Source organism: Nonomuraea sp. NPDC050451 (genome assembly GCF_044458585.1).
In genome coordinates, this window is the sequence record NZ_JBITHZ010000001.1 from 1 (window position 1) to 57,671 (window position 57,671).

Sequence of the window (57,671 nt, forward strand, 5' to 3'; positions counted from 1 at the left end):
ACACCCACACCACCATCACCCCCACCCTCCGCAAAAACCACCCAGAACCCCACACCCTCCTCCACGCCATCGCCACCACCCACACCCACAACCACGACACCACCATCAACTGGCACAACCTCTTCACCCACGCCACCACCACCGACCTGCCCACCTACCCCTTCCAACACCACCACTACTGGCTCGAAGCACCCGCGACCGCCACGAACGTCGACGGGCTCGGCCAGGCCCCCGCGGACCACCCCCTGCTGGGAGCCGCGGTGGAGTTGCCCGATCAGGGCGGAGTGGTCCTGACGGGGCGGATCTCGGTCGCCGCGCATCCGTGGCTGGCCGACCACGCGGTGGGGGAGAAGGTCGTGTTCCCCGGCACCGGGTTCGTGGAGCTGGTGGTGCGCGGGGCCGACGAGGCCGGCTGCTCGGTAGTCGAAGAGCTGACGATCGAGACGCCGCTGGTGATCGAACGGGACGAGCCGGTCCTGATCCAGGTGTCCGTGGCCGCCGCCGACGAGGACGGCCGGCGCGAGGTGACGGTCTACGCCCGCAGCGGTACGCGGCCGTGGACACGTCATGCCGCCGGGATCGTGGCCGCGGCGGACAGCGGCGACAAGGCGGGCTTCGACTGGAGCCAGTGGCCGCCGGCAGGAGCGCAGGCGGTGGACGTGTCGAGCCACTACGAGACGCTGTCCGCCGCCGGGTACGGATACGGACCGGCGTTCCAGGGACTCAAGCGAGCCTGGGAGCGCGACGGAGAGGTGTTCGCCGAGGTGGAACTCGGCGAGCGGGAGGCCACCGAGGCCGGCCGTTACGGTATCCACCCGGCCCTGCTGGACGCGGCACTGCACGCCATCGGCGTGGCCGAGCGACTCTCTGACGACTCGAAGATCACTCTGCCTTTCGCCTGGACGGATGTGCGCCTGCACGCCTCCGCCGCCAGTCACCTGCGCGTACGCCTGCGCCGCGCCGACGACGGCGCGGTGACCCTGGAGACGGGAGACTCCGCGGGACAGGCCGTGGCCTCCATCGGTTCGCTGATCCTGCGGGAGCTGGCGGACCAGAAGCTGACCGCGACCGCGTCCTCGCCGTCGCTGCTGCGCATGGACTGGGTGCCGCTCGCGAGCGAGCTCGCGGGCGCGCCGGTGGGCGACGTGGCGGTGGTGGGCGAGCGGTGGCCTGCTCTGGCCGCTGCCGTCGAGTCCGCCGGTGGTGGTGCCGAGGAATACGTGGACGCGGCGGCGCTGGGTGATGCGGTCGCGTCCGGGCAGGCAGTTCCTGCCGCCGTGGTGATGCGTGTGCTCCGCCGGGACGGAGATGGGCCGCTGGAGGGTCTGCGGTCGGAGCTGGACCGGGTCGTGGGTGTGCTGAGCGGGTGGCTGGCTGACGAGCGGCTGGCCGAGACCCGGCTGGTGCTGGTCACCAGCGGCGCGGTGACGACCGGTACGGAGGCCGGCACCGCTGATGGTGGCGCTCTGGTCGAGGCGGCGGTGTCGGGCCTGGTGCGCTCGGCTCAGGCCGAGAGCCCCGGCCGGATCCTCCTGGTGGACGTCGACGACGCGACCGATTCGCTCACCGCGCTGGCCTCCCTGCTGAGCGTGGAGGACGAGCCGCAGCTGGTGGTACGGGCCGGTCGAGTGCTGGTGCCCCGCCTGACCCGCGCGGACACCTCCGGCGATCTCCCGGCGCCCGACGGGACCGACGGCTGGCGCCTGGACAGCCCCGCCAAGGGCTCCATCGACGGGCTGACCCTGATCCCGGCGCCGGAAGTCGGCCGGGAGCTGACCGCCGGCGAGGTGCGAGTGGACGTCCGGGCGGCCGGCCTGAACTTCCGGGACGTGCTCAACTCCTTGGGCATGTACCCGGGTGAGGCCGGGGCGATGGGCGTCGAGTTCGCCGGTGTCATCGCCGGGGTCGGACCTGGGGTGGACGGGCTGCGGGTCGGCGACCGGGTGATGGGCATGGGCGAGGGGACGTTCGGTCCCCGAGTGGTGGCCGATCACCGCATGATGGCGAGGATGCCGCAGGGGTGGAGTTTCGCCCGCGCGGCATCGGTCCCGGGCGCGTTCGCGACCGCGTGGTACGGGCTGGTCGACCTGGCCGGGCTCTCCCGTGGCGAGCGCGTGCTGATCCACTCCGGCGCGGGCGGGGTCGGCATGGCGGCCATCCAGATCGCCCGGCATCTGGGCGCGGAGGTCTTCGCCACCGCCTCACCCGGCAAGCAGCACCTGCTGCGCGCGCTGGGCGTGGCCGACGACCACATCGCCTCGTCCCGCGACCTCGACTTCGCCGACGCCTTCGCCACGGTCACCGGTGGCGAAGGGGTGGACGTGGTGCTGAACTCGCTGGCCGGGCCGTTCACCGACGCCTCCCTCGACCTGCTGGCCCCCGGCGGCCGCTTCATCGAGATGGGCAAGACCGACCTGCGCGATCCGGCGGACGTCTCGAACAACGGGATCCGGTACCGCAGCTTCGACCTGATGGACGCCGGGCACGAGCGGATCGGGCAGATGCTGGGTGAGCTGCTGGACCTGTTCGCCGGTCGGGAGTTGGCAGGTCTGCCGGTGCGGTGCTGGCCGGTCCAGCAGGCCCGCCAAGCCTTCCGGCACATGGCCCAGGCCCGCCACACCGGCAAGATCGTCCTCACCATGCCCCGCGATCTGGACTCCGACGGCACGGTGCTGATCACCGGCGGTACCGGCGGTCTGGGAGCCATCCTGGCCCGCCACCTGGCCGGCGAGCGCCAGGTCGGGCATCTGCTGCTGGCCTCCCGCCGAGGAGACCAGGCCCCTGATGCCGACCAGCTCCGGGCCGACCTGGAGGCGGCGGGCGCGACGGTCGAGATCGCCGCGTGCGATCTGTCCGACCCCACGCAGGTCACCGCGCTCCTCGGCCGCGTCCACACCGAGCACCCCCTTACGGCGGTCTTCCACGCCGCCGGGGTGGTGGATGACGGCGTGGTCACCTCGCTCACGCCGGACAAGATCGACCGGGTGCTGCGGCCGAAGGCGGACGCCGCCTGGCACCTGCACCAGGCCACCCAGCACCTCGACCTGGCCGCGTTCGTCCTCTACTCCTCCTCGGCAGCCACCCTGGACAGTGCCGGGCAGGGCAACTACTCGGCCGCCAACGCCTTCCTCGACGCGCTCGCCATCCACCGCCACACCACCGGCCTGCCCGCGCAGTCCCTCGCCTGGGGCGTCTGGGCGCCGGAAACGGGTGGCATGACGCGCCGGCTGGGCGACATCGACCTGGAGCGGCTGTCCCGTTCGGGGTTCACCGCGATGGGTGCCGCCGAAGGCATGCAACTGCTGGACGCCGCCCTGACCATGCCGGAGCCCTTCCTCGTACCGCTGCCCATGGACGCCCGTGCTCTCGGCGCACGCGAGGACGGCATCCCCGCCGTCCTGCGCGGCCTGGCGCGCACCCCCGCACGCCGTACCGCCCAGAGCGCGGCACCAGCCTCGGACGGCGAGTCGGCGCTGCAGCAGCGCCTGGCCGGGCTGGCCCCGGCCGAGCAGGAGCGCATGCTGGTCTCGCTGGTACGTACGGAGGCCGCCGGTGTGCTGGGACACGCCTCCGAGGAGCACGTGGACCCGGACAGGAGCTTCAGCGAACTCGGATTCGACTCCCTGACCTCGGTGGAGCTGCGCAACCGGCTCGGCCGGGCCACCGGGCTCCGGCTGCCGGCGACGCTGATCTTCGACTACCCCAACGCGGTCGCCATCGCCGATTACATGGGGAGCCAACTCCTGCCGAAGAAGGAACCGGTCGAATCGCAGGTGCTGCAGAGCCTGGACGACCTGGGCCGGCTGCTGAGCAAGATCGCCATCGATGTGGAGGCTCGGTCCGAGATCACCGTTCGCCTTCAGAAGCTCATGGACGAGTGGCGCGGAGACCGATCCGGTACGGACGAGGAGAGCAAGGTGCGCACGGCGAGCGCCGACGAGCTCTTCTCGCTGATCGACCAGGGCCTGTAGGTCCCCCAACCGGTTGTCTGACAGCGAACGCAAGAAACCCCTTAGGGAAGGCGGGACGGCATGGCTGACGAAGAGAAGCTCCTCGCGTACCTGCGGCGAGTGACCGAGGATCTCCAGCAGGCCAACCGACGTTTGCGTGAGGTCGAGGAGAAGGAGCGCGAGCCGATCGCGATCGTGGCGATGAGCTGCCGCTACCCCGGCGGGGTGAACTCGCCGGAGGACATGTGGAAGCTGCTGCTGGAGCGCGAGCAGGGGATCGTCCCGTTCCCCAAGGACCGGGGCTGGGACCTGGAAGCGCTGTACGACCCCGACCCGGACAGCAGCGGGACGACTTACGCGCGATCGGGCGGATTCGTCGAAGGGGCGGACGAGTTCGACCCCGCCTTCTTCGGGATCAGCCCGCGCGAGGCCGTCGCGATGGACCCGCAGCAGCGGCTGGTGCTGGAGGTCTCGTGGGAGGCACTGGAGCGGGCGGGCCTCCATCCGGCTTCGCTGCGCGGCACCTCCGCGGGCGTCTTCATCGGCGCCTTCGCCAACGACTACGAGGTGGGCCGGGGGCCCCTGCCCGAGGGCAGCGAAGGTTACCTGGGAACGGGCAACTCCAGCTCTGTCATCTCCGGCCGGGTGGCGTACACGCTGGGCCTGGAGGGGCCCGCGGTGACGGTGGACACCGCCTGCTCCTCCTCGCTCGTCGCCATCCACATGGCCTGCCAGTCGCTGCGCGCCGGAGAGAGCACGCTCGCGCTCGCGGGCGGCGTGACGATCATGGCCACGCCGGAACTCCTCGTTGACTTCAGCCACCAGCGCGGCCTGGCGCGGGACGACCGGTGCAAGGCGTTCTCCGACGAGGCCGACGGCACCGTCCTGTCCGAGGGCGTGGGTGTGCTGGTGCTGGAGCGGTTGTCGGACGCGGTGGCCGCCGGTCATCGGGTGCTGGGGGTGATCCGTGGGTCGGCGGTCAATCAGGACGGGGCCAGTAATGGTCTGACGGCTCCGAACGGTCCTTCGCAGGAGCGGGTGATCCGCCAGGCGCTGGCGAACGCGGGGTTGTCGGGTGCTGAGGTGGACGCGGTCGAGGCTCATGGGACCGGGACCGCGCTGGGGGATCCGATCGAGGCCCAGGCGCTGCTGGCGACGTATGGGCGGGATCGGGAGTCGGCGGAGCCGCTGTGGCTGGGGTCGGTGAAGTCGAACATCGGGCACACGCAGGCCGCCGCGGGAGTGGCCGGTGTGATCAAGATGGTGCTGGCGATGCGGCACGGTCTGCTGCCGCAGACCCTGCACGTGTCCACCCCCACGACCCATGTCGATTGGGAGCAGGGCCAGGTCCGGCTGCTGGAGCAGGCGCGGGACTGGCCGGAGCCGGACGGCAGGCCGCGGCGGGCCGGTGTGTCGTCGTTCGGCGTGAGTGGGACGAACTCGCACGTGATCGTGGAGCAGGCCCCCGAGCCGGAGCCGCAGGAGGATGTGCCCGGGAGCGCTCCGGTGGTTTCCGGGGTGGTGCCGTGGGTGGTGTCGGGGCGTGGTGAGGAGGCGTTGCGGGCCCAGGCGTCCCGGTTGGCCGAGTATGTGGTGGCGCGGCCGGAGTTGCCGATCGGGGAGGTCGGGCTGTCGCTGGTGCGCACGCGGCCGGTGTTCGAGGACCGCGCCGTCGTCATGGGCGCCGGTCGGGAGGAGTTGCTGAGCGGGCTGCAGTCGCTGGCGGCCGGGGAGCCCGGTGCCGGGGTGGTGGCCGGTTCGGTGTCAGGTCCGGCGTCGGGCCGGCGGGATGCGGTGCTGGTGTTCCCCGGCCAGGGGGCGCAGTGGGCCGGGATGGGCGTGGAGCTGGCGCAGTCCTCGCCGGTGTTCGCCGCCCGGCTGGAAGAGTGCTTCACCGAGATCCGGCGGTGGGTGGACTGGGACCCGGCCCAGGTGCTCGCCGACGCTGATGGGGCCGGGCTGGACTCGATCGAGAAACTGCAGCCGGTCGCCTTCGCGGTCGGAATCGCGCTGGCCGGACTGTGGGAGTCCGTCGGCGTCCGCCCGACCGCGGTCGTGGGCCACTCACAAGGTGAGGTGGCGGCGGCCTGCGTGGCGGGGGTGTTGTCGCTGGCCGACGCGGTGCGGGTGGTCGTGCTGCGCAGCCGGCTGTTCGCCGCCGAGCTGTGGGGGCGCGGCGCGATCGCCGCCGTGGGACTGCCCGCGGACGTGGTCCGCGAACGTCTCGCCTCGCTGGGCGGGGGGCTGGAGGTGAGCGCGGACAACGGGCCTGCTTCCTGTGCGGTGGCCGGGCCGGTTCAGCCGCTGGAGGAGCTTGTCGAGCGGCTGCGTGGCGAGGGGGCGCGGGCGCGGGTGATCGCGACCACGGTGGCCTCGCATTCGGCGATGGTGGAACCCCTGCGGGAGCAGCTGCTGGACATGCTGGGCCCGATCACGCCCGAGGCGGGCCGGGTGCCGTTCTATTCGACGGTGACCGGTGGGGTGCTGCCGGGCTCGGAGCTGGGGGCGGAGTACTGGTTCGCCAATGCGCGCCGGCCGGTGGACTTCCAGGGAGCGGTGCGTGCGCTGCTGGCCGACGGCCGCTCGGCGTTCGTGGAGGCGAGCCCGCATCCGGTGCTGACGATGGCGGTGCAGGACATCCTGGACGCGGCCGCCTCGCCGGGGGTGGCGGTGGGATCGCTGCGGCGCGGCGAGGGCGGCCCCGACCGGTTCCTCCGCTCGGTGGCCGAGGCGTTCACCGCCGGTGTCGGGGTGGACTGGGAACGGCTCCTCACCGCGACCGGCGCAGGCGCCGAGCTGCCCACGTACGCGTTCCAGCACCGGCGCTACTGGCTGGAGCCCGCCACGACCGGCGTGTCGGACGCGGGCGGGCTGGGCCAGGCCCGGGTGGACCACCCGCTGCTCGCGGCGGCGGTGGAACTGCCCGACCAGGCCGGGCTGGTCCTGACCGGCCGGATCTCGACCGCGACGCACCCCTGGCTGGCCGATCACGGAGTGGGAGAGACGGTGCTGTTCCCCGGCACCGGGTTCGTGGAGCTGGCCGTGCGGGCGGGTGACGAGGTCGGCTGCCCGGTGGTGGAGGAGCTGACACTTGAGGCGCCGCTGGTCATCGAGGGCGAGGAGGCGGTCCAGCTCCAGGTGGCGGTGTCCGCCGCCGGCGAGGACGGCCGCCGCGAGGTGACGATACACGCCCGCACCGGCCGGCGCCCTTGGACGCGTCATGCTGCCGGAACCCTCACCGAGACGACCGGCACCGCGGACCCTGCCGATGGGCAGTGGCCGCCGGCGGGGGCGCAGCCGGTGGACGTGTCCGGCCACTACGAGGCGCTGGCCGGCTCCGGATACGGGTACGGCCCGGCCTTCCAGGGACTCAAGCGGGCCTGGATCCGCGACGACGAGGTGTTCGCCGAGGTGGAGCTCGACGAGCGGGAGGCTGCGGAAGCCGACCAGTACGGCATCCACCCGGCGCTGCTGGACGCCGCGCTGCACGCCACCGGCCTCATCGAACAGGGTGAGGGCGTCGTGCTCCCGTTCGCCTGGAACGGGGTGGAGCTCATGGCTTCCGGCGCCCAGCGGGTGCGCGTCCACGTCCTTCCGGCCGAGGGCGGCGCTTCGAGCATCCGGATCGCCGATGCCACCGGAGCCCCGGTCGCGGTTGTCACGAGCTTGATCACGCGCCCGCTGCCGGCAGGCGGACTGTCATCGCGTACCCAGCCAGGACACGATGCGCTCCACCACCTGCAGTGGGTGATACCGCCCAGCTGGAACCCGCCGCATGCCCGAGGGGCGACAGCCGTCATAGAGACGGACGGCAGAGTGACCGAAGCCCTGCGCCGCAGCGACCTGGAGGTGCGCTCATACGCCGATCTCCACGCGGCAGCGAGCGACGACGGGATCACGACCCTGGTCATTCCCGTTCCGCAGGCCGCTGACCAGGAGCCGCTGGAGGGCCTGCGGTCGGAGCTGGACCGGGCCGTGGGCGTGCTGCGCGACTGGCTGGCTGATGAGCGGCTGGCCGAGACCCGGCTGGTGCTGGTGACCACGGGTGCGGTCACGACCGGTACCGAGGCCGGCAGCGCTACCGGTGGTGCCCTGGTCGAGGCGGCGGTGTCGGGCCTGGTGCGGTCGGCTCAGGCGGAGAACCCGGGCCGCATCCTCCTGGTGGACGTCGATCGCGCGGCCGATTCGCTCACCGCGCTGGCTTCGTTGCTGGGCGTGGAGGACGAGCCGCAGCTGGCGGTGCGGGCCGGTCGGGTGCTGGTGCCCCGTCTGGCTCGGGCGGACACCTCCGGCGATCTGGCGACGCCCGAGGGGCCGCAGGCCTGGCGGCTGGACAGCCCCGTCAAGGGCTCCATCGACGGGCTGAACCTGATCCCGGCCCCGGAGGCCGATCAGGAGCTGGCCGCCGGTGAAGTTCGAGTGGAGGTCCGGGCGGCCGGCCTGAACTTCCGCGATGTGGTCGTGACCCTGGGCATGGTGCCCGAGCAGGGCGGGCTCATCGGCGGCGAGTTCGCCGGGATCGTCTCCGAGATCGGACCTGGGGTGGACGGGCTGCGGGTCGGCGACCGGGTGATGGGCCTGGGCGAGGGGACGTTCGGCCCGCGGGTGGTGGCTGATCGCCGGATGACGGCGAGGATGCCGCAGGGGTGGGGTTTCGCCCGCGCGGCCTCGGTTCCCGGAGCGTTCGCGACCGCCTGGTACGGGCTCGTCGACCTGGCCGGGCTCTCCCGCGGCGAGCGCGTGCTGATCCACTCCGGCGCCGGCGGCGTGGGCATGGCCGCCATCCAGATCGCCCGGCACCTGGGGGCGGAGGTCTTCGCCACCGCCTCACCCGGCAAGCAGCACATGCTGAGAGCCCTGGGCGTGCCTGAGGGCCACATCGCCTCCAGTCGCGATCTCGACTTCGCCGACGCCTTCGCCTCCGTCACCGGTGGCGAAGGGATGGACGTGGTGCTGAACTCGCTGGCCGGGCCGTTCACGGACGCCTCCCTCGACCTGCTGGGCCCCGGCGGGCGGTTCATCGAGATGGGCAAGACCGACCGCCGCGACCCGGCCGACGTGGCGGGCACCCACCCCCATGTCCGTTACCGCAGCTTCGACCTGATGGACGCCGGGCACGAGCGGATCGGCCAGATGCTGGGTGAGCTGCTGGACCTGTTCGCCGGTCGGGAGTTGGCAGGTCTGCCGGTGCGGTGCTGGCCGGTCCAGCAGGCCCGCCAAGCCTTCCGGCACATGGCCCAGGCCCGCCACACCGGCAAGATCGTCCTCACCATGCCCCGCGATCTGGACTCCGACGGCACGGTGCTGATCACCGGCGGTACCGGCGGTCTGGGAGCCGTCCTGGCCCGCCACCTGGCCGGCGAGCGCCAGGCCCGGCGTCTGCTGCTGGCCTCCCGCCGAGGAGACCAGGCCCCCGACGCCGACCAGCTCCAGGCCGATCTGGAAGCGGCCGGCGCGACAGTCGACATCGCCGCGTGCGATCTGTCCGACCCCGAGCAGGTGGCCGCCCTGCTTGACCGCGTCCCCACCGAATACCCGCTCACGGCGGTCTTCCATACCGCTGGCGTGCTGGACGACGGCGTGGTCACCTCGCTCACCTCGGACAAGATCGACCGGGTGCTGCGGCCGAAGGCGGACGCCGCCTGGCATCTGCACCAGGCCACCCAGCACCTGGACCTGGCGGCGTTCGTCCTCTACTCCTCCTCAGCCGGCACGCTGGACAGTGCCGGGCAGGGCAACTACTCGGCGGCCAACGCCTTCCTGGATGCGCTGGCGATCCACCGCCACACCACGGGCCTGCCTGCTCAATCTCTCGCCTGGGGACTCTGGCACCAACCCAGCGGCATGAGCGCCCACCTCACCACCACCGACATCAGTCGCATCGAACAAGCCGGCTACCACCGCATCACCACCACCCAAGGCAACCAACTCCTCGACACCGCCCTGACCACACCCCAACCCCACCTGCTCCCCATCCCCATCAACACCCAGACCCTCGGCAACCGCCACGACGGCATCCCCGCCATCCTGCGCGGGCTCGTCCGTGCCCCCGCCCGCCGCACCGCCCACGCCGGGCAGGCCGCGGCCGACGGGTCGGCGGTGCAGCGGCGGCTGGCCGGGCTGTCGCCGGCCGAGCAGGTCGAGGAGCTGACCCTGGTGGTGCGCGAGTGTGCGGCGAAGGTGATCGGGTACAGCGAGCCGGAGGCGATCCGGGCGGAGCAGAACTTCCTCGAAGCGGGCTTCGACTCGCTGACCGCGATGGAGCTGCGCAACGTACTGAACAAGGCGACCGGCGTGCGGATGCCGGCGACGGCGGTCTTCGACTACGGCACCGCCGCGGCGCTGGCCCGGCACATCGCGGAGGAGATCGCGATCGACAACGGCGGCGGCTGGGAGTCCGGAGCGGCGGAGCCGGACGGGGGCGGATCGCTCAGCTCGCTGGTGCGCGCCGCGGCCCCCGCCGGGAAGCTGCAGGAGGGGCTGGACATGCTGGAGGCCGCGGCGCGGCTGCGGCCGGTGTTCCGGACGCTGGACGAGCTGGACCGCGCGTACCCGCCGCTGGCCCTGGCCTCGGGGCCGGGGCGGCCGAAGCTGTTCTGCTTCAGCACGCCGATGGCGCTGGGCGGCGCGGCCCAGTTCGCCCGGCTGGCCGTGCACTTCCAGGGCGTACGCGACCTGTACGCGCTCCAGGTGCCCGGATACGCCCCGGACGACAGCCTTCCGGAGAACGTGGACGTCGTGGTGCGCATGTGGGCGGAATCCATCCGGAAGGCGGCCGGCGACGATCCGTTCGTGGTGATGGGCTACTGCGGCGGCGGCAACTTCGCGCACGCGGCCGTCTCGTACCTGGAGCGGAACGGGGTGCGCCCGGAGGGCCTCGTCCTGCTGGACACGTTCCTGCCGGACAGCGACGTCATCGACGAGCTCGGCGGCCAGATGCTGGAGGGGATGTTCGACCGGGCGGAGGTGTACGGGCCCTTCAGCGACACGAGGATGACGGCCATGGGGCGCTACTACCGGCTCTTCAGGGAGACGGTGGTGGAGGACATCGAAACCCCCGTGCTCTTCCTCAGACCGGACTCCCCGCTGCCCTCCGGCCCCGACGGCGAGCGGTCCAGGGAAGGCAACTGGCGGGCGTCCTGGCATCTGAAGCACGACCTGTGCGAGGTCCGCGGCGACCACCTCACGATGCTGGAGGGCGAGGCGGGGTCCATCGCGCAGGCCGTCGAGGAATGGCTGAAGCCGTCCGACGGGCGTTCGAACGGCGCGTGAGCGGCGAACCACGCAGATGCCGAGGACCAGCCCGATCGGGGCGCGGAGGGCGCCGTCAGTGATCCTCGGCCGAGGGCTGACCAGAGCGGGGCCACCGGTGAGGGGGAGCGGGCGACTCCCCCTCCAGGAACCGGGCGATGCCGTCCAGCAGCCGCTGGAGGCTGAACTCGAAGATCTCCTCCAGGTCCGTGAGGACCTCCGGGCTGTTCCGCAGCGCGGCCTGCCGTGGATAGCGGTCGGCGCCCAGTTCCTCGAGGATCGCGGGCACTTTCACGGATCGCCACTGGCTGAGCGAGATCCCGCCGCCGCGCCGTTCGGACGCGATCTCGCTCACGCGCAGCAGGGCGAGCCCCTGTGCGATGCCGCTCACGCCCAGGTAGATCCGATGGGTCATGACGGGGTCCAGGCCGAGGCCGTCGAACGCGCCCAGGCCGCGTTCGAAGCGGGCGAGGAGGCTGGGGACGAGCGGCGGCTTGACCGTCGCGATGACCTCGAGGACCCACGGGTACGTCGAGTACAGCGCCCACTCCCACCGGGCCGCGGCCTCCAGTTCGGCCCGCCAGCCTCGGGGGGTATGGGGTCCGGTGTCCCCGCCTTCGCTGAACACGGCCTCGACCATGAGGTCGATCAGCGCGTCCTTCCCGTCGATGTAGTTGTACAGCGACATCACCTTGACGCCGAGCACGTTCGCGACGTGCCGCATGGACATGCTCTCCAGGCCCTCGGCATTGGCGATCCGGATGGCGGTCCACACGATCCGCTCCCGGGAGAGGCCGGCGTCGGTCCGCTGAGAATCGACACGGCCGGTGGCGGGCCGTGCCGGGCGGGGAGGTGAAGGCTGCTCCTCCTTCGCCCGCGACGCTCCCTGGCCGGTCCGCGCGTCGAGGCGGGCCCGGTAGGCGCGGGCCTGGCACGAGCGCGAGCAGTAGCGGGGCTTGCGCCCGCGGGGAGGCACCGTGAGCTCTTTTCCGCACTGTACACACGTCAGCATGGCCGTCTAATTTCATCACGATCTTCCATTGTGATGAAATTATATCACGCGCCTGATGTGACGAAAAGAAAGTGGGGTGGCTGTGACGAAAATATTTTTCAAGAAGAGGTGTCAGTCAGGAGATATCTGTGAACAGGGAGGACATGCAGTGCCAACCTGTACAGGGAGTCAATATTTGCTTGACGAGACCCTTCGGCAAGCTGACATATGGTGTACTGTAAATGTTACGTACACAGTATGAGAGGGGTGTGAATGGATATCGCCGAAAGCGGCGCCAAAGCGGGGTGGAAGGAGTGGACCGGCCTGGCGATCCTCATGCTGCCTGTACTGCTCATCTCCATCACGGTGACGGTGCTGTTCTTCGCGCTCCCGTCACTGACCGCCGAGCTGGAACCGAGCGGCACACAGCAGCTGTGGATCGTGGACATCTATGCCTTCCTGTTGGCCGGGCTTCTCATTCCGATGGGCAATCTGGGTGACCGGATCGGCCGCCGGCGGCTGCTCCTGGTGGGCGCGGTGGTGTTCGGCATCACGTCGGCCATCGCGGCGTACGCGCCCAGTGCCGAGCTGCTCATTGCGGCGCGCGGCCTGCAGGGGGCCGCGGCGGCGACGCTGATGCCGCCGACCCTGGCCCTCATCCGGGTGATGTTCACCGACGGCCGCCAGCTCCACATGGCCATCGCCATCTGGGCCGCGATCTTCACCCTCGGCAGCGTGGCCGGGCCGATCGTCGGCGGGTGGCTGCTGGAGAGCTTCTGGTGGGGAGCGGTCTTCCTGATCAGCGTGCCGATCATGATCTTGTTACTGGCGCTCGGCCCGCTCCTGCCGGAATACCGTGATCCCAATCCGGGGAAGTTCGACATCCTCAGCGCGGTGCTCGTCCTGCTCGCCGCCCTGCCGATCGTCTACGCGGTGAAGATGGTCGCCGAGCAGAACTTCTCCCTGACGATGTGGATCAGCGCCGTGATCGGGCTGCTGTTCCTGACCCTGTTCCTGCAGAGGCAGCGGAAGCTGCCCGACCCCATGCTGGACCTGGCGCTCTTTCGCCGGCACGCGTTCACCGTGTCCCTGATCACCGCCACTCTCGCGGTGTTCGCCCTCGTCGGGACGTTCTATTTCATCACGCAATACCTGATGTCGGTGCTCGGGATGCGGCCGATCGTGGCCGGACTGATGACCGTGCCGACGGCCGTCAGCTCGGCGGCCGGATCGGTGCTCGGGGCGGCGCTCACCCGGTGGATCCGGCCCGGCACCATCATGGGCTCCGGCATGGTCTTCGGGTCGATCGGCTTCCTGCTGATCTCCCAGCTGAGCACGGACGTCAACCTGCCGCTGCTGTTCGGCGGGCTGTTCCTGCTGGGCTGGGGCATCGGATCGGTGCAGGCGCTGGCCTCGACCATGGTGGTCGCCACGGCGCCGCCCGAGAAGGCGGGCTCCGCCTCGGGGCTGTTCGAGTCCTCCACCGAGTTCGGGCAGGCGCTCGGGGCCGCCATCCTCGGCAGCATCGGGGTGGCCGTCTATCGCAGCACCCTCGCGGCGCAGTTGCCGGCCGGCGTCCCGCCCGAGGACGCCGCGGTGGCGCACGAGACCCTCGGCGGCGCGCTGTCGGTCGCCGGTGAGCTCCCTCAGGCGGTGGGCGCGGCGCTGGCCTCCGTGGCCCGCGACGCCTATGTAGACGGAATGCAGATCGCCGCTTTCGCCGGCGCGGTCATCATGCTAGTAATGGGGATTCTCGCGTTCTTCAAGCTGCGTGAGGCGCAAAATCCTTCGTGACGCATCCGGGCCGCCGGCGTAAATCGGTGGGGCCGGCGTACGGAAGACCGAACCAGAAAAGGGGGGATAGCCCCATTGAGTACATGAGAGAATCCGGGCACTCTTCGAAGTATAGACAAGAGTCTTCGCGAGACGAACGCGATTGATCCTCGGTGCGTTCGCGTAAGCGGGCACCGGTGCGGTGCCACGGCCGCGGGCCACCCTTATTGTCGGAGGGAAGTCGGAGACATGTACGACCAGAGCAGTCATACCTTTTTGAATTTCAAGGGCTATGGCGCGGTACATGCAGCCGACTATCCGGCCGACGAATTCCGGGAGAATGGCCGGGACGACTACCGGACGACCGTCGAGCAGACCGCCGCGTTTCTCGCCGCCGAGGCGGGGATCGACGGGTCGAGCACGGTGCTCGAGGTGGGCGACGACTGCGAATGCCTGCTGGTCTACCTGGCCCAGTGGTTCGGGTGCCGGGGTGAGGGGATCTTCGAGAGCGAGGAGTACGTCAGGTTCGCCCAGGATCTGTGCACGAACCAGCGGCAGCGGCTGGACGTCGGCTTCCGGCGGGCGTCGGTGCTGCGGCTTCCCTACGAGCCCGGCAGTTTCACCCACGTCGTCAGCCACGGTGCGCTGCACAAGGCGCCGGACCTGCCGCGCAGTTATGCGGAGATCCGCCGCGTGCTGCGCAGCGGCGGCATCTTCGCTTTCAGTGATTTCTACCGGCCGCGGACGAGGATAAGCGAGCGCACCCGGACCGAGGTCTACGACAAGTTCGGGTGGAACGACGGCTACACGCTTCTCGAATACCACTCCGCACTGGAGGAGGCCGGCTTCGAAATCAGTTCGGTGGTCAATGTGACCGGCTTCCTCAGGCGGACGTTCGAGGGAAACGCGGAGGCGGCCCGGGCGCGGGCCGGACAGATGGCCGACGCCGAGGCCCGGGACAAAATGCTCGCCTTCTCCTCGTCGTGCGAAGAAGTGCAGACCGCTATCGACCGGGGGGAGGTCGGCTGGGCCATCGTGGTCGTCCGCAAACGGGGCGTGCCCGAGCGGCGGATCCCGCATGACTCATAAGGCCGTCACCCGGGCACGGACGCCGAGCCGGGAAGGTGCCGGGAATTCTCCGCGACGAGCACGTTTCCGTTCGACGAGCCGAGCTCTTTCGACGAGAAGAGCCGCGGAAGGTCGTTCCGGCCGTTCACGCCGAGTTTTCGATATATGCGGGTGAGGTGCTGCTCAACCGTGCTGATGGTGATATGCGCTCTCGTCGCGATCTCCCGGTTCGTGTAGCCGAGCGCCGCCATCGAGGCGACCCGATATTCGGCGGGGCTCAGGGCGTTCTGATCGTTGCCGGCGGCCATCACGCCGAATTCGCTGTCGAAGGCGTTCGCCACCGACCTGCGCAGGGGCTCGGCGTGGCAGCGCTGGCCGACCCGGTCGGCCTGCTGGCCGATGAGCCGGGCCTTGTCCGTCTCGCCCAGGGCGGCCAGGGAGTGGCTGAGGCGTGCCAGCGCGTGCGCCAGCTCCATCTTGTGGCCGGAGTCCTGGAGCATGTCGACGGCCTTGCGCAGCAGCGGGGGCCTGCGCCCGACCTCCTCCGCTGAGGCCAGCACCATCAGCGCGAACCCCCGGATCCGGGGACTGTGGCCGTGCGGCGTGGCGTGGTGCAGCTCAAGGAACTTGCGGGCGCGGGCGTTGTTCTTCAGCACGACCGAGACCCCGGCAGCCCCGAGGCGCCACGGGACGAGCAGCGGCGTGTCGACCTCCCAGGACCGCATCAGCGTGCCGCACTTCAGGAAGTCGCTGAGGCCCGCGTGCGCCTGGCCGACCGACGTTCTGTAGTGGCCCCGCGCGAAGAGGTAGTGCAGCCCGTACCTGGTCTGGTAAACGGTTTCAGGCAGGGGATGGCGGAGATACTCCTCGGCCTTCTGATACTGGCCCATCTCGGTGTGCGCCTCGATGAGGCTGGCCAGCGGCAGCGCCGCGAGCACGCCGAGGCTCCTGGGAGGCAGGGTGCGCAGGGAAAGCTCTCCCCACTCGACGGCCTCCATCATCTCGCCCTTGTGCTCGGCGATGTGCGCGCGGAAGGCGGCGAGCACGCTCAGCCATGTGGGCGAGGAGCGCCGCTGCGCCACCGCGTACAGGTTCTCGGCGAGGGAGGCCGCCTCGTCGGTGCGGTCCGAATAGACGAAGCAGAACAGGGCCGCTTCGACCAGCTCGATGTTGCAGCCCTCGAGCTGGACCGAGTGCAGGACCTTCTCCGCCGTCCTCAGGGCCGCCTCGGTCTCGCCGTCGCGCAGGTTGGCGGCGAGTGCGGAGATCGTCCGCGCGTACGAATGGGCCGGATGCCGTTCGCTGCCCTCGCGTAAGGGCGAGGGTTTGTGCGTTCCCCGCAACCGGTGCAGGACCGGGGGGTGCGTGCTGGCCAGCCAGTGGTCGGCCGCGAGGCGCCAGGCGTGGGCTCCCCCCGCCTCCTGGCCCTCGCCCTGCTCCGCCTGCTCCAGCAGCGCGAACAGCTCCTTGGCCTCGTCGTACTGGCCGTGCCAGAGCATGCACGTGAGCAGCCAGTGCACGTCCTTGGCGGGCAGCAGGCCGTCCCGCGCGGCCTGCACGAGCATGGGGAGGTACACGGTGGCGGTGGAGGGGTTGATCCGCCAGGTGGCCTTGGCCAGCGCCAGGGTGACCTGGACCCGTTCGTCGGTCCCGGAGCACAGGTCCGCCGCGTAACGGAGATACCGCACGGCGAGCTCGTACTCGTCGGTGGCCAGCGCCTGGTCGGCGGCTTCCCGCAGGACGTCCAGGGCCCAGGGCTCGTGCTTGGTGCTGGCGGCGACGAGGTGGTCGGCGATCACGGTGGGCTGTACGCCGGTCGCGTGCAGCAACTGGGCGGCGCGTGCGTAAAGCTCCTTGAGGACGTCCGGCTCCATGGAGTCGAGGACGGCCTCCCTGGCGGCGGGGTGGCGGAAGCCGTCCATGCCCAGCAGGCCGATCTCCGCCAGCCATTCCAGGGTGCGGACCACGGCCGGCTGCTTGATGTGCAGCATCTCGGCCAGCAGCGGGGGAGAGGCGGACGCGTCCAGCACGGCGGCGGCGCGCAGGACCCGTAGGGGTGTGCTGCCGATGCGGTTCAGCAGCGTACGGACGGATCCGGAGAAGCCGTCGTCGACGACCAGTCCGGCCTGGTCGTCGCCCGCGTTGTGCCGGTCCTCGATCAGCGAGCGCACCAGGAGGGCGTTTCCGCCGCTGACCTGGTGGATCGCCTCCGCCAGCAGGTCGTCAGGCTCGATCCCGAGGCGGACCTGCGCGATCCGGGAAATGGTGCCCGACGAGTACGGCGCCACTTTGATGCGGCGGCACTGCGGATGGTGCATGAGGTCGCTCTGGATTCTGAGCGGCACCCCGTCCGGCCCTTCGTTCACCGTGAAAACCATGAAGACGTTCGCGGCATGAAGCCGGTTTATGAAATGCAGGAGAATATCCAGCGACACCGAATCCGCGTATTGCACGTCCTCGATCGTTATCAATACCGCCCCGTGCCGTGCGTGATTGGTGATGCTCTCCCACAGGCCGTGCGTGACGCCGATCCAATTGAGGTCTTCCGGCCGGATCCCGCGCGGTCCCGCGTTGAATACGGCCTCCTGCAGCAACTTCAATGCGGGGGGCATCTCGCCCAGCGCGGCACTCAGGCTCTGCGAAACCTGGTGGATGACGCCGAGTGAGATGTTCTGCTCGTTCCGTAGGCAGATGGCGCTCAGATGAGTGGCGCCCGACCGCACCGCCGAGTCGGCGAACGCGTGCAGCACCCGGCTCTTGTCGAACCCTGGAGGGCCGGTTATCATCGCAATTCTTCCCCAGCCATGCTCACTCTCCGCGAGCATGGTATTGAGGAGGGTGATTTCTGATTCGCGTTCGGCGAACTGCATCGACTCTCCTTCACCTGTTTGGTCGTAGAGGAAGCTCAATCGGGAAGCGGACCGGGAGCAGTCCAGGGATCTTCAGGTTGCCGACTTCGTCACGTTTGAGCCGAGGTTTTCGGCGTGGCGTGGAAGACGCCCGGCCCCTCTCGCCCGCGGGCGGTGGAGGTGTCGCCGGCCGCCTGGGGGCGGCGCGGTGGCCGGGCTTCGGCGCGGCGGCGGGTGGCGGCGGTCTGCCGAGCCATGACCGCAGGTCCTCGCATGAGCCGTGCGGTACGGCCGGAGCCCCGCCGCGGCGGGAACCGCCCGATGTGCGGTCCGCCGCTCCCGGGAAGCGGTCGGCGCGCACGACACGGCCGCCACCGCCGGCGGCCGAGCCGGGGCGGTGGACCGGTAGCTGGGAGGCGTCCACCGGCGGGCGGTCGCCATGGGTGAGAACGGAAAGGATCCCCTGCCCCCTTCGAAGTCGATGACCCGCGGCAACGCTACGACCGGACGGCGGAGGGCCTTCCGGCGGCGCGGCCGCCCGGCAGGGAAAACAGGCCCGGCGACGCGGGGACGGGTTTCCCGTGGTTCACCGCGATTTCACTGACAATCCGATAAAGATTGAGTACGGCAGCGCCTTTCGCGCTCTCGCCGGTGCCCGTGAATTCCTGTAACATGTGCGGCCACGTCTCCATCATGCGTATCAGCGGCTTGCGTCGCCGGTGTGCTGCGAAAACACACCGTCCCGCAGACCTTGCACCCCGACCGAATCGCAAACGGGCGCCAAACCGTCACGGTAATGTTATGCGCCGGTCCGAGTCAAGGAAAGGCCGCCTTGACGGGGCGGCTCCGGACAGGCGTGGATCACTGTAGTCCGGAATGCCAATAGCCGTAAACCACGGGCCGGGTGATTCTCCGCCGCAAGGGTGCTCAACTGGGGCGATGAAGCCCGTCTCTTTTCGGGTGGCCGTTTTCTGGAACGTACCAAATGGGCCGTCGGTAATCGGCCGCGACCGCTCCTCTTGCGATGTTGTCGCATCTGGAATCTCCGGAAACCCCCGCAGGTGAACAGTCCTCCCCGCCCTCGGGGTTGTGAACATTGCACAGAATTCCAAGATCATCTATGGCGTGAGTTGGCCGCCCCCCTACGATGATCGCCGGACCGGGCCCGCCGCCCTGGTCGCGGTCGGGAGAGCCGGTGGGGCCCGACGGATCCGGGGGCCTACGCGGCAGGGGCACCCCTAGATAGGGGGGGTATAGGGGGTCAGCTCGCCGGGGCCCGAGCGTAGCTTCGGAATCGGCCTGGCCGGCTTCCGGTGGCACGCGCATGCGTCCCGGCTGCCGGAGAAATTCCTTTCCCCGGCTCGAGGCGGGAGGCACATATTGAACGGGTTGAATTCCACGGCGTATTCTCCGCGGCCGCGGCTCATTCACGAACTGCTGGACGAGGCGGCCGCCATGAATCCGGACGGGACCGCGGTGCGCGACGCCCGCGGCGGCTGGAGCTATCGGCGGGTCGTCGAGCTCAGCCGAGCTTTCGCCGCCTGGCTGGCGGCCGCCGGCGTCGAACCCGGCGACCGGATCATCGTGCAGCTGCCCAATCTGCGCGAGACCGTCCCCATCCTCTACGGCGCATCGCGGCACGGCGTCGTCTTCGTGCCCCTGAACCCGGGGATGAAGGCGTACCACCTGCGGTCCGTCATGGAGGACTCCGAGCCCAAGCTGGTCATCGGGGCCGGCGAGGCACTGCGGGAGACCGCCGACGTGCCCGTTTACGGGATCGACGAGCTCTGGAAGGAAGTGGAGGCGTTCGCCGGGCGCCCCGTCCCGGGCGGGCCGGCCAAGGTCCGGCCGGAGGACGTCGCGGTCCTGATGTACACCTCGGGCAGCACGGCGGCGCCCAAGGCGGTGGTGGGCCCGCACGCGCAGGTGACGTTCGCGGCGTCGGCCATCAACGCCGTGCTCGGCTACCGCCCGGGGGACGTCGTCTTCTGCCGGTCGCCGATGTCCTTCGACTACGGGCTCTACCAGATCTTCCTGTCCGCCCTCGGCCACGCCGAGCTGGTGCTGGCGGGCGAAGGGTCCGACCTGGCGCTGCTGGGCCAGCTCCAGGAGTGCGGCGCGACCGTCGTGCCGATCGTGCCCTCGCTGGGCGCCATGCTCACGACCCTGGGCAGGCGGGCCCCCGGCTCCGTGCCCAGCGTGCGGATGTTCACCAGCACCGGCGCCGCCCTGCCGGCCTCGACCATCGAGGGCCTGCGCGAGTGCTTCCCCGGCGCCCGGGTGGTGCGGATGTACGGGGTCACCGAGTGCAAGCGGGTCACCATCATGGAACCGGAGCTGGAGCGGGAACGCCCCGACTCGGTCGGCCGCCCCCTGCCCGGCACCCGCGTGCTGATCCTCGGCGACGACGGCTCGCCGCTGCCCGCCGGTGAGACCGGGGAGATCGTGGTGGCCGGGCCCAACGTGATGGCGGGTTACTGGCGCGCCCCCGAACTGACCGCCCGCGTCTACCGCCGCGACGAGGCCACCGGCGAGACCCGCCTGCACACCGGCGACTACGGTTTCCTCGACGAGGACGGCTACCTCTACTTCGAGGGCCGGCGCGACGACATGTTCAAGCGCAAGGGCACCCGGATGAGCACCATCGAGATCGAGGCCGCCGCGATGGACATCCCGGGCGTCCGGGCCGCCGCGGTGCTGCCTCCGGGCGAGCGGCACGATCTCGCGATCCTCGTCGAGGGCGACCTCGCCCCCCACGTGGTCCTGCGCGAGCTGGCGCAGCGGCTGGAGCCCGCGAAGGTGCCCGCGATCTGCCGCGTCCTGCCCTTCTTCCCTCTCACCCTCAACGGCAAGAACGAGCGCAAGGACCTCGTACGGTTCCTCGAGGAGAAGCCCTGAGCACTCCCCGGCCCGCCGGCCACCGCCGGGGGCCGGGGAAGGGCGGGGCCGGCACCGCCGAATCGGCCGGGGCCGCGCGGGCGCGGCGCCTCCGAACGGGCCGGGGCCGCGCGGGCGCGGCGCCTCCGAACGGGCCGGGGCCGCGCGGGCGCGGCGCCTCCGAACGGGCCAGGGTCGCGCGGGCGCGGCGCCTTCGGCCGGGGTCGGGCCTGGGGAAGGCTTTGCCTCCGGCCGGGAGACGCCGCGGGCCGCGCCCGCTAGCGTGAGAAGTGCTTCATGCGCCGTACTGGCGCTTCCCGGGAACCCATGTCGACGCTCCGTCAGCCCGCATCAGCCGGGCCCTCATCACCTCACGGAGTGATCTCTGATGCTCGAACGTCTGCTCGTCGCCGCCACCCTGGCGGCGTCCGTGCTCATCGGCTCGGTCTCGCTCTCCGCTCCATCGACCGGTACGGCCGGCGCCGCCGCGGTGGCGCAAGCCCCGGCCGTGATCCCGCCCGCTCCGGTCCCTCCGGATGACGACGACGAGTAGGAGGTCTGCCGCCGCATCGGCATCCGTCGCCCCGCGAGGCAGCTCCTCGCGGGGCGATCCCGCGTGCCGGGGTTGTCCGGAGTTGCGCGCTGAACGACCTCTGAGGGCGCGGGTCAGAAGGCGTTGACCAGGACGACGTAGGCCGCGGTGCCGATCCCGACGCTCAGGATCGTACGGCGGCCGAACGCGAGGTGGACCCCCGCGGTGACGGCGACCGCGAGCAGCGCGTACAGCGTCGCGCGCGGCTCGGCCGCGATGGTGCCGTGCAGGGCGGTCACGGCGAGGATGGCGAGGATGCCGACCGGCATCCACACCGACAGCTGCCGCACGATCGCCGAGCCGCGCAGCGTGCGCAGCACCGCGAAGGGGACGGCGCGCAGCGCGAGGGTGATCGCGAAGACGATCGCGAGGACGGCGACGAGGTAGGCGGTGCTAGGCATCGGCGGCCTCCGGGGTGGATCGGCGGGCGGTGAGCGCGTGCCGCACCAGCAGCAGCGCCACGAACAGCAGCAGCGCGGTGAACATGGCGACCCCCGGGGTGAGGACGAGCGCGAGGGCCACGCTCGCCCCCGCCAGCAGCACGGAGGGGATCTCCCGCCGGGAGCGGAACGCGTCCAGGGTGAGCACGGTGAACAGGGCGCACAGGGCGAACTCCAGGCCCTTGATCGGCGCGGGCAGCGCCGCGCCGATGGCCACGCCGACCAGGCCGCCGCCGACCCAGTAGGTCTGGCAGGCGATCTGCATCGCCAGCAGCCGGGCCGCCGAGCGCTCCGCCGCGGGCAGCGAGGCGTTGACGGCGTAGGCCTCGTCGATCATCGCGTAGACGGCGTACGCCTTGGCCAGCCGGTTCTTGACCAGGTCGAGCGGGAAGGAGAAGGCGTAGAAGACGTGCCGGAAGTTGACCACCAGGACGGTCAGCGCGACGGCGGCGAGTGGCGTGACGGTGGCCATCATGCCCACCAGCAGCAGTTCGAGCGATCCGGCGAACGCCGACAACGACAGAGCGGGGGCCAGCCACCAGGAGAGGCCGGCCTGGATGACCAGCAGGCCGAGGGCGATGCCCAGCGGGAAGATCCCCAGCCCCGCGGAGAAGGAGTCGCGTACCCCCGCGGCGATCTGCTCTTTCCGGGTGGTCGGGGGCGGAGCGGTCATCTGGGGCGAAACAACATCTTGCACCCCTCCATGGTCTCGCAGAACGCGCGACATGTGGTTGCGAATATTGCTCATCGAGGTGCCGACAGTGCAATCTTCTCTCATGGATACGACCGACCGAGCAATCATCGCCGAGCTGGAACGGGACGGGCGGCTGACGAACGTGGAGCTGGCCCAGCGGGTCGGGCTCACCCCCGGGCCGTGCCTGCGGCGCGTCCAGCGGCTGGAGGCCGACGGCGTCATCCGCGGTTACCGGGCGGTCATCGATCCCACCGCCGTGGGCCGCTCGTTCGAGGTCCTGGTCGACCTCACCCTCGACGCCCAGGACGCGGAGACCGTCGAACGCTTCGAGCAGACCCTGGCGCGGGCCGCGGAGGTCATCGAGCTGCGAAGGCTGTTCGGCAGCCCCGACTACTTCGTCCGCGTGGCCGTCGCCGACCTGGCCGCCTACGAGACCTTCCTCAGCACCCACGTCATGACCATCCCGCGGATCAGGAACATCACCTCGCACTTCACGATGAAGAACGTCAAACCGGCTCCATAGCCCGGCCTCCGTTCAGGAGGGTTATGACGCCCGGTCCAGCCGGGCGAACTGCTCGTCGGTCAGCGTGAGACCCGCCGCCGCGACGTTCTCCGCCAGATGCGCCACCGAGGTCGTGCCGGGGATGGGGAACATGGCCGGCGAGCGGCGCAGCAGCCAGGCCAGGGCGGTCTGGGCGGGGGTCGCCCCGATCTCGGCCGCCACGGTGGCCACGGGGCCGCCGGCCTTCGCGTGGTCGCCGACGGCGATCGGGAAGAACGGGACGAAGGCGATCCCGTGCTTGCCGGCGTAGTCCACGACCTCCTCGTGGGTGCGGTCGGTGAGGTTGTAGAGGTTCTGGACGGCGGCGACGGGGGCGATCCCGCGCGCCTCCTCGAGCTGGTCCACGGTCACCTCGGACAGGCCGATGTGGCGGATCTTGCCCTCCTTCCGCAGTTGCGCCAGGGCGCCGACCTGGTCGGCGAGCGGGACCTGGGGGTCGACGCGGTGCAGGTAGTACAGGTCGATCGCGTCGCGGCGCAGGCGGCGCAGGCTCAGCTCGGCCTGCTGGCGCAGGTACTCGGGGCGCCCCAGCGGAATCCACTCCTCGACGCTCGGCCGGGTCACGCCGCCCTTGGTGGCGATCACGACGTCGTCGGCGTAGGGGTGCAGGGCTTCGGCGATGAGCTCCTCGTTCGCGCCCAGGGCGTAGGCGTCGGCGGTGTCGATGTGCTTCACGCCGAGCTCGACCGCGCGGCGCAGGACGGCCAGAGCGCCCTCCCGATCGGCGGGCGCCTCCCAGATCGTGCCGTCGGCCGCCAGCCGCATGGCGCCGAAACCGATGCTGCCCACTTCGAAGTCGCCAATTTTCATGATTTCTCCCTAAAGGTTGAGCGTTCAAGTGTGGACGCTACACCTCAAAGGTTGAGAGTTCAAGCTAGGATGGGCGGCGTGGAGACACGGTGGCTCGACGACGGCGAGCAGCGGACCTGGCGGGCGTATCTGTGGACGACCCGGTTGCTCGGCGACGCCCTCGACCGGCAGCTGCAGCACGACGCCGGGATGCCGTACACGTACTACATGATCTTGGCGACGCTCTCGGAGGTCCCCGGGCGGCGCATGTCGATGACCGACCTGGCCGCGCAGGTCTACTCCTCGCTCAGCCGCCTGTCCCACGCGGTGGCGCGGCTGGAGGAGCGCGGCTGGGTGCGACGGTCGCCACACCCGGACAACCGGCGGGTGACCATGGCGGAGCTGACCGACGACGGCTTCGCCGCACTCGCGCAGGCGGCGCCCGCGCACGTGGAGGAGGTGCGCAGGCGCCTGTTCGACCCGCTCACCGGCGAGCAGGTGGCCCAGCTGCACGACATCCTGCGGGCGCTGTGGAAAGGGCTCGATCCCGAGCCTGGCGGGGCCTATCCCGGGGTCTTCGGCCCCGAGGCGTAGCTCAGCGCGCCACGGGGGTCTGGAGCAGGCGCTCCTCCTCGGCCGTCCTCTCGTCGTACGCGGTGCGGGCGTCGGAGATCTCCCGCTGGTGCTCCTCGGTCCACACGACCAGCGACTTGATCACCTCGTGCAGTGAGAAGCCGAGCGCGGTCAGCTCGTACTCCACCCGCGGCGGCACCACCGGATAGACGGTGCGGGTCACGAGCCCGTCGCGCTCCAGCTGGCGCAGCGTCACGGTGAGCATGCGCTGGCTGACGCCGTCGATGGCCCGGCGCAGCTCGGAGAAGCGCATCGTACGCCGGTCGAGCAGGGCGATGACCAGCAGCGACCATTTGTCCGCGACGCGGTCGAGGATCTTCCGTACGTCGCAGTCGGCCCGGGTGTCCCACTGGATGACCTCGTCGTCCTTGGTTCCCGTGCAGTAACCGAGTGCCTTTGAAGTGCCGTCTTCCATTGCTTCCCCATGGTCACGCAAGATTCCTTTGTTACGAAAAAGAACCATAGGAGTCGTTCCTGTGTCCACAACCACGCACTCTTCTTCGCCGTCGTCGTTGCGCATGACCCCCAAGGCCTGGGGGATGCTGTTCGTCCTGTGCGGCGCGATCTTCCTCGAGGGGATCAACGTCGCGATGCTCAACGTGGCCCTGCCCGCCATCCGGGCCGACCTCGGCCTGTCCACGGGTGAGCTGCAGTGGGTGATCAGCGCCTACGTGCTGGGCTACGGCGGATTCATGCTGGTCGGTGGGAGGGCGGCCGACCTGTTCGGCCGCCGCCGGATGTTCCTGGCCTGGCTGGCGGTCTTCCTCGTCGTCTCCGCACTGGGCGGGCTGGCCGGCGAGGGCTGGATGCTCATCGCCGCCCGTTTCGTGGCGGGCGTCGCCGCCGCGGTCATGACCCCCGCCGGGTTGTCCATCATCACCACGAGCTTCGAGGAGGGGCCGCGGCGCAACCAGGCGCTCCTGGTGTACTCCGGCACCGCCGCCGGCGGCTTCTCCCTCGGGCTGGTGCTCGGCGGCCTGCTCGCCGCCGTTGACTGGCGCTGGGTGCTGTTCGCGCCGGCCGTGCTGGCCCTGATCATCCTGGTCCTGGCGGTGCCGCTGATCCCCGCCAGTCCCATGGAACGTTCCCAGGAGCGGAAGCTGGACGTCACGGGCGCGGTCACCATCACCGCCGCCATCATGCTGCTGGTGCTCGGCGTCGAGCGCGCTGCCCACGTGGACGCCGCGTGGACCGCCGGCGCGCTCGTCGCCGGGCTGGCCCTGGTCGCGCTCTTCCTGGTGATCGAACGCCGCTCCGCCGCGCCGCTGGTGCGGCTGGGCATCCTGCGCTCCGCGCCGCTCGTCCGCGCCAACCTCGCGGGGCTGCTGTTCTCCGGGGCCTTCTTCGGCTTCCAGTTCATCGCCGTCCTGTATCTCCAGGAGGTGCGCGGCTGGACCTCGCTGCAGACCAGCCTGGCCATGCTCGCGGTCGGCGCGGACGCCGTCCTCGCCCCGACCCTGACCCCGCGGCTGGTCAACCGGTTCGGCAACGCGAGGGTCATCCTGGCCGGGCTGCTGCTCGCCGTGCTCTCGTACGTGTTGTTCCTGCCCATCGGCACGGACACCGTCTACCTCGCGATGTTCCCCACCATGATCCTCCTGGGGGTGGCGTTCGCCCTGGCGTACGGCCCGCTCACCATCGTCGCCACGGACGGCGTGGACGAGAGCGAGCAGGGCCTGGCCGGCGGGCTGCTCTACACCTCCTTCCAGTTCGGCGCGGCGCTCGGGCTGGCGGGCAGCACCACGGTGATCGTCGCCGTGGCGGACGCGGGGGACCTGCTCGGCGCTTACCGCACCGCGCTCGCCGTGCCGATCGCCGCCGTCGCCCTGGCCGTCGTGGTCAGCGCTTTCGGCCTGCGGAGCGAGCGGGTCAGGCGTGGCTGATGATCACTTTGCCGAAGCCGCCGCCTGACTCGCAGTAGGCGAAGGCGTCCGGGACCTGCTCGAACGGGAACACCCGGTCGATCACCGGGCGCAGCCGGTGCGCCTCGACGGCCCGGTTCAGCTCCAGGAAATGGGCCCGGCTGCCGGTGGCGATCCGGCGCAGCACCGAACCGGCCATGAACAGGGTGGCGGGGTCGATGGGGGCGGCCCCTTCGGCGCCGGACAGCCAGTAGCCGACGAAGGCGACCTCGCCGCCGGCCGCGACGGACCGCAGCGACTGCTCCAGCGGCCCCGTCGCGTCGACGACGCGATCGGCTCCCCGGCCGTCGGTGAGCGCGTGCACCTCCTTCCACCAGTCCGGGTTCTCCCGGTAGTTGATCACCTCGTCCGCCCCGAGGGCCCTCAGCCGCTCGGCCTTGGCGGGGCCGGACGTGGTGACGATGACCCGGGCCCCGGCCAGCTTGGCGAAGAGCAGGACGAACAGTGACACGGCGCCCGACCCGAGGGTCAGCACGGTGGAGCCGGCGTGCGGGGTGCCGCCGGAGGTCAGGCAGTTCCACGCGGTCACCGCCGCCAGCGGCAGCGCCGCGGCCTCCTCGAACGACAGGTGCTCGGGCAGGTGCACGACGCCGTCCTCGCTCAGCAGCGCGTACTCGGTCAGCACGCCGTCGATCATGGTGCCGAGCTGGGCGGCGTCCTCGCGCCGGAACGGGCCGTCCAGCCAGCGCGGGAAGACGGTGGCCGCCACCCGGTCACCCGGCTTGACCCGGGTGACGTCCGCGCCGACCGCCACGACCTCTCCCACTCCCTCACAGCCGGGCACCACGCCGGGGGTGACCGGCAGCGGGTACTCCCCGGACAGCACCCGCAGGTCGCGGAACCCGATGGAGTTGGCGCGGATCCTGACCACGATCTGCCCGCGCCCGGGTTCGGGCTCGTCGCGGTCGTGGAGCGTCAGCCCGGCGAGGCCACTTCCGGGCACAAGGCGGTAGCTCTTCATCTGATGTCCTTCCGGCTCTGCTTGAGTGGACACGATCGTGCGGGGCGGCCAGGACGGCCGGCAATTCCCTGGAGGGAATCGCGGGCCCGCACGGAGACCGGATAGAACGGAGCGGTGAGCAGCACAACCATGGAGAACGGCGTCGGCACGGAGCTGCGACGCTGGCGCGGGCTTCGCCGGGTCAGCCAGCTCGAACTGGCCACGCTGGCCGGCACGACCCAGCGCCATCTGAGCTTCATCGAAAGCGGCCGCTCCCGGCCGGGGCGCGCGATCGTGATCCGGCTGGCCGAGTCGCTCGGGCTGTCGCTGCGGGAGCGCAACGACCTGCTCACCACGGCCGGCTACGCGCCGGTGTTCGCCGAGTCGGGCCTGGAGGAGTCGGCGCTGCGGCCGGTCCGCGCCGCCCTCGAACAGATCCTGCACGGCCACCTGCCGTATCCGGCCCTCGTCATCGCGCCGTACGGCCGGGTGGTGGCGGCGAACGACGCCGTCGAGGTGTTCACCGAGGGCGCGGCGCCCGAGCTGCTCGAACCGCCGGTCAACATGCTGCGGCTCATGCTCCATCCGGACGGGATGGGCCCCAGGGTGCATAACCTGGGCGAATGGGGCCGGCACGTCATCGAGAACCTCCGTGCCAGGGCCCGCCGGAGCCCGGACCCGCGCCTCGACGACTTCGTCGCCGAACTGGCCGGGTACGTCCCCCAGGCGCCGGTCGGGCCCGAGCATCTCGGCTTCGCCGTCCCCATGAGGCTGGCCTCGGCGGACGGGGAGCTGCGCCTCATCACCACGCTGACCTCGTTCGCGACGGCGACCGACGTCACGCTCGCCGAGCTGCACCTGGAGGCGTTCCTGCCCGCCGACCAGGCCACCGCCGAGCTGCTCCGGCGCCGGGCCGAGCGCTGAGCGGTGAGGTCAGCCCACCGAGAGGCGGTCGACGTTGGGGCCTCCGTTCGACGTGGTGGCGGTGGCCCTGATCTTGTTCACCCCCTGGGCGAGTTGGGCGATCAGGGTGACGGTCTGCCAGGTGGTCCAGGCGCCGGTGCCGTTGAAGTCGCGGGTGACCGAGGTGCCGTTGACCGCGATGGCCATCGGCCGGTTCGCCGTGGTGCCGTTGGCGAAGCGGAACTCCAGGGTGACCGGCCCGGCAGTCGCGGCGTTCACCGTCCACTCCACATAGCTGCCCGTCACGTTGTCGTAGTTCACGAACCCCGTGCCGGTGTAGCCCGCGTGGTTGGACTCCACCACGCCCTGCGAGATCGTCGCGTCCTCCGCCTGGTGGACGGCGGGGCCGCTGCCGGTGGTCTCGGTGACGGCGTTCGACGGTCCTGAGGAGTTGCCCGCCGCGTCATGGGCCTTGACCGTGAACGTGTACGGCGTGCCGGCCGCAAGACCGGAGACCGTGGCGGTGGTGCCGGTGACCGTCGTGGCCAGGGCGGTGCCGTTGTGGACGTCGTAGCCGGTGACGCCGACGTCGTCGGTGGAGGCGTCCCAGGCCAGCGTGACGCTGGACGAGGTCTTGCCGGTGGTGCGCAGGTTGCCGGGCACGGACGGGCTCTGGGTGTCGGGCGGCCCGGTCGGGACGGTGAGCGTCGCGGTGTTCCACCCGGCCACCCGCACGCTCGGCGAGCCGGTCAGGTCGGAGGCCCGGTACGTGGCGGTGAGGGTCTTGGATTCCCCCGGCCAGAGGCTGATCGCGTTGTCCGACCACTGGATCGGCAGCACGGGCTTGCCTGCCGCGTCCACCACGTCGGCGTCCAGCATGAAGGCGGGAACGGCGCCGGTGCCGGTGTTCTTGATCGTCACGGTGACCCTGCCGTCGGAGGGCGTGGAGGCGGTGGCGGTGATGGGGGCCTGGGCCAGGCCGTTGAGGCCGGTCAGGTTGGCGTAGCGGGAGGTCGGGACGTAGTACCAGTCGTTGTTCGCCCAGTCGATCACGTCGTCCGAGGTCGACAGGGCGTAGACGTTGCGGTCGATCTCCTGGCCGCCGCGCAGCAGCGTCAGCCGTACCAGGTAGGTCGTCGAGAGCCCGCTGACGGCCGGTACGGTCACCGCGGTCGCCTTGCCCCCGTCGGCGGGGACGCTGACCGTCGCGGTGTTGGTGTACTTGGCGGACCCGTCCATGTTGAACACGTCCGTCTTGACGGTCAGGCCCGAGACGGCCGAGATGCCGGAGTTGACCACGACGACGGACTTGTTGTCGTACGAGTACTGCACGTGCAACGGCTTGTTGGCCTCGCGGGCGCCCCAGTAGGAGCCGCCCTGGTCCAGGTAGTAGTCGAAGAGCTGCCAGTGGAGCGAGGACCAGCCGCTGTTGAGCATCCAGTAGATGACGCCCGTGGACGGGTTGCTCGAGTCAGTGAAGTTACGGCCGTAGGCCTCGAACTGCGCTCGGACCGCCTCGTACTGGGCGAGCTGCGCCTTCTTCATGTAGTCCGTCAGGCCGGACGGCACGCCGTACCTGCCTCTGAGGGCGTTGTGATAGATGGTCAGGTCGTCGAAGGTGCTCGACGGCGAGCGGTGATACTGCGTCGCGCTCGGGCTCTGCCAGAGCGAGTCGATCTGTGCGGCGGTCATCATGCGCCTGAGCGAGTCGAGCGTCGGGACGTCGGGGCCGGCGCCGGTCTCGGAGTTGAAGCCGAACGCTCCGCCCTCGCGCTTGTTGTACCAGTAGCTCGGCGGCACCCAGTCGTACGGGCCGGGCATCTTCATGCCCGAGTTGCCCAGTTGCGGGCTGGACTTGTCGGAGGCCACGGGCACGATCGGGAGCTGCCACTCGGCCGCGGTGAGGGCGTCGAGGTAGTTGCCCTCCTTCTGGGCCGGCGGCGGGTTGTCCGAGCCGATCAGGAACGAGATCACGCTGGGGTGGTTGCGTAACCGGGTGGCCTCCGCCTGCATGGACGCCTTGGCGATCGGGTAGTCGGAGCTGCTGAAGGAGCCTTCCCACTTGTCGCAGCACTCCCAGCCGGGCAGGGTCAGGATGCCGTACCTGTCGGCCAGGTCGTAGAGCTCGTCGGTGTCCAGGTGGCCTTCGACGCGGATCGTGTTGAGGCCCAGGTCCTTGACGTAGCGGATCTTGTCTTCCAGGTAGCCCAGGTTCTTGCGGAGGAAGATGTCGGGGGACCAGCCGCCGCCCCTGATCAGGATCGGCCTGCCGTTGATCCTGTAGTAGCGGCGGCCGCTTGCGTTCTTGCCCGACTCCACCTTGCGCACGCCGAAGCGCTGGGTCAGCGTGTCGCTCTCCACGCCGCCGGCCGTCGCTGTGAGGTTCAGGTCGTAGAGCGGCTGGGCGCCCATCGTGTGCGGCCACCACACCTGCGGGTCGACCAGCGTCTGGTTGAACGTGATCCGCTTGGTCTGGTTCGCGGCCAGCGCCACGTCCTGCGAGAACTCGAGCGAGCCGATCGTCCCCTTGACGGTGGCGTTCACGGCGCTGCCGGTGGCGTTGCGGACGTCGACCTTGACGGTGAGGTCGGCGCGGTCGAGCGCCGGCACCGCGAGGTTCGTGATCACGTGCGCGTCGCGCAGCGAGACGTCGGCGCTGCGCCTGATCAGGACGTCGCGGAAGATGCCCATGTTGTCGTCGCGCGGTAGCTGCACCCAGTCGATCCAGCCGATCGTGAGGTGGTTGTCGGGGTTGTTCGGGTTGACGCGGAAGGCCACCGAGTTGGCGCCCGGGTGCACCAGGGCGGTGACGTCCCGTTCGTTGCGGGTGTAGGCCCCGGCCACCTGGGCGGCGGTGGCGACCTGGGTGCCGTTGACCCACACGTCGGCGCTGGAGATCACGCCGCTGACGTCGAGAAAGGTCCGCAGCCCGGACTCGTCGCCGAGGGTGAAGTCGGAGCGGTACCACCACGGCACGTCGAAGTCCGCCGTCGGGATCGACTGCATGTTCGTGGAGTAGAACGGGTCCGGGTAGACGTTGTTCCGCAGCAGCCCGGCCAGCACGGTCGAGCGGGGGCCCACCGGATACCAGCCGGTGGCCGCGTAGCCGGGCGTGGAGATCGTGGCCCCGGAGTCGGACACCTTCGCCGAGGACTGGATCTTGTATCCCGTCAGGGCGGTCGTCGCCGGTACGGCCCGCGCGACCGCGCCCAGCGCCACACCTCCCGCGTTCACCAGCAGTGCACAGGCCGATAACAGGATGAGGATGAGCCGAGAGCGCGCCATGGGTCCCTCGCTAGGCTGGTCTATTCGTTAATAAACCTTCTTAACAAACAAACCGGATCCCGTAAATGGAAAAATTCCTGGGAAGACGCGGCTCGCTGCGGGCAAGAAGGGATGTCCATCTCATTCGGGAGTCCTTGAGTGATCACTGCCCCTGACGCGTTCGAAGCGGTCTTCGACGCCCACTACGAGGAGATCCGCCGCTACATCGGCCGCCGGGTCGGCCTCGACGTGGCCGAGGACCTCGCGGCCGAGACCTTTCTGATCGCCTTCGATCAGCGTGAGGCGTTCGATCCGTCGTTCGGAGAGATCAGGCCGTGGTTGTACGGCATCGCGACCAACCTGATCGGGCGGCACCGGCGTACGGAGGTGCGCCGGTACCGCGCGCTGGCGAGAACCGGGCCGCCGCCCGACGACGACGGGCCGCATGACCGGGTGATCGACCGGCTCACCGCCGAGGTGGCGGTCGGGCGGCTGGCCAAGGCGCTCACCAAGCTCTCGGCCGGCGAACGTGACGTGGTGCTGCTGGTGGCCTACGGCGGGCTGGACTACGCCGAGGTGGCCGCCGCGTTGAGGGTCGCCGAGGGAACCGTCGCCTCGCGGCTGAGCAGGGCCAGGACCAAGCTGCGTGCGGCGCTGGGGGTGGAGGCGTGATGAAGGAGTTCGAGTTCATCGACCGGGTGATGCCGGACGTGCCGCCGCTCTCGCCGGCGCAGCTCGCCGCCGCGCGAGCCCGGCTCGCCGCGGCCGGCGCCGCCCGGGCCGCCGGGCCGGCCCGCGGCCGGCGCCCGGCGGCGTACGGCTGGAGGGGGATCGCGCTCGCCGCGATGGCCGTGGTCGTCGTGATCGGCGTGGTCGCGTTCCTGGCGCCCTCGGCGGGACGGAAACCGGTCGCGTCCACCCCAGGGCAACTCCTGAACGCGGCAGCCGACAAGCTCGCGGCGCAGCCCCAGGGCAGCGGCCGCTACTGGCGGCTGGAGACCGAGCAGGTCATCCGGACGAAGAGCCCGCAGGGTTTCCTCGTCGAGGAGCGCAGCAAGGACGTGCTCATCCTCGGGCGGAACCACGACGCGTACAACTGGTACGAACCCGTCTCGGCCAGACCCTACGACGCCGCGGCCGCAGAGGCGTGGAAGCGGGCGGGCTCCCCGAAGCTCTGTCCCGCCCCGGACTGCGACCCCAAGCTGCGCTTCTACCCGCAGCGCACGCTGAAGAGGTCTCTGAGGCTGGCGCCAGGGTGGCAGCCGACCTTGGAGGAGCTGCTCGCGCTTCCCCGTGAGGCGAACGCGCTCAGGACCGAGGCCCTGAAGCACGTCCCGATCGGCTACGACAAGGGCCCGGACGGCTGGGTGCAGGAAGCGGGGCTCCGGCTCGTCGCGGATGTCCCGGCGACCCCGGGCACCCGGGCTGCGGCCTACCGCATGCTGGCCGCCCTGCCCGGAGCCAGAGTGGTCGACGACGTCCGCGATCCTTTGGGTCGCCGAGGGGTGACCCTGCAGCTGCCCGTCAACGATGTCATCCGCGCTCAGCTGGTCATCGACCCGGGGAGCGGCGGGCTGTGGGCGGTGCAGCTGGTCGCGCCCCAGCCCGGCCTCCCGCAAGGCCTCCCGGCGCAGGCCTCGATCATCGTGCGGACGGGGTGGAGCGATGCCCGGCCGGTGCCGCCGCCCGGCTGCAGAGGCTGCCAAGGCCGGTACTGAGGCCGGGCCACGGGCGATGGCGAACCGATCTTCGCCGCGGTACGTCAATAGGGCATGACATCACGCGTTCTCGCCCTGCTCGCGCTCGTGGCAGGGCTGGTCGTGTTCACCGGCGGCACGGCGTCCGCCTGCCAGTGTGTGGAGCGGACCCCGAAGGATCGGATGGAGGGCGCGGTCGCCGTGTTCACCGGCACGGTGACGCGGGTCGGCGTGAGCCCGGACGAGAGCGGCGGAGGGCACGTCATCGCCGTCCTCCGCGCCGACCACGTCTACAAGGGGCAGGCCCGCGAGTGGTTCCGGGTCTCCACCCGTAAGGAGGGGCCGGCCTGCGGGTACGACTTCGCCGCGGGCAGCCGCCACCTGGTGTTCGCCGGCGGGCGCGACGAGGAGCTGACCACGTCCAGCTGCTCGGGCAGCAAGCAGGTGCCGGCCGGCGACCGGCCGCTGCGGCGTGACGACGACGAGGGGCTCACCAGGCAACTGATCGTCGCCCTGGGAACCCCCACCCGGGTCCGCCACACCTCCACCGCCGAGCCCGTCGCCGCCGAGCCCGCCGGTCCGGACGGGCGCACGGGCGTGCTGGTGGCCGCCCTGGTGGCGCTGGGCGCCGTGGCGCTCGCGGCGGGAGGCGGCTGGGCGTACCGCAGACGCTCCTCCCGCTGACCGTCAGGTCAGGGTCGGTACGGCGCCGCACTCGGCCCGTTCGACCGCGACGCCGGGCAGGCCCCTGACCCAGCGGCCGGTGATCTCGCCGAGCCGCGCGGCCTGCGGGGGAGTGCGGCCCAGCCCGATGGCGTACCGGGTCGATCGGGGACCGGTCTCGAACGGGCGCGGCCAGGCGTGGACGTCCCGGATCCCGGCCTCCTCCAGGGCGGCGAGCAGGTCCAGCATCCGTCCTCTGACGCGGCCGAGCGTCGCGTCGAGCTCCTCGGGGCCGTCGGAGCGTACGGTCAGCACCGCCCAGGCGGCGTGGCGCCGGTGGAGGGGCGGCGGTGCGAGCAGCTCGGCGGAGCGGCCGTTCTCGGTGAGCTCCCAGGCCTGGTAGAGCTCCTGGGCGAGCAGGTCCAGGCCGCCGGGGGTGACCTGGCGGGCGCAGTTGCGGATGGGGGCGCTGGGCGTCATCACCGCGATCGGGTCCGGCTGGGGCGGGGCGGGGCCGAGGGCGACCGGGTCACGCCAGTTCCAGGCGGCCCACGTGCTGAAGAAGAGGCTCAGCAGCTCGTCGGCGGGCAGGTCGCCGCTGTCGCGTACGGTGTGCGCGGCCATGACCGTCCAGGCCAGGCCGGGCAGCCCGCCGAACGGGGCCGAGTCCAGGCCGCGTGCCCGCGCCCACGCCTTCACCCGCCTGGCGAGCACGGCGAAACGGGCGTGGTGCCCGCCCACGGCGGCGCGGATCGCGTCCGCGTCGCTGACCGCGCTCAAGGCGATGGCGGCCGCCTCGCCCAGCTCGCCGCGGCGGGCCGGCGCCTGCTCGGGAGGCAGCGATCCGGTGGGGACCACGGTCAGGTCCACCTCCAGCCCGTCCGTACGGAACCGCAGGCCCGGCACCCGCGCGCCGATCACCTGGCGCAGCCGGGCGACGTCGGGCAGCGCGGCCCGCACCCGGCCTTCGACCTCGGCCATGTCCGTTTCGCCGGGCAGCGCGGCCACCAGGTCCAGGTCCGCGCCGGGGAGTTCGCAGCCCATGCGCCGGGATCCGGCGACGGACACCACGCCCGGCCGCAGCGCCTCCGCCAGCCGCCGGGCCACCCGATCGGCCGGGTCATTCCGCCGCTCCTCTCCGCCGGTCGCGGGCTCGGCGACCCAGCGGATCTCGCCCGTGCCCAGGGCGACGCGCGCCCGGGGGCGCATGGGCTCGTCCGCGCGGCGCGACAGCAGCACCAGCTCTCCCACCTGCGCCGTCATCCCGGCCAGGCGGATCGGGTCGTCCGTTCGGCCGAGCGTCAGGTGCGGGGTGAAGCCTTCGGGGCGTCCCTCGCAGCGGGGGAAGCGCCGTTCGAGCGCGCGACGTAGGCGGGCCCAGGGCGCGGGGTCGCCGGCGGCGGGGTCGAGCCAGGCCGTCGAGTGGTCGCGATGCCGGAAGGCACGCACCCCTTCCAGCCTGGCGGTGAAGGGCTCGACCTCGGACGCCGCCGCGGCCAGCAGGGGCGCCGCCGTCTCGAACTCCGACTCCGGCACGAAGCCGAAGAGCAGGTTGACGTGCGGCGGCCAGCGGTCGATCTGCGGATCGTGCGCGCGGCGGACGGCCTGGATCGGCGGCCACAGCTCCTGCGGCGGTATCCACGCCACCGCCGTCCGCGCCGTCGGCGGCACGTCGAGCACCCCGCCGGGCTCCGCACCCTTGAGGTCGAGGACCGCCTCCACCCCGTAGTGGTCGGAGATGTACAGCCCCTCGGAGGTGGGCGTGTCGCCGCGCAGGGCCGCCGAGATCACCCGGGGCCGGCCGCGGAGCATGATCCGGTCCAGGCGTGAGGCGCGGCCGGACAGGGAGGCGAGCGCCGCCAGCGGGTTGGCGTGGGGGTCGAAGGTGGGGGTCTGGTCGGGTCCGTGCGCCTCCGTCCAGGCGTCGCGGAGGCCGAGCGTGGACGCGGGGGTGTCCGTGCCGTCGTTGAAGTCGCCCAGCAGGATCAGGTCGCCGTCCACGGCGGCCAGCCCCTCGGCGATCCTGACCAGCTCGGCCCGCCGCCTGGCCGCGCCGTCGCCGGAATGGTCGCTGGTCAGGTGGGTGGCGGCGACGACGAGGACGCCGGTGGCGGTGTCCACGGCGATGGCGGCCACCGACTTGTGCGGGCCGAGCTCGTGCCGGGCCGCCTCCCGTACGGGCAGCCGGCTGAGCAGCAGCAGGCCGCTGTCGTCGACGTCCGGGCCGTACGGGTCGGTGCCGAGGGTGTAGCCGGCGCGTACCCAGGGGGCGGCCAGCAGCATCGACAGCAGCGCGGGCTCGACCTCCTGCAGGGCGATGACGTCGGCGTCGGCCTCCTCCAGGGCCGCGAGGAGCAGGGGACGGCGCCGGGCGGTGTCGATGCGATCGCTGTCGTAGCGGTCCCACAGCGTGTTCCACGTCAGCACGCGCGGAGCCGCGTGGCCGGAGCGCCCTTGTCCGGTGGCGGGGCGCCATCCGCCCGCCGGAGCCCAGGCGTACGGGGTTCTGGCTGTGAAGAACGGCGGCCGCAGGCGGAGCGGGTCGCGTGCCCGGCCGGCCTCGCAGGTGTCGACGCGGTCCAGGCCCGTGGCGCGGTCCCAGACCAGCTCGCCGTCCGCCTCGACGAACAGCACCCGGTGCCAGGGGATGTCGCCTCCCGGGGTGAAGGCGGGCAGCGCGACGCGCTTGGGGGCGGCGTTCCGCTGGCCGACTCCCAGGACGAACCGGGACGGGTCGAACCGCGGGTCCCAGCGGATCCGGTGGTAGATCTCCTCACTGGTACGCATCACGCCTCCGCCCCTTCCAAGCTTCCGTCCACGTCGTCGACGGTGCCGTGCGCCCCGACGTACCAGGTGCGATGGGCCTGCCCGGGATACGGCGGGACGAACCGGCGCGCCTGCGCGGCCAGCACGTGCGAGGGCACCGGATGGGCGCGGCGGGCGTTGCGCCGGTGCAGCTCGTCCTCCTCCACCAGGACGACCGCGTGCGTGGTCAGCGCGTCGCGGCGGCGGGCCACGGCGTGGACGAGGGAACGCTGGTGCTGGTTGAGCGAGGTGGCGTCCCACACCACGGTGCCGCCGGCGGCCAGGGCGGCGTCGAGCCGGTCTAGCCCGTCGCCGAGCACCTCCCGGTTGGCCCGCTGGTCCGCCCGCGAGCCCCGGGCCTGGCGCAGGTCGTCCAGCGACAGGTACGCGTCGATCCCCGGCAGTCCGGCCGCGAACGTGCTCTTCCCGCTGCCCGACGGCCCGACCAGCTGCACCAGCCGGGGAAACGGCCTGGAGCGCCACCGCCAGGTCGCCGCCACGGCCTCCTCGACCGTCGCGACGCGTCCCCTGGCCCAGGAGTCGCGGGCCTCCGCCCAGCACCGGTCGGCCGCCTCCGCGCCGAGTCCGGCCAGGGCCTCGCGCAGGCCGTCGCGTAACGGCTCCAGCGGCTGCGGGGCGAGCAGCCCGGCGTCCTCGGCGTGCAGGGCCGACCATTCGACCTGCTCGCGGGCCTGGACACTTTCGTCGTCCGCGCGCCCGGCCAGCACGGCCGCCGCCACGGCGTGCAGCACGCCCAGGTCGGCGGCCAACGCCATGCGCCCCAGCCCGGCCCGCCGCTCCTCGTCCGGGTACGGGCGGTGCAGCGCACCGTGCAGCCCGACCAGGTCCGCGACCCGCCGCGCCGGCCTCATGCCCAACGGCCCCGCCAGCCGCGCCGCCAGCCTGGCCCGCGGCATGGCATGCGACGCCACGGCCAGCACACCCGCCAGCCGGGCCTCTCCACGTCGGCCGATCGCGTCCAGCCGCGCCGCCACCTCGGCCACCGCCTCCCGAGCCGCCGCTTGCCGAGCCGCCGCTTCGCGAGCCGCCGCCTCCGGGAGCGCCGCCTCCCCGGCCACGCCTTCTGCTTCGGGGCCGGGCAGGTCCACCGCGGTCAGCAGGGCGCCCACGTCGGGGTCCGCGCCCGAGCGCACCGACCACAGCGCAGCGGCCGGGCCCAGGGCGTTCGGCACGACGGTGGCGTGCATCCAGTGCGTGTCCGTCCGTACGTGCCGCGGCCGCACCCACTTGGCCACCCGCCCCGCGAACTCCTCCCGCCCGAACCCCTCGGCGGCCCGCACCACGTAGCCCTCCTGCCGGTCCAGGTCCAGCCGCAACCCCCGCAGCGCCCGCTCGTCGAAGCCGCCGCGCCACAGCACCGGCGGCACCGGGATCCCCAGCCCACGCAGGAAGGCGACCGTGCGATCCCAGTCCAGGCACCGATCGCCGTCCCAGACCGAGAACCCGTAGAACCAGCTCTCCAGCCCCTGGTAGGCGATGGAGTGCCGGGCGTACATGTTCTCCCCGCACACGCGCCACCCCGCGGGGATCCGTCCGCCGATCCGCCCCTGCAGCCCCTTCACCCACGCCCGGGACGGATGGTGGGCCGAGTCCAGCGACCTGGCGTGCATCCCGTCGGCGTACAGGGTGGTGTTCTCCCCGTCGAGCTTCTCGGTGACCACGACCTCGCGCCCGCGCAGCCCGGACAGGTCACCCGCGCGCACGTCGTCCGGGGTCGCACCGGGCGACCAGGGCAGGTGAGGGGTACGCGGATAGTGCACGCGCATGATCCCTCCCCCGTTCGGCCGGAGTCACTGTACAAGCGGCAGGAAACACGCCTCCATCGAATAAACCGTCATTTCGGAGGGTGCACGAAACTTTCACCGGCGCCTCTCATCCGCCGACCAGGTCAGATGACTCTCTGAGGTCTTGGTGACTGACAAGGCTTTTGACAGCTCAACGAAGTCACACCGATACTTTCGCCACAACTCCGATAATTTCGGAACCGTCGCGAGGAGGAAGCACATGCTCATCGCCCGTGCCTGCGCCTTGGTCGTGGCGCTGGTCGTCGCCATCGTGATGCCGCCCGGCATCGCCAGCGCGGCCCCCATAACCTCCAACCAGACCGGCACCAACAACGGCTACTTCTACTCGTTCTGGACCGACCGACCCGGCTCGGTGTCCATGAACCTGGGATCCGGCGGCAATTACAGCACCTCGTGGAGCAACACCGGCAATTTCGTCGCCGGCAAGGGCTGGAACCCCGGCGGACGCAGGACCGTGAACTACTCGGGCAGCTTCAACCCGTCCGGCAACGCGTACCTGGCCCTCTACGGCTGGACGAGGAATCCGCTCGTGGAGTATTACGTCGTCGACAACTGGGGCACCTACCGGCCCACCGGCACGTACAAGGGCACGGTCACCACCGACGGCGGCACGTACGACATCTACCAGACGACGCGGTACAACGCCCCCTCCATCGAAGGCACGCGAACCTTCAACCAGTACTGGAGCGTCCGGCAGTCGAAGAAGACAGGCGGAACCATCACCGCCGGCAACCACTTCGACGCATGGGCCCGCTACGGGATGAACCTGGGCACCCACGACTACATGATCCTCGCGACGGAGGGCTATCAGAGCAGCGGAAACTCCAACATCACGGTGGACGGCTCCTCTTCCGGAGGAGGCGGCGGCGGCAACCCCGGCGGCGGCTGCACCGCGTCGTTGTCCGCGGGTCAGCAGTGGAGCGACCGCTACAACCTGAACGTCGCCGTCAGCGGCTCCGGCAACTGGACCGTGACGATGAACGTGCCCTCCCCGGCGGCGATCATCGCGACGTGGAACATCACCGCCAGCTACCCCAGCGCCCAGGTGCTGACCGCCAGGCCCAACGGCAATGGCAACAACTGGGGCGTGACGATCCAGCACAACGGCAACCGGACCTGGCCGACGGTCTCCTGCAGCGCGAGCTGACCGCCGGCCGTACCGGAAAGATCTTTCCGGGCCCGTTCCTCTCGACCATGATTGCCCGCTGGGTCACAATCGGCGCTGGTGCCACAAGCACGCTACAGAGCCACTACAGGCGAGGAGCGGGTCATGATCGACGCGACCTTTGCAATCTTGGGCCCGGTGCGGGTGAGCTGGGCCGACGGCCGGCAGGTGCATCTCAGTGGCAAGCCGCGCGCCGTCCTCGCCAGCCTGCTGCTCAACGTCAACACGCTGGTGTCCAGGGAGCGGCTGGTGGAGGCCCTGTGGGAGAACCCCCCTGCCTCGGCCATCCCCAACCTGCAGACCTACATCGGTCAGCTCCGCAGGAGCCTGTCGCTCGACACGCGGCTGCTCACCAGGGAAACGGGCTACACCTTCGAGGCGCGCGCCGAGGAGGTGGACCTCCTCCAGTTCGAACAGGCGATCCGGCTGGCGCGGAAGGAGGCCGAGGCGGGCGACGTCCGCGCAGCCGTCGTCGAGTTCGAGAGGGCTCTGGCGATGTGGCGGGGGAAACCCGCCGAAGGCACCAAGCTCTCCGGTCACATGCTCGCCCGCGTGACCGAGCTGGAAGAGCGGCTGGCCGTGGTCAGACTGGACTGGGCCGAAGCGAAGCTCGCCCTCGGCCAGCCCGCGGAGGTGATCGAGGACCTGCGTGCGTTCGTCGCCGAGCAGCCGCTGCGCGAGCGCGCGTGGCGGCTGCTCATGCTCGCCCACTCACGAGCGGGACAACGGGACAAAGCGCTGGAGGCCTTCCAGCACGCCCGCTCGGTGCTCACCGACGAGCTGGGCCTGGAGCCCGGCGAGGAGCTCCAGCAGTTGCAGGCCGCCATCCTGGCCGGCACCACGTCGGTGAGCGAGCCCGCGCCGTGGACGCCGGTCTGCCAGCTGCCCTCGGACGTCAAGCATTTCAGCGGCAGGGAAGCCGAGCTGTTCGAGCTGGACGGGCTCCTCCCGCTCCCGGACGAGGCGCCGCGGGCCACCACGACCTGCGTGATCACCGGCACCGGCGGGGTCGGGAAGACCGCGCTCGCCGCGCACTGGGCCCACACGGCACGCGACCGCTTCCCCGACGGTCAGCTCCACGTGGACCTGCGAGGCTTCAGCCCGGGCGCGTCGCCCATGTCACCGTCGGAGGCGGTACGGATCCTGCTGGGGTTCCTCCACGTGCCCCACCACCGGATGCCCTCCACCGTCGGAGAGCAGATCGGGCTCTACCGGAGCCTGCTGGCCGGGCGGCGGGTGCTCCTCGTCCTGGACAACGCCCGCGACCCCGACCAGGTGCGCCCGCTGCTGCCCCCGTCTCCGGAGTCGCTCACCCTGGTGACCAGCCGGACCGCGCTCACCGGCCTGATCGCGGCCGAGGGCGCCCATCTGCTGCGGCTGGCGCCGCTGTCCGACGCGCAGGCCGGCCAGCTGCTGAAACGCCGCCTGGGCCAGGACCGCATGGTGGCCGAACGCGAGGCGGTGGACGACATCATCAAGACGTGCGCGGGGCTGCCGCTGGCACTGGGGATCGTCGCCGCACGGGCCATCATCAACGCCGGCCTGCCCCTCACCGCGCTGGCGGACGAACTCCAGGCGGAGACCACCCGATTGGACGCTCTGCAGACCGAAGAGCTCAGCACCGACCTGCGCGAGATCTTCGGCTCCTCCTATCGCGTGCTGGCCCCCGAGGCGGCCGAGACCTTCGCCCACCTGGGCCTCGTGGCGGGCCCGGACACGAGCCTGCTCGCCGTCGCCAGCCTCGTCGGCCGTCCGGTGGCGCACACCCGTACGTTGCTGCGCACCCTGGAAACCGCCCATCTGCTGGATCAGCACGTTCCCGGCCGCTATCGGATGCACGATCTCGTCCGCCTCTACGCCATCGACCGCGCCCGCCTCGACCTGGGCGCGGATGCCCGTACCGCCGCCGTGCGCCGCCTCGTGGACTTCTACCTGCACACGTCGCACGCCGCCGACCGCCTGCTCTCCCCGCGCCGCCGCAGCGCCATCCAGATGGAGCCGCCGGCTCCGGGCTGCCTGCCGGACGCGCTGGCGGACGTGGCGGCGGCCCAGACCTGGTTCAAGGCCGAGCACGCCTGCCTGCTCGCCGCCCAGCGGCTGGCCGCCGAGCACGATCTGCATGTCGCCGTCTGGCAACTGGCGTGGACGCTCGACACCTTCCACCTGGCCCACAACCTGCTCCAGAACTGTGTCTCGGCCTGGCGCCTGGCCTCCAGCGCCGTCGAACACGCGACCGATCTGGCCGCCCACGCCCTCGTCCACCAGTTACTCGGCCGCGCCTGCACCCGGGCGGGGCACCATGCGGAGGCCCTGTCCCATTTCGCCGAAGCCCTCGCCCTGTACGAGAGATCAGGAGACGTCGCCGGCCAGGCCCACGTCCGCCACACGCTCGCGCTGGCCTGGGGCCACCGGGACGAGCCCGCGCAGGCGCTGGTCCATCTGGAGCACGCGCTGCGGCTGTACAGGGAGATCGACGACGCCATGGGGGAGGCCAACGCGCTCAACTCCCTGGGGTGGGGCACCGCGATGCTCGGCGACTTCGCCAAGGCCCAGGAGTACTGCGAGCAGGCGCTCGCCCTGCTCCGCAGCCATGGCGACCGCAACGGCGAGGCGGCGACCCTCGACAGTCTCGGCTACATCGCCCACCACACCGGTCGTCACGCCCGAGCCCTCGACTACTACCGCGAGGCCCTGACGTTGCGGCGGGAGACCGGCAACGCCAGCCAGGAGGCCGACACGCTCTCCCACCTCGGCGACACCCACCACGCCCTCGGCCAGCAGGACGAAGCCGCCCGCGCCTGGGGCCAGGCCCTGGCCATCTACCAGGACCAGCACCGCACCGAGAAGACCAAGCTCGTGCAGGAGAGGCTCGACGCCTTGAGAGCGAGACCGTCCTAGAGGGCGGGCGGCGCGGGCTGGAGGGGCTGTTCGGCCCAGATGCACTTGCCGGAGTCGGTGAAGCGGGTGCCCCAGCGATGGGAGATCGCGGAGACCAGCTGGAGCCCGCGGCCGCCCTCGTCGGTGTCGGCTGCGCGGCGGATGCGGGGCGTGGTCAGGCTGCCGTCGGAGACCTCGCAGGTGAGCACGTTGCTGCGGAGCAGGCGCAGGTGGATGGGGCCCTTGGCGTGGCGGACGACGTTGCCGACCAGCTCGCTGGCCAGCAGTTCGGTGGTCATCGACAGGTCGTCCAGGTGCCAGGCGCTGAGCTGGGCGCGGACGTGTTCGCGGGCCTCACCGGCGGCCTTGGGGTGTTCGGGCAGCGGCCAGCTGGCCATGTCGTCCTTCGGCAGCGCATGGGTGCGGACGACCAGCAGGGCCGCGTCGTCGGCGGTGCCCTGCCTGCCGGGCAGCAGGGTGGCGGTGAGGCTGTCGCACAGGGATTCGAGGCACTCGGCGCAGTGGAGCGGGGTCCCGTCCCGGTCCCGGTGCCGGCACGTCGCCGCGGGCGGGATCCCCGGGACCGCGTCGCCCAGCGCCTTGGCGAGATCGGCTATGCCCTGGTCGATGTCGAGGGTGGCGGATTCGACCAGGCCGTCGGTGTACAGCACCAGCAGGCTGCCTTCGGGCAGCTCCATCCGTACGGTGTCGAAGGGCGGGGTGGCGGCGCCGAGGGGCGAGTTCGGATCGGCGTCGGGGAAGTGCACGCTGCCGTCGGGGTGGACGACGGCGGGCGGCGGATGGCCGGCGCGGGTGAGCACGCAGGAGCGGGTGGTGGCGTCGTAGACCAGGTACAGGCAGGTGGCGTAGAAGTCGTCGCCGAGGTCGCTGACCACGTCGTTGAGGTGGGTGAGCAGTTCGTCGGGAGGCAGTTCCAGGTCGGCCAGGGTGCGGACCGCCGTGCGCAGGCGGCCCATGGTGGCCGCCTCGGTCACGCCGTGTCCCATGACGTCGCCGATGACGATGGCGACCCGGTCCGCCGACAGCGGGATGACGTCGTACCAGTCGCCGCCCACCTCCATGTCCTTGCCGGCGGGCAGATAGCGGGCGGCGGCGGTGACCGCGGGCAGGCGGGGCAGCTCGCGCGGGAGCAGCCCGCGCTGCAGTTCCTGGGCGCGCGTGTGCTCCCTGTCGTACAGGCGGGCCCGTTCCATGGCCTGGGCGACCAGCCCGCTGAGCGTGGTGAGCAGGTCGCGCTCCTCACCCGTGAACTGGCGCGGCTCGGTGAAGGAGACGACGCAGCTGCCGACGGGGCGTCCCGAGGCGATCAGCGGGAGGAAGGCCCACGCCTTCTTGCCGCCCGCCGCCGGCAGGTCGGCCGTGGCGGGGTAGCGCTCGATGTACTCCTCGACGGAGTTGACGAACAGCGGCGTACGCTCCCGCAGGGTCTGCGCGATCGGGAGCCCTCCGGCGGCGGGTATCCGGGTCACCCGGTCGACGAACTTCTGCGAGTACCCGATGAACCCGACCGGCCGTAGGTGGTCGCCCTCCAGGAAGGTGAGCATGAGACCGGCGGCGCCGAACGCCGGCAGGATGTGCTCTGCGGAGGCGTCGACGACGTCCCGAACGGTGACCGCCTCGGCCAGCGCCCTGGTCAGCTGCTTGATGCGGGCGGACCGCTCCAGGGCCGCGCGCTCGGTATGGGCCGTCTCCGGCCCCGCCACCGCCTCGAGGTCGTCATGGGTCTTGGTGATGTCCCACAGCGTGCCGACCATGCGCGCCGGCTCGCCGTTCTCGTCGACCAGCAACCGGCCGCGGGCCCGCACCCAGGCGTCCGTCCCGTCCGGGCGGCACACCCGGTACTCGGTGCTGTACAACCTGCCCGCGCGGATGGCCTCGTCGATGTCGGCCAGCACCCACGGCAGATCCTCGGGATGGACCATGGCCATCCAGGTCTCGATGCGTCCGTCGAAGGTGCCCGGCTCGATGCCGAGCAGGGTGAGCATCGCGTCGTTCCAGATGACGTCACCGGTCCGGATGTCCCAGTCCCACGTGCCGATGGTCTCCAGGTGCTGTGGCAGGTGCGAGCCGGCGGACCCGCCCTGCCCGCCCGCGGGTCCCGAGCCGGGCGACTTGCCCAGGCGCTCGCCCACCCATCGGCTCAGCAGGTCGAGAAAGGCCCGTTGGCCGGACGAGGGCTCGTGGGAGGAGGCCGTCACGATCGACAGCGCGCCGACCGGCCCCGCCGGGCCGAGCAGCGGGACGGCCGTCATCGCCGTGCCGTCGGGCCAGGACCGGGCGTCGGTCGTGGCGGGGCCCTGCTGGGGGATGCCGGCGGCGACGTTCGCCATGGGCACCCGGACGGACGCGGCGTTCCGGAAAGCGCGGGCCGGGGCGAGCGGGCCGTTGCCGTCGACGCGCTCCCACGCGTGGGTGAGCGCGGGGGGCAGTCCGCTGGTCACGACGAGACGCAGCCCGCCGCCGTGGCCGGGGCTCCCGAGGTGCACCATCCCGCCCAGCCCGGCAAGATCGGCCACCGCCTGCTGGAGCGCGAACCGCAGGAGCTCGATCCCCCACAGATCGTCACCGACCTCCGCGAGCAGCCGTCTTCGCTCCTCGGAAACCTGGTCCGCCCACATGGTCCGCGGGCCCTGCGTACGCTGTTCGCCCATCCCATCCCCTCACCACGTCGCCGGGTCGTCAGCGTCGATTCGGGGGAAAATTGTGCATATTGGGGTATATGTACCGAGTATAGCTACCCAGAGCACACGCCCCATTGCTCCGCTCACGCAGGTGGTGGTGCGGGGCGCCCTGCGGCGTGCGAGCATCCAGACGGGGTGGATGGTGAGCCGGTCTCTGGAGGGTTGACGGAAGCGTGCTACGAGTCGATTTCGGCGTGCTGGGCGAGATCTGCGCCTGGGTGAACGGCCAGGCGATCGAGCTGGGGCCGGCCAGGCAGCGAAGTGTGCTGGCGGCGCTGCTGGTGAAGGTCAACCAGCCGGTGTCCCTCGACCAGCTGACCGACTGCGTGTGGGGGGAGGATCCGCCGCGCCGGCCGACCGCGACCCTGCAGAGCTACCTGTCCCGGCTGCGTACGTCCCTGCCGGCGGCCTGGGACGGCGGCATCCGCCGCAGCGGCGGCGGCTACCTGCTGCGGGCCGACGAGAGCGCGGTGGACCTGCACCGCTTCCGCGACCTGCGGAACCGGGCCCGCACGGGCGACGACGCCACCGCCGAACGCCTGTACGAGCAGGCTCTGGACCTGTGGCGCGGCGAGCCCTTCGCCGACCTGGACACCTCGTGGGCGCGGGCGCAGCGGCACGTCCTGCAGGGCGAGCGGCTGGCCGCGCGCCTGGCCTACCACGACGTACGGCTGCGCCGAGGCGGCCACGCCGCCCTCCTCGGCGCCCTGGAGTCCCTGGCGGCCGAACACCCGCTGGACGAACGCCCGGCCGCCCAGCTGATCCTCGCCCTGTACCGCAGCGGCCGCCAGGGCGAGGCCTTCCAGCAGTACGAGCGGATCCGCAAGCGGCTGGCCGCCGACCTCGGCGTCGACCCCGGCCCCGACCTGCGGATGCTGCACCACCAGATGCTCACCGCCGCAGTGGCGCCCGCCCCCGCCGAATCCGCCCCCGCGTCCACGCCCGCATCCGCCGGGGTCGTGGTGCCGCGCCAGTTGCCCGCGCCGCCGCCGGTGTTCGTCGGACGCCCGCGCGAGCTGGCCACCCTCGACGACGCGCTGACCGGCGACACCACCGATCGAGTGGCGATGATCTCCGCCATCGGCGGGTACGGCGGCATCGGCAAGACCTGGCTGGCCCTGTACTGGGCGCACCACCACGTGGACCGCTTCCCGGACGGACAGATCTACCTGGACCTGCGCGGGTTCGACGCCGGGAACGCGCCGATGCCGGTGGAGACGGCCCTGCGCCTGCTGCTGAGCGCGCTCGGCGCGGATCCCGCCGCCGTCCCGCAGCGGCCGGAGGAGCAGACGGCGCTCTACCGCAGCCTGAGCGCCCGCAAACGCCTGCTGATCGTGCTCGACAACGCCCGCGACACCGCCCAGGTCGTCCCCCTGCTACCGGGCACGCCCTCCTGCACCGTGCTGGTCACCAGCCGGAACCAGCTCCCCGGGCTGATCGCCGGCCACGACGCCCGCCACGTGCCGCTGGACGTGCTCGACGCCGCCGAAGCCCGCCGGCTGCTGCTGCACCACCTGGGGTCCGAGCGGGTCGACGCCGAGCCGGAGGCGGTGGCCGCCCTGGTGGAGCGCTGTGCCGGGCTGCCGCTGGCGCTGAGCATCATCGCGGCCCGCGCCCTGATGAGCCCGTGGCTCCCGCTCGCGTCCCTGGCCGAGGAGCTGCGCGCGGAGTCCACCCGGCTCGACGCGCTGGACGCCGGCGAGCTGTCGGCCGACCTGCGGACCGTGTTCGCCGCCTCGTACCGCGCGCTGGAGCCGGAGGCGGCCCGGCTGTTCCGATTACTGGCCCTGCACCCGGGACCGGACATCCCGCCGCCCGCCGCGGCCAGCCTCATGGGCGCGGACGCCCGGCGGCCCATGGCCGGGCTCGTCCGCGCGCACCTGGTCACCGAGCACGCTCCCGGCCGCTTCGCCCTCCACGACCTGCTGCGCGACTACGCGACCGAACGGGCGTACGCCGAGGACACCGAGGCCGAGCGCGACGCGGCGCTGCGCCGCCTGCTCGACCACTACCTGCACACCGCGCACGCGGCGGCCCTGCTGTTCTACCCCAACCGGCGGGCGATCGAGCTGACCGAACCCCTCGCCCCCGGCGCCGTCCCGGTCGTCCTGCGCGACCAGCAGCAGGCGGCAGACTGGCTCGCCGCCGAGAACCAGGTGCTGCTGTGGGCGGTCAGGCGGGCCGCCGACGCCGGGCTGGCCACGCACGCCTGGCAGCTGGCCTGGTCGCTGGCCGACTTCCTCAACCGCCAGGGGCGCTGGCAGGACATCCTCACCACGCAGCAGGCCGCCCTGGAGGCCGCCCGGGACCAGGACGACCTCGTCGCACAGTGCCGGGCGCACCAGACCATCGCCCGCACCCATCTGCGGCTCGGCCGGTACGACGACGCCCGCCTCCATCTCGATCAGGCACTCGACCTGGCCGGCCGGCTCGGCGACCTGGCGCTCCAGGCTCGGGCGAACCACAGCCTCACCATGGTGTTCAGCGCTCAGAAGCGCCACAGCCAGGCGCTCGCGCACGCCCAGCGGGCGCTCGAGCTGTACCGGGACCTGGGCGACAAGAGCAGCACCGCCGACATTCTCAACTCCGTCGGCTGGGAGCACGCCGAACTCGGGCACCACCGCGAGGCCATCGACCACTGCGAGCAGGCCGTCGCCCTGTTCGAGGCGCTCGGCGACCCGTACGGCCAGGCGGCCGCCCTGGACAGCCTGGGCTACGCCTACCACCGCGCCGGCGACCACGACCAGGCCGTCAGCCGCTACCGGCACGCTCTCCGGCTGTTCCGGGAGGCGGGGGACCGCATGGAGGAGGCGGCGTGCCTGCTCAACCTCGGCGACACCCACCGGTCCGCCGGTGACGAAGCGGCGGCCCGCCAGGAGTGGCGGGCCGCGCTGGACATCCTCGACGAGATCGACCGGCCCGGCGACGATCCGGTACGGACCAGGCTGGCCGCCCGCCTCGGCCTTACCGGGGACCGCTGACGGTTCAGGCTGTCACCCGTGCACCGTGGAAGTCCTCAGCCGCGGGTCGGCGGCGATCTCGGCCTCGGTGAAGCGCTCGGTGACCCACTGGCCGCGCGAGAACAGGACTGTCTGGTCCGTGTGGTGCGGCGAGCTGGGGTTGGCGGACAGCGAATAGGTGAGGATGGTGCGCGTACGCGGCCCGGCGGGGGTGAGCTCGACGGCCATCATGAAGGTCGAGCCGGTGTCCACCTCCGGGTAGCGCCCGTCCGCGCCGAGCTTGCCGCGCATGCGTACCCTGTCGAAGCAGCCCTCCCCTTCGGTGCAGCCGGGAATCGGGACCGAGGAGTAGTGCTGCGCCTGGCCCGGGGTGAGCGTGAGGGGGATGCCGTCGGCCTGGAAAGCGGCCACGGCATCGGCCAGGGCCAGCCGTACGACCGGGTCGTCGCTCTTGAGACCCCGAGGAGTGGCCAGCGGGCGCTCGGGATCGAACGGCACCCGCCAAGGGCTGTAGACGGGGTCTCCCGGCCTGGTGGGGCGTCCCAGCCGCTGGAAGAACTCGCGCCACAGGATGGCCCCCCGGCCGTCCAGGGTGGCTCGCCCGTTCCACTCGCGCAGCGTCCGGCAGGCCTCGCGCACCTCCATCCGCTTGCCGTCGGACGTGGTCAGGGTGCTGTTGCGGCACAGCTTCGCCAGGTCCGAGCGCATGAGCTCGAAGGTGTAGTTGCGCTTGCCCTGCACGCTGCCCTGCAGCGTCTCCAGGGTGAAGCCGGGAGCGCCGAGCCCGTCGGCCCCGGACAGCCGCCGGGCGATCATGTCCAGGCTGACGCGGGGGCGCGGCTCCAGCTCGGTACGCGCCTTGCCGAACGCGCGCGGGTAGCCGGTCAGCGGCGCCGACGGGTTCGTCATCCAGAAGGTGTTGTTGGAGTTGGCCACGTAGTCGGCGCGGGTCAGCCTCGGCTGGCTGCCGGGCCCGAAGATGCCGGGCACGACGGCGTCGCGGTCCTTGCCCCACAGGCACGCGGAGGTCGAGCCGTCCAGGACGTACTCCTCCAGGCCCGGGATGGGGGAGGGCTTGCCGCAGCGCTCCGCCTGGGCGTCGGTGACATGGGGCACCATCGAGGTGTCGGCGAAGTAGGCGTTCCCGCCGACGTCGGTGGCGAGCGTGTGGACGAACGGCATGCTCTGATACGTGCTCTGGGTGGCGCGCAGCTGGGTGAGGTCCCGCGCCCTGGCCATCGCCAGCCACTCGTCGGCCGGGCGCAGGTTGCCGGCGTTGACGTCGGCCAGCGCGTAGGCGACCTTGTCGGTCTGCCCGGCGGCCAGCACCGGGCCGTAGCGCGAGGTGTAGAGGGTGTGGCCCACGACGGTGCCGTCCTGCAGGGTCACCTGCACCTCCTGGCGGCCCATCGGCTCGGCCCGGCCGTCCACGCGATAGCTGGTGCGGTCCACGAGGTCGAGCCGGTAGAGGTTGAAGCGCTGGGCGTGGGAGACCGTGTGGGCCCAGGCCACGGTCGCGTTGTGACCGATCTGGACGACCGGCGTGCCGTACAGGCTGCCGCCGGAGACGTCGAGCACGCCGGGGATGGTCAGCTGCACCTGGTAGAAGCGGCGGATCCCGTTCCAGGGGAAGTGCGGGTCGGCCAGCACCATGCTGTGGCCGTCGCGGGTCGCCCGGCGGCCGAGCGCCCAGGCGTTGCTGCCCGCGGCGGGCCTGCGCTCCGGCCCTTCGGCCTCGGCTTCCCCGACGACGTACTCCTTCATCCCGGCGATGCCGACCATCCGGCTGAGGTCGAGGAGGTTGTTCCACATGTCGGTCGCGGTGATGGGGCCGACCCAGGCCTTGCCCCGGCAGGTGGGATCCGGCAGGTTCGCCACGCCGGTCTGCTCAAGGTAGCGGTTGTACCCGGCGACGTAGCCGTCGACGAGCCGGCGCAGCTCGTCGCTCGGGCCCAGCGGCGCGCGCCGGGCCAGCAGCCGCGCCACCACTCCGGAGTCGGCGACGCTCTTGTAGTAGACGTCGCTGACCAGGTTGGCGACCGGGCGGACCGGGTCGTCGGACTCCGCCCGGGGGCCGAAGTACCGGGACCGCTCGCCCCGCAGCGTCACCACCCAGGAGGCCAGCACGCAGAGGTTGTCCTGGGCGAAGGCGTAGCCGTACCCGAATCCGAGCCCGCCGTGGTCTCTGGCGGATATGTGGGGGATGCCGTACTCGGTGCGCCGGATCTCGGCGGAGTAGCGGCCGTCGTCCGCCAGGGCCGGCGCGTCGGTACGCACCGCCACCACCACGGCGGCGACCAGGGCCAGCGCGATCAGCGCGGCCGATTTCAGCTTCATCGCAACTCCTATTCGAAACGCGCGTTGTCGGGCGCGGTCATGCGCTTGAGCAGCGGGAGGGCGGTGAGGATCACCAGGAGGGAGGCGGCCAGGCCGCCGCCGAGAGACGCGAAGTAGACCGGCCCGGGCATCGCCAGCGAGGCGCCCTTCATCGCGAGCTGGCCGATGACCGGCTCGGCCACGCCGAAGCCGGCACCGGCGGCGAGCACGGCGGCCAGGACGAGCGGCAGTGCCGACTCCAGCAGCACCACCGTGGCCAGGGTCCGCGTGGGCGTGCCGGCCAGCCGCAGCAGCGTGAACGGCTGCCTGCGCTCCACCAGCCCGCCGCCGACCGCCACCACGAGGCTGCAGCCGCCCGCGACCAGCGTGAGCGCGACCATGGCCAGCGCGATGCTCTCCGCTCTGGCGTACAGGTCGGCCCTGACCTGGGCGACCTCGGCGAAGGTCATCGGCGCCTGCGCGGTGTAGCCGGCCACCACGGTACGCAGCCGCTCCAGCGTCGCCGCGTCGCCCGTGCGGATCATGACGGCCATCAGGTCCAGCCCGGCGGCGGAGGCGGACTCGCTGGCTGGGCCGGCCAGCGGGAGGAGCCTGTCGATGGTGAGGGGGTTGTCGGCGCCGACGACGCGGTCGAACCGGCCCAGCACGGCCTGCGCGCCCTCAGGGCACCGGCCGAGCACGGGGAAGCGGGCCAGGCTCGAGCACTCGACGACGGAGGTCGCGGGCGGCGAGCCGTCGGGCGGCGGGCGCAGGTGCTCCAGATCCGCCCTGGCGTAGATCGGCAGCACGTCCACGCCGGGCTGGGCACGCACCTGGGCGAGCAGGTCCGCCGCCGCCCGCGGTGACAGGCTCGCGATGCCCGGCCGCCAGAGCGTGGCGCCCAGCACGTTGTTGAGCGTGCCGCCGGCCACGGCCTGCTGGCCCGTGACCACCGTGGGCACGAGGGCCGCGATCGTCGTCCCGATGAACACGGCCAGCACCAGCCCGCTCACCGACCTGAAGGCCGTCTTCGGGTCGGCGGCCAGGCGCTGCGCGGCCAGCAGCGTCGCCGCGCCGCGGGTCAGGCGGGCGGCCAGGCGCGCGCCGAGCATCGTCAGCCACGGCCCGGCCAGCACGAGACCGGCCATGACGAGCGCGATCCCCGCGTTGGCCAGCAGGGTGTCGGGTTTGCCGTCCTGGAACGCCGGGCCCGCGAACAGCCCCAGCCCGGCGAGGAGCGGGATCACCCGCCACGCCCTCGGTGGCGGCGGGGCGGCCTTCCTGGCCACGCCGAGCGGCGAGATCCGCACCCGGCGCAGCGACCACAGGGCGGCGCCGGCCGCGACGAGGGGCACGCAGACGAGTACGGCCGCGTACTGCCAGGGGCTCGGGACGGCCAGCTCGGGGAAGAAGCGCGAACCGGTGATCCGGATCCCGGCCACGACCGGCCGTACCAGCTGGAAGAGCACGACGCCGGCCAGGGCGCCGAGCAGCGCGCCCAGCGCGGCGTCCACCGCGGCGAGGACGTTGATCTGCCGGGAGGTGGCGCCGACCAGCCGGATCGCCGCGAAGCGCGTCTCTCGGCGGGCGGCGGCCAGCCGGGTGGCGGTGCCCACCAGCACCAGCAGCGGGACGATCAGCCCGACGGCGGCGATGCCGAACCCGAACCGGTAGACGTCCGCGCTCTGGTCGACCGCCGGCTCGGTGGCGACCGTGTCGACCTGCCGGGTGCCGATCATGGCGGCGACCTGCTGCGGCGTCCCGCCCACGACGATGACCAGCTCGTCGGGCCCGGCCAGCGCGGCCCGGCCGATCAGGCCCGCCCGCGCCCCGGGGAAGCGGGCGGCGAGTTGCCCGCGCGGCGCCGAGTCCAGCAGCCCGGCCAGCGCGGGGGAGGTGTAGTACTGGCCGGGGCCGGGCATGCGGGACAGGCCGGGGATGACCGGCGCCCGGTCACCGAGCGCGGCGGCGTCGAGCCTGGTGATTGTCCGGCCCGCGTAGAAGTCCTCGCGGAAGTTCCACAGGGCGCCGTCGCCGGCGGCGTCCAGGGCCCAGCCGCTGGGCGCCGTGCCGCGCGTGCACTCCCAGCAGGGCCGGTCGCCGGTGGCCTGGAAGGCGTTGAACAGCGATAACGTCGCCAGCAGCACCGAGACGCCGACCGCCACCCCGGCCACGATCAGCGCCAGCCGGGCCGCCGTCTCCCTGCCGCTGCGCAGCGACAGCCGCAGCCCCAGCAGGATCATCGGAGGACCCCGCCGGCGTACGGGTCGGTGACCTTGCCGTCGCGCACCACGACCTCGCGGTCGGCGCAGGCGGCCACCCGGGCGTCGTGCGTCACCACGATCACGGTGGCGCCCTCTTCACGGGCCAGGCCCACCAGCAGGTCCATCACGTGCTCGCCGGTCAGCGAGTCGAGCGCGCCGGTCGGCTCGTCGGCGAAGATGACGCGCGGCTTCGTCACCAGCGCGCGGGCGATGGCCACCCGCTGCGCCTGCCCGCCCGACAGCTCACCGGTACGCCGGCCGCCGAGCCCGCCCAGCTCCAGCCGCTCCAGCCAGGACGCGGCCCGCGCGTAGGCGTGCTTGCGCCTGGTACGGCCGAGCAGCAGCGGCAGCGCCACGTTGTCGGCCACCGTCAGCTCGGGCACGAGCTGGCCGAACTGGAAGACGAACCCGAAGGCGGTGCGCCGCAGCTCACTGCGGCGACCGTCGTCCAGCGTGTCGAGCCGCCGCCCGTCGAACCAGACCTCGCCGGTGTCCGGGGTGAAGATCCCGGCCAGGCAGTGCAGGAGCGTCGACTTGCCGGAACCGCTGGGCCCCATGATGGCCAGGACCTCGCCCGCGGCCACCGACAGGCCGGCCTCCCGCAGCGCGGGCGTGCTGCCGAAGGAGCGGCTGATGCCCTCGGCCCGCAGCAGTGCGTCGACGATCATCGTTCGCGCACCGTTTCCGCCAGCGCCCCCAGCCTGGCCTGGGTGACGTCGATCCACCGCAGGTCGGCCTCCAGCCGGAACAGGGCATGGTCGGCGAGGAGCGTGTCGATCAGCGCGCCGCCGCGCTTGATCTCGGAGAGCTCCCGCATCCGCCGCAGGTGCGTGGCGCGCTGGGCGTCGAGGTAGCCCGCCGCGTCGCGGCCCAGCATCAGCGCCAGCACGACCTTCGTGAACAACACCGTCTGCAGGTACGGCTCGGCCGCGACCGGCTCGGCCAGCCACTTCTCCACCTCGTTCCGGCCGACCGGGGTGATGGCATAGCGCTTGCGGTCGGGGCCGTCGCCCGGCTCGCTCTGCCCGGCGGCGATCTTGCCGTCCCTGGCCAGGCGGGCGAGCGTGGAGTACACCTGGCCGAACGGCAGGGATCTGCCCCCGCCGAAGTAGGTGTCGTAGTCGCGTTTCAGGTCGTAACCATGGCTCGGCTCCCGCTCCAGGAGGCCGAGCAGCGCAAGGGGAACGCTCATGGCCCGAGACTATACTCTGAGGGTATATCCGTGGTGTATAAACGACCGCACTCGCCGGATCGCCGGCCCGCGACCGGTCCTAGAGCCGGATGCTGATCTGCGCGCCGTGCTCCCGGAAGCCGAGCGCGCGGGCGACGCGCCGCGACTGTTCCGGACGTGCCCGCCACTGCGGCAGCAGCCCGATCGCCAGCGCGTCGGCGACCGCCGCGGAGGCCGCCAGGCGGGCCAGCCCCCGGCCGCGGCACCGCGGCGCGGTCAGAACGCTCACATGCGCGGCCGTGTCCAGCCAGGGACGGAAGCCGGCGGCGGCGACGACGTCCCCGCCCTCGCGGACGGCGCAGGCGGCCGAGGCGATCTCCTCCAGGCCGGACTCGTCCGCGTCCTCCTCCGGCACCGAGGCCAGCAGGGCCCGGATCGCCGGGTGATCGGCCGGCAGGCGTTCGACCTCGGCGGTGGCGGGGGCCGCGACGAAGTCACCGGCGTCCAGGTAGGCGAGTGTCGCCGGGCCCAGGACGTGCAGGACCGGCAGGCGCTCCGGGAGCCGGGCGAGGTCGGTGTGACCGAGGTCAGGCAGCGCGCTCCGCACCGGCTCGGCCAGGCCGGCGTCGGGCACGGTGGCCAGGATCGCCCCGCCCAGCGCGACGACGCCCGTCCATCCCGGAGGGCACAACGACGACCCGGGCGAGACCACGACGTTCACGTCCCCGCTCGCGGGAAACGTGACGGGGGTGCCGGCCAGGCCCGCCCACAGGTCACGCGCCCGGTCCAGCGCATTCCTCGGCATCCTCCGATGATCGCTACCCGAGGCCCCCGGAGCCAACCCGGGTGCCGCCGAAGAGGGCCGCGTGGCCGGCGACGAAGTTCTTGACGCTCGTCGCCGGCCGTCCGGTGACGGTCTCGACGTCGTGGGTGAGGCGGGCGTAGCGGCCCCGCGCGTGCAGCCGCGCCATGGTGGCGATGTGCTCGGCCAGGTGTTCCGGCAGCTTCGCCTTGCGGAGGTCGTGCTCGATCCACTCCTTCAGCGACATGTCCGCGTACGTGATGCGCCGCCCCAGGGCCTCGGAGTACTCCGCCGCCACGGCGTTCATGTCCTCCGAGCGCGGTCCGGTGAGCTCGTACACCTTCCCGACGTGCGGCGACGGGGCGGCCAGGATGGTCGCGACCACCTCCGCCACGTCGCCCGCCGCGACCGGCGAGGTATGGGCGCCCCCGAACGGCAGGCGGATCTCGTCCCGCTCGGCTATGGAGGCGGCGGCGAAGAGGGTGAAGAAGGGGTGTTCGAGGAACACCGTGGGCCGGACGACGACCAGAGGCAGCCCGGACCAGGTGAGCGCCTGCTCGGCGAGCCAGTGCAGCCGCTGCTGGCGCGACTCCTCCGTGCTCGTGGTGGTCATCCCGGAGACGGTCATCTGCGAGAGGTTGACGAACGCCCCGATGCCGGTGGTCTGGCGGGCCACGGTCGCCATGGTGACGGCGGCCTCCAGGTACGACGGCGAGACGCTCATGCTGAAGAACACCCGGCCGACGCCGCGCATGGCGGGCACGACGTCGGCGGCGCGCGTCATGTCGGCGACGACGACCTCGGCGCCCGTGGCCCGCAGCGCCTCGGCGCGCTCGTCCTCGCGGTGGACCAGCGCCCGGACCGGGAGCCCCCGACGCCGCAGCGTCTCCACGACGGTCCGGCCGACCGCTCCGACGCTGCCGGCGGCGCCCGTGACGAGAATCGGTTTGTCCTGGGGCATCGGTCACCTCCCGGACCTCACTCCAGCAGACTCGCGACGGTTCCTCCACCGGGACGCCCGGCGAATGGCGATGTCCTTAACCCGGGACCATCAAGATTTCGCCGGGGAGGACGCCGGCGTCGAAAGGGGGGTTCAGGCGGGATCGACGTCGGCGATGGCGACGGAGAAGACGACCCGTTCCTCCTCGCCCTCGGTGAGCCCCCACAGCTCGCCGGTGGCGTACCACTGGGACAGGTCCTCCGGCCGGTACGCCCAGCTCGTGTGGGCGCTGATCGTCCGGGGCGTGGTGGCGACGTTCACGGTGGCGAAGCGCCTTCTCGGGTCGGGGCCGGGGTGCGAGCCGGCCGCCATGTTGATGTAGAGGAGGTCGCCGTCGGACTGGACGCCTTGCACGTCGCTGATGGCGTCGGCGGGGTCGGCCGGGACGGTGGACACCCAGGCCTGCACGGGCGCGTTGATCAGGCGGTAGTCGCCGTCCGGGGGCGGCTGGAACCGGTAGCGGACCAGTTTGGTGCCGGCCGGGGAGCCCGTGGAGCCGCTGGAGGCCTTGTAGGTGCCCGCGATCAGGCTGGCGCCGCCGGAGCTGTGGCGGTCCAGGGAGACGTAGTCCAGGCGGATGGGGGTGATGTAGTGGCGCACCTCGGGGATGACGTATCTGTAGTCGCCGCCGCTGCCGTCCCGCTTGCGGTAGATCTTGCGGGTGTCGAACACCCGGATGGTGTTGTACGTGGAGTCGGGGCCCGAGTAGCCGTTCCAGTTGGTGCTGGAGGTCATGAACAGGTAGGGGCCGTACCAGGCCAGGCCGCCGCCGTGCCCGTAGATGCGCCGCAGCTTCCCCTGCCCGTCGACCCACACGGGCAGGACGTTGCGGTAGCGGCGATCGTCGAGGTCGACCACGGACAGGTTCACGGAGTTGTCGCGGTAGTCGGGGTTGTCCGGGTCGGGCGAGTTCAGCCAGGCCCAGCTGGTGATGAGCGCCCGGTGCTCACTGCCGGTCGGGGTGCCGTCGAGCTGGGCCTCGCCCGAGGTGGCCAGCCCCTGCGGCACCCAGGGGGAGTGCGGGAGGTCCGCCTTGTCGCCCTGGGCGGCGGCGTTCCAGCAGAACCAGGAGCGGACCGGCACCCGTGGCAGGTAGGCCGCCCGGGCGGCGCAGTCGGGGTCGTCGTTGCCGGGCAGCGCGACGCGGTCGGTCCCGCTGAGCGCCCCGCCGATGCCCACCTGCTCGTACTCCGCCGTGAGCGGCACGGTGTACGGGTCGGACCGGGCGCGCAGGTCGAGGCCCGTCAGGCTCAGGGGTTGGAGTGGCGCCGTGGGCGTGGCCAGGGCCGACGCGGCGGCGGGTGACAGCGCGGGGGCGGCCAGGACGCACGCGGCACCCATCCGTACGAGCCAGGTCAAAGGGGTGGTCATCCAGGCATTGGCCACTGAGGTTCTCCTCGTTCGACGCCCGAGCCTTGAACCGTAGTGTGATCACTTCCAGGGCCACAGACAAGATCACATTTTCACGTGAACAGCTGGCCGCCGTTGACGTCCACGGTGGCGCCGGTGAGGGCTTTGGCGTGGTCGGAGGCGAGGTAGATGACGGCGCGGGCCACGTCCTCCTCGGTGGCGATGCGGCGCAGCGCCATCGCCGAGACGTCGCGGGCGAGGATCTCCTCGAACGTCACGCCTTCCGCCGCGGCCCGTGTGCGCATCCAGTCGTCGAGCCCGTCGCCGGCGATCCAGCCGGGGGCGACGCAGTTCACCCGCACCCCGTACGGGCCGAGCTCGTCGGCGAGGCAGTGGGACAGCAGGTGCGCGGCGGCCTTGCCCGCGGCGTAGTCGCTGCGCCCCGCGTAGCCCTTGCGGGAGGACATGGAGGTGATGTTGACGATTGAGCCGGAGCGCCGGGCCACCATGTGCGGCGCGATGAACCTGCAGGCCAGCAGGGTGCCGTAGCCGCCCGTCTCGACGGCCGCGCGCCA

The 57,671-nt window shown here is 71.7% G+C and carries 36 protein-coding genes and 1 pseudogene (1 of these 37 running past the window's edge); 16 read left to right on the forward strand and 21 right to left on the reverse strand.

Features of this window, described 5'->3' with window-relative positions:
* Both ACIBI9_RS00005 and ACIBI9_RS00010 read left to right on the forward strand, forming a co-directional pair.
* The coding region (locus tag ACIBI9_RS00005) for an SDR family NAD(P)-dependent oxidoreductase (RefSeq protein WP_397219674.1) at positions 1–3,971 on the forward strand (3,971 nt) is incomplete at its 5' end.
* A gap of 60 nt (positions 3,972–4,031) precedes the next feature.
* On the forward strand, positions 4,032–11,222 hold the full coding sequence (locus ACIBI9_RS00010; RefSeq protein WP_397219675.1) for an SDR family NAD(P)-dependent oxidoreductase: 7,191 nt from the start codon (positions 4,032–4,034) through the stop codon (positions 11,220–11,222).
* 55 nt (positions 11,223–11,277) lie between these two features.
* On the opposite strand, the gene ACIBI9_RS00015 is transcribed toward ACIBI9_RS00010, so the two are convergent.
* Complete coding sequence (locus ACIBI9_RS00015; RefSeq protein WP_397219676.1) at positions 11,278–12,177, reverse strand: TetR/AcrR family transcriptional regulator; 900 nt, start codon at positions 12,175–12,177, stop codon at positions 11,278–11,280.
* A gap of 288 nt (positions 12,178–12,465) precedes the next feature.
* Between ACIBI9_RS00015 and ACIBI9_RS00020 the strand changes: the two genes are divergently transcribed.
* Complete coding sequence (locus ACIBI9_RS00020) at positions 12,466–13,986, forward strand: MFS transporter (protein ID WP_397219677.1); 1,521 nt, start codon at positions 12,466–12,468, stop codon at positions 13,984–13,986.
* 228 nt (positions 13,987–14,214) lie between these two features.
* Positions 14,215–15,054: a class I SAM-dependent methyltransferase gene (locus ACIBI9_RS00025; protein ID WP_397219678.1), complete on the forward strand. Its 840-nt coding sequence runs from the start codon at positions 14,215–14,217 to the stop codon at positions 15,052–15,054.
* Between the two features lie 5 nt (positions 15,055–15,059).
* On the opposite strand, the gene ACIBI9_RS00030 is transcribed toward ACIBI9_RS00025, so the two are convergent.
* The 3 genes and pseudogenes from ACIBI9_RS00030 to ACIBI9_RS00040 form a co-directional block, all read right to left on the reverse strand.
* Entirely contained in the window at positions 15,060–17,399 is a 2,340-nt protein-coding gene (locus ACIBI9_RS00030) for a LuxR C-terminal-related transcriptional regulator (RefSeq protein WP_397220807.1), read from the reverse strand.
* Between the two features lie 66 nt (positions 17,400–17,465).
* Positions 17,466–17,903 (reverse strand): annotated as a pseudogene (locus ACIBI9_RS00035) (AAA family ATPase); the annotation flags it as partial.
* 89 nt (positions 17,904–17,992) lie between these two features.
* Positions 17,993–18,139: a hypothetical protein gene (locus ACIBI9_RS00040; protein ID WP_397219679.1), complete on the reverse strand. Its 147-nt coding sequence runs from the start codon at positions 18,137–18,139 to the stop codon at positions 17,993–17,995.
* Between the two features lie 1,132 nt (positions 18,140–19,271).
* Between ACIBI9_RS00040 and ACIBI9_RS00045 the strand changes: the two genes are divergently transcribed.
* Together ACIBI9_RS00045 and ACIBI9_RS00050 are read left to right on the forward strand one after the other, a co-directional pair.
* Positions 19,272–20,780, forward strand: coding sequence for an AMP-binding protein (locus ACIBI9_RS00045; RefSeq protein WP_397219680.1), 1,509 nt, complete (start codon positions 19,272–19,274; stop codon positions 20,778–20,780).
* A 367-nt stretch (positions 20,781–21,147) separates the two neighbouring features.
* Positions 21,148–21,312 carry a hypothetical protein gene (locus tag ACIBI9_RS00050; protein WP_397219681.1) on the forward strand — a complete coding sequence of 55 codons (165 nt, stop codon included), beginning with the start codon at positions 21,148–21,150 and terminating at the stop codon, positions 21,310–21,312.
* Positions 21,313–21,425: 113 nt separating this feature from the next.
* On the opposite strand, the gene ACIBI9_RS00055 is transcribed toward ACIBI9_RS00050, so the two are convergent.
* The gene (locus tag ACIBI9_RS00055; RefSeq protein WP_350742493.1) at positions 21,426–21,752 is read right to left on the reverse strand and encodes an AzlD domain-containing protein; all 327 of its coding nucleotides are present in this window, start codon (positions 21,750–21,752) and stop codon (positions 21,426–21,428) included.
* On the reverse strand, positions 21,745–22,464 hold the full coding sequence (locus ACIBI9_RS00060) for an AzlC family ABC transporter permease (protein WP_397219682.1): 720 nt from the start codon (positions 22,462–22,464) through the stop codon (positions 21,745–21,747). The genes ACIBI9_RS00055 and ACIBI9_RS00060 overlap by 8 nt, the downstream gene beginning before the upstream one ends.
* A 103-nt stretch (positions 22,465–22,567) precedes the next feature.
* Here ACIBI9_RS00060 and ACIBI9_RS00065 point away from each other — a divergent pair, with 103 nt between their 5' ends.
* The gene (locus ACIBI9_RS00065; protein ID WP_397219683.1) at positions 22,568–23,008 is read left to right on the forward strand and encodes an Lrp/AsnC family transcriptional regulator; all 441 of its coding nucleotides are present in this window, start codon (positions 22,568–22,570) and stop codon (positions 23,006–23,008) included.
* 21 nt (positions 23,009–23,029) lie between these two features.
* Here the strand turns inward: ACIBI9_RS00065 and ACIBI9_RS00070 are convergent, their stop codons facing one another.
* Complete coding sequence (locus ACIBI9_RS00070; RefSeq protein WP_397219684.1) at positions 23,030–23,857, reverse strand: aldo/keto reductase; 828 nt, start codon at positions 23,855–23,857, stop codon at positions 23,030–23,032.
* Positions 23,858–23,935: 78 nt separating this feature from the next.
* On the opposite strand from ACIBI9_RS00070, the gene ACIBI9_RS00075 reads away from it, so the two are divergent.
* Positions 23,936–24,430, forward strand: coding sequence for a MarR family winged helix-turn-helix transcriptional regulator (locus ACIBI9_RS00075; RefSeq protein WP_397219685.1), 495 nt, complete (start codon positions 23,936–23,938; stop codon positions 24,428–24,430).
* 1 nt (position 24,431) lies between these two features.
* Here the strand turns inward: ACIBI9_RS00075 and ACIBI9_RS00080 are convergent, their stop codons facing one another.
* A complete protein-coding gene (locus ACIBI9_RS00080) occupies positions 24,432–24,884 on the reverse strand; it encodes a winged helix-turn-helix transcriptional regulator (RefSeq protein WP_397219686.1) in 453 nt (150 codons plus the stop codon).
* 61 nt (positions 24,885–24,945) lie between these two features.
* On the opposite strand from ACIBI9_RS00080, the gene ACIBI9_RS00085 reads away from it, so the two are divergent.
* Complete coding sequence (locus tag ACIBI9_RS00085; protein ID WP_397219687.1) at positions 24,946–26,352, forward strand: MFS transporter; 1,407 nt, start codon at positions 24,946–24,948, stop codon at positions 26,350–26,352.
* Here the strand turns inward: ACIBI9_RS00085 and ACIBI9_RS00090 are convergent.
* The gene (locus ACIBI9_RS00090; protein WP_397219688.1) at positions 26,339–27,352 is read right to left on the reverse strand and encodes an NAD(P)-dependent alcohol dehydrogenase; all 1,014 of its coding nucleotides are present in this window, start codon (positions 27,350–27,352) and stop codon (positions 26,339–26,341) included. The two genes, ACIBI9_RS00085 and ACIBI9_RS00090, sit on opposite strands and share 14 nt — an antisense overlap.
* A gap of 114 nt (positions 27,353–27,466) precedes the next feature.
* Between ACIBI9_RS00090 and ACIBI9_RS00095 the strand changes: the two genes are divergently transcribed.
* Positions 27,467–28,255, forward strand: coding sequence for a helix-turn-helix domain-containing protein (locus ACIBI9_RS00095; protein ID WP_397219689.1), 789 nt, complete (start codon positions 27,467–27,469; stop codon positions 28,253–28,255).
* 9 nt (positions 28,256–28,264) lie between these two features.
* On the opposite strand, the gene ACIBI9_RS00100 is transcribed toward ACIBI9_RS00095, so the two are convergent.
* Positions 28,265–31,519 carry a glycosyl hydrolase 2 galactose-binding domain-containing protein gene (locus ACIBI9_RS00100; RefSeq protein ID WP_397219690.1) on the reverse strand — a complete coding sequence of 1,085 codons (3,255 nt, stop codon included), beginning with the start codon at positions 31,517–31,519 and terminating at the stop codon, positions 28,265–28,267.
* Positions 31,520–31,657: 138 nt separating this feature from the next.
* Here ACIBI9_RS00100 and ACIBI9_RS00105 point away from each other — a divergent pair, with 138 nt between their 5' ends.
* Genes ACIBI9_RS00105 through ACIBI9_RS00115 form a run of 3 tightly spaced genes read left to right on the forward strand, consistent with a single transcriptional unit; the run spans position 31,658 to position 33,879 of the window.
* Positions 31,658–32,170 (forward strand): RNA polymerase sigma factor, encoded by a 513-nt coding sequence (locus ACIBI9_RS00105; RefSeq protein ID WP_397219691.1) that lies wholly within the window; start codon positions 31,658–31,660, stop codon positions 32,168–32,170.
* Complete coding sequence (locus ACIBI9_RS00110) at positions 32,170–33,216, forward strand: CU044_5270 family protein (protein WP_397219692.1); 1,047 nt, start codon at positions 32,170–32,172, stop codon at positions 33,214–33,216. Before ACIBI9_RS00105 ends, ACIBI9_RS00110 begins: the two co-directional genes overlap by 1 nt.
* Positions 33,217–33,270: 54 nt before the next feature.
* Complete coding sequence (locus ACIBI9_RS00115) at positions 33,271–33,879, forward strand: hypothetical protein (RefSeq protein ID WP_397219693.1); 609 nt, start codon at positions 33,271–33,273, stop codon at positions 33,877–33,879.
* A gap of 3 nt (positions 33,880–33,882) precedes the next feature.
* Here the strand turns inward: ACIBI9_RS00115 and ACIBI9_RS00120 are convergent, their stop codons facing one another.
* Complete coding sequence (locus ACIBI9_RS00120; protein WP_397219695.1) at positions 33,883–36,645, reverse strand: poly(A) polymerase; 2,763 nt, start codon at positions 36,643–36,645, stop codon at positions 33,883–33,885.
* A complete protein-coding gene (locus tag ACIBI9_RS00125; RefSeq protein WP_397219696.1) occupies positions 36,645–38,450 on the reverse strand; it encodes an RNA ligase family protein in 1,806 nt (601 codons plus the stop codon). The genes ACIBI9_RS00120 and ACIBI9_RS00125 overlap by 1 nt, the downstream gene beginning before the upstream one ends.
* 238 nt (positions 38,451–38,688) lie before the next feature.
* Between ACIBI9_RS00125 and ACIBI9_RS00130 the strand changes: the two genes are divergently transcribed.
* Together ACIBI9_RS00130 and ACIBI9_RS00135 are read left to right on the forward strand one after the other, a co-directional pair.
* Positions 38,689–39,636 (forward strand): glycoside hydrolase family 11 protein, encoded by a 948-nt coding sequence (locus ACIBI9_RS00130; RefSeq protein WP_397219697.1) that lies wholly within the window; start codon positions 38,689–38,691, stop codon positions 39,634–39,636.
* A gap of 123 nt (positions 39,637–39,759) precedes the next feature.
* A complete protein-coding gene (locus ACIBI9_RS00135; RefSeq protein WP_397219698.1) occupies positions 39,760–42,552 on the forward strand; it encodes a BTAD domain-containing putative transcriptional regulator in 2,793 nt (930 codons plus the stop codon).
* Here ACIBI9_RS00135 and ACIBI9_RS00140 read toward each other — a convergent pair.
* Complete coding sequence (locus tag ACIBI9_RS00140; RefSeq protein ID WP_397219699.1) at positions 42,549–45,203, reverse strand: SpoIIE family protein phosphatase; 2,655 nt, start codon at positions 45,201–45,203, stop codon at positions 42,549–42,551. The two genes, ACIBI9_RS00135 and ACIBI9_RS00140, sit on opposite strands and share 4 nt — an antisense overlap.
* A 203-nt stretch (positions 45,204–45,406) precedes the next feature.
* On the opposite strand from ACIBI9_RS00140, the gene ACIBI9_RS00145 reads away from it, so the two are divergent.
* Entirely contained in the window at positions 45,407–48,214 is a 2,808-nt protein-coding gene (locus ACIBI9_RS00145; protein WP_397219700.1) for an AfsR/SARP family transcriptional regulator, read from the forward strand.
* A gap of 12 nt (positions 48,215–48,226) precedes the next feature.
* Here the strand turns inward: ACIBI9_RS00145 and ACIBI9_RS00150 are convergent, their stop codons facing one another.
* The 8 genes from ACIBI9_RS00150 to ACIBI9_RS00185 form a co-directional block, all read right to left on the reverse strand.
* On the reverse strand, positions 48,227–50,530 hold the full coding sequence (locus ACIBI9_RS00150) for a penicillin acylase family protein (protein ID WP_397219701.1): 2,304 nt from the start codon (positions 50,528–50,530) through the stop codon (positions 48,227–48,229).
* An 8-nt stretch (positions 50,531–50,538) separates the two neighbouring features.
* The gene (locus ACIBI9_RS00155) at positions 50,539–52,752 is read right to left on the reverse strand and encodes an FtsX-like permease family protein (protein ID WP_397219703.1); all 2,214 of its coding nucleotides are present in this window, start codon (positions 52,750–52,752) and stop codon (positions 50,539–50,541) included.
* Positions 52,749–53,441, reverse strand: a complete 693-nt coding sequence (locus ACIBI9_RS00160; protein ID WP_397219704.1) for an ABC transporter ATP-binding protein — start codon at positions 53,439–53,441, stop codon at positions 52,749–52,751. Before ACIBI9_RS00160 ends, ACIBI9_RS00155 begins: the two co-directional genes overlap by 4 nt.
* Positions 53,438–53,965 carry a PadR family transcriptional regulator gene (locus ACIBI9_RS00165; protein WP_397219705.1) on the reverse strand — a complete coding sequence of 176 codons (528 nt, stop codon included), beginning with the start codon at positions 53,963–53,965 and terminating at the stop codon, positions 53,438–53,440. Before ACIBI9_RS00165 ends, ACIBI9_RS00160 begins: the two co-directional genes overlap by 4 nt.
* Positions 53,966–54,044: 79 nt before the next feature.
* Positions 54,045–54,749, reverse strand: a complete 705-nt coding sequence (locus ACIBI9_RS00170) for a GNAT family N-acetyltransferase (RefSeq protein ID WP_397219706.1) — start codon at positions 54,747–54,749, stop codon at positions 54,045–54,047.
* A gap of 13 nt (positions 54,750–54,762) precedes the next feature.
* Positions 54,763–55,707: an NAD(P)H-binding protein gene (locus tag ACIBI9_RS00175; RefSeq protein ID WP_397219707.1), complete on the reverse strand. Its 945-nt coding sequence runs from the start codon at positions 55,705–55,707 to the stop codon at positions 54,763–54,765.
* A gap of 132 nt (positions 55,708–55,839) precedes the next feature.
* Positions 55,840–57,117 (reverse strand): hypothetical protein, encoded by a 1,278-nt coding sequence (locus tag ACIBI9_RS00180; protein ID WP_397219708.1) that lies wholly within the window; start codon positions 57,115–57,117, stop codon positions 55,840–55,842.
* Between the two features lie 92 nt (positions 57,118–57,209).
* Positions 57,210–57,671, reverse strand: partial view of an SDR family oxidoreductase gene (locus tag ACIBI9_RS00185; protein ID WP_397219709.1) — the 3' portion only. 315 nt of this gene lie beyond the right edge of the window; the window shows 462 of its 777 coding nt (coding positions 316–777); its start codon lies off the right edge, out of view; the stop codon is at positions 57,210–57,212.

Excerpts from the sequence above, each read along its gene's own strand:
- ACIBI9_RS00010 (WP_397219675.1), top strand. The coding sequence starts at position 4,032 with ATGGCTGACGAAGAGAAGCTCCTCGCGTACCTGCGGCGAGTGACCGAG.
- ACIBI9_RS00020 (WP_397219677.1), top strand. The coding sequence starts at position 12,466 with ATGGATATCGCCGAAAGCGGCGCCAAAGCGGGGTGGAAGGAGTGGACC.
- ACIBI9_RS00025 (WP_397219678.1), top strand. The coding sequence starts at position 14,215 with ATGTACGACCAGAGCAGTCATACCTTTTTGAATTTCAAGGGCTATGGC.
- ACIBI9_RS00040 (WP_397219679.1), bottom strand. The coding sequence starts at position 18,139 with ATGGCTCGGCAGACCGCCGCCACCCGCCGCCGCGCCGAAGCCCGGCCA.
- ACIBI9_RS00050 (WP_397219681.1), top strand. The coding sequence starts at position 21,148 with ATGCTCGAACGTCTGCTCGTCGCCGCCACCCTGGCGGCGTCCGTGCTC.
- ACIBI9_RS00055 (WP_350742493.1), bottom strand. The coding sequence starts at position 21,752 with ATGCCTAGCACCGCCTACCTCGTCGCCGTCCTCGCGATCGTCTTCGCG.
- ACIBI9_RS00060 (WP_397219682.1), bottom strand. The coding sequence starts at position 22,464 with ATGACCGCTCCGCCCCCGACCACCCGGAAAGAGCAGATCGCCGCGGGG.
- ACIBI9_RS00065 (WP_397219683.1), top strand. The coding sequence starts at position 22,568 with ATGGATACGACCGACCGAGCAATCATCGCCGAGCTGGAACGGGACGGG.
- ACIBI9_RS00070 (WP_397219684.1), bottom strand. The coding sequence starts at position 23,857 with ATGAAAATTGGCGACTTCGAAGTGGGCAGCATCGGTTTCGGCGCCATG.
- ACIBI9_RS00080 (WP_397219686.1), bottom strand. The coding sequence starts at position 24,884 with ATGGAAGACGGCACTTCAAAGGCACTCGGTTACTGCACGGGAACCAAG.
- ACIBI9_RS00090 (WP_397219688.1), bottom strand. The coding sequence starts at position 27,352 with ATGAAGAGCTACCGCCTTGTGCCCGGAAGTGGCCTCGCCGGGCTGACG.
- ACIBI9_RS00100 (WP_397219690.1), bottom strand. The coding sequence starts at position 31,519 with ATGGCGCGCTCTCGGCTCATCCTCATCCTGTTATCGGCCTGTGCACTG.
- ACIBI9_RS00110 (WP_397219692.1), top strand. The coding sequence starts at position 32,170 with ATGAAGGAGTTCGAGTTCATCGACCGGGTGATGCCGGACGTGCCGCCG.
- ACIBI9_RS00115 (WP_397219693.1), top strand. The coding sequence starts at position 33,271 with ATGACATCACGCGTTCTCGCCCTGCTCGCGCTCGTGGCAGGGCTGGTC.
- ACIBI9_RS00120 (WP_397219695.1), bottom strand. The coding sequence starts at position 36,645 with ATGCGTACCAGTGAGGAGATCTACCACCGGATCCGCTGGGACCCGCGG.
- ACIBI9_RS00125 (WP_397219696.1), bottom strand. The coding sequence starts at position 38,450 with ATGCGCGTGCACTATCCGCGTACCCCTCACCTGCCCTGGTCGCCCGGT.
- ACIBI9_RS00130 (WP_397219697.1), top strand. The coding sequence starts at position 38,689 with ATGCTCATCGCCCGTGCCTGCGCCTTGGTCGTGGCGCTGGTCGTCGCC.
- ACIBI9_RS00135 (WP_397219698.1), top strand. The coding sequence starts at position 39,760 with ATGATCGACGCGACCTTTGCAATCTTGGGCCCGGTGCGGGTGAGCTGG.
- ACIBI9_RS00140 (WP_397219699.1), bottom strand. The coding sequence starts at position 45,203 with ATGGGCGAACAGCGTACGCAGGGCCCGCGGACCATGTGGGCGGACCAG.
- ACIBI9_RS00150 (WP_397219701.1), bottom strand. The coding sequence starts at position 50,530 with ATGAAGCTGAAATCGGCCGCGCTGATCGCGCTGGCCCTGGTCGCCGCC.
- ACIBI9_RS00155 (WP_397219703.1), bottom strand. The coding sequence starts at position 52,752 with ATGATCCTGCTGGGGCTGCGGCTGTCGCTGCGCAGCGGCAGGGAGACG.
- ACIBI9_RS00160 (WP_397219704.1), bottom strand. The coding sequence starts at position 53,441 with ATGATCGTCGACGCACTGCTGCGGGCCGAGGGCATCAGCCGCTCCTTC.
- ACIBI9_RS00165 (WP_397219705.1), bottom strand. The coding sequence starts at position 53,965 with ATGAGCGTTCCCCTTGCGCTGCTCGGCCTCCTGGAGCGGGAGCCGAGC.
- ACIBI9_RS00170 (WP_397219706.1), bottom strand. The coding sequence starts at position 54,749 with ATGCCGAGGAATGCGCTGGACCGGGCGCGTGACCTGTGGGCGGGCCTG.
- ACIBI9_RS00175 (WP_397219707.1), bottom strand. The coding sequence starts at position 55,707 with ATGCCCCAGGACAAACCGATTCTCGTCACGGGCGCCGCCGGCAGCGTC.
- ACIBI9_RS00180 (WP_397219708.1), bottom strand. The coding sequence starts at position 57,117 with ATGACCACCCCTTTGACCTGGCTCGTACGGATGGGTGCCGCGTGCGTC.